At 65.6% G+C, this 46,263-nt stretch carries 41 protein-coding genes, 1 tRNA gene and 1 other RNA gene; 14 read left to right on the top strand and 29 right to left on the bottom strand.

Translation table 11 applies throughout. The annotated features are described in order from the left end of the window. Positions 1-140: 140 nt before the first annotated feature. The gene (locus IP86_RS12525) at positions 141-875 is read left to right on the top strand and encodes an SDR family oxidoreductase (RefSeq protein ID WP_054162865.1); all 735 of its coding nucleotides are present in this window, start codon (positions 141-143) and stop codon (positions 873-875) included. Between the two features lie 133 nt (positions 876-1,008). Continuing rightward, a complete protein-coding gene (locus tag IP86_RS12530) occupies positions 1,009-1,755 on the top strand; it encodes an SDR family NAD(P)-dependent oxidoreductase (RefSeq protein ID WP_054162866.1) in 747 nt (248 codons plus the stop codon). Positions 1,756-1,765: 10 nt separating this feature from the next. On the opposite strand, the gene IP86_RS12535 is transcribed toward IP86_RS12530, so the two are convergent. The 6 genes from IP86_RS12535 to IP86_RS12560 form a co-directional block, all read right to left on the bottom strand. Further along, positions 1,766-2,509, bottom strand: coding sequence for a class I SAM-dependent methyltransferase (locus tag IP86_RS12535; RefSeq protein ID WP_349509529.1), 744 nt, complete (start codon positions 2,507-2,509; stop codon positions 1,766-1,768). A 42-nt stretch (positions 2,510-2,551) separates the two neighbouring features. Beyond that, the gene (locus tag IP86_RS12540; protein WP_054162868.1) at positions 2,552-3,346 is read right to left on the bottom strand and encodes a TonB family protein; all 795 of its coding nucleotides are present in this window, start codon (positions 3,344-3,346) and stop codon (positions 2,552-2,554) included. A 116-nt stretch (positions 3,347-3,462) separates the two neighbouring features. Further along, positions 3,463-3,915 (bottom strand): TonB system transport protein ExbD, encoded by a 453-nt coding sequence (gene exbD, locus IP86_RS12545; RefSeq protein WP_054162869.1) that lies wholly within the window; start codon positions 3,913-3,915, stop codon positions 3,463-3,465. A 3-nt stretch (positions 3,916-3,918) separates the two neighbouring features. Beyond that, positions 3,919-4,824, bottom strand: a complete 906-nt coding sequence (gene exbB / locus IP86_RS12550; RefSeq protein ID WP_054162870.1) for a tonB-system energizer ExbB — start codon at positions 4,822-4,824, stop codon at positions 3,919-3,921. Beyond that, positions 4,821-5,510 (bottom strand): Fe2+-dependent dioxygenase, encoded by a 690-nt coding sequence (locus tag IP86_RS12555; RefSeq protein WP_054162871.1) that lies wholly within the window; start codon positions 5,508-5,510, stop codon positions 4,821-4,823. Before IP86_RS12555 ends, exbB begins: the two co-directional genes overlap by 4 nt. Positions 5,511-5,534: 24 nt before the next feature. Continuing rightward, positions 5,535-7,916, bottom strand: coding sequence for a TonB-dependent receptor domain-containing protein (locus tag IP86_RS12560; protein WP_054162872.1), 2,382 nt, complete (start codon positions 7,914-7,916; stop codon positions 5,535-5,537). A 482-nt stretch (positions 7,917-8,398) separates the two neighbouring features. Here IP86_RS12560 and IP86_RS12565 point away from each other — a divergent pair, with 482 nt between their 5' ends. Further along, a complete protein-coding gene (locus IP86_RS12565) occupies positions 8,399-9,724 on the top strand; it encodes an acyl-CoA dehydrogenase family protein (RefSeq protein ID WP_054162873.1) in 1,326 nt (441 codons plus the stop codon). Here IP86_RS12565 and IP86_RS12570 read toward each other — a convergent pair. After that, entirely contained in the window at positions 9,702-10,331 is a 630-nt protein-coding gene (locus IP86_RS12570) for a helix-turn-helix transcriptional regulator (RefSeq protein WP_054162874.1), read from the bottom strand. The two genes, IP86_RS12565 and IP86_RS12570, sit on opposite strands and share 23 nt — an antisense overlap. A gap of 315 nt (positions 10,332-10,646) precedes the next feature. On the opposite strand from IP86_RS12570, the gene IP86_RS12575 reads away from it, so the two are divergent. Beyond that, the gene (locus tag IP86_RS12575; protein WP_054162875.1) at positions 10,647-11,993 is read left to right on the top strand and encodes an acyl-CoA dehydrogenase family protein; all 1,347 of its coding nucleotides are present in this window, start codon (positions 10,647-10,649) and stop codon (positions 11,991-11,993) included. 68 nt (positions 11,994-12,061) lie between these two features. On the opposite strand, the gene IP86_RS12580 is transcribed toward IP86_RS12575, so the two are convergent. After that, complete coding sequence (locus tag IP86_RS12580; RefSeq protein WP_054162876.1) at positions 12,062-12,307, bottom strand: hypothetical protein; 246 nt, start codon at positions 12,305-12,307, stop codon at positions 12,062-12,064. A 393-nt stretch (positions 12,308-12,700) separates the two neighbouring features. Between IP86_RS12580 and IP86_RS12585 the strand changes: the two genes are divergently transcribed. The 3 genes from IP86_RS12585 (at position 12,701) to IP86_RS12595 (ending at position 17,287) form a co-directional block, all read left to right on the top strand. After that, positions 12,701-13,909 (top strand): efflux RND transporter periplasmic adaptor subunit, encoded by a 1,209-nt coding sequence (locus tag IP86_RS12585; RefSeq protein WP_054162877.1) that lies wholly within the window; start codon positions 12,701-12,703, stop codon positions 13,907-13,909. A 1-nt stretch (position 13,910) separates the two neighbouring features. Then, positions 13,911-17,051: a multidrug efflux RND transporter permease subunit gene (locus IP86_RS12590; RefSeq protein ID WP_054162878.1), complete on the top strand. Its 3,141-nt coding sequence runs from the start codon at positions 13,911-13,913 to the stop codon at positions 17,049-17,051. Between the two features lie 162 nt (positions 17,052-17,213). Next, positions 17,214-17,287: transfer RNA gene (locus IP86_RS12595), tRNA-Gln, on the top strand. Positions 17,288-17,460: 173 nt separating this feature from the next. Here IP86_RS12595 and IP86_RS12600 read toward each other — a convergent pair. From IP86_RS12600 to IP86_RS12685, 18 genes are all read right to left on the bottom strand, one after another. Continuing rightward, a complete protein-coding gene (locus IP86_RS12600) occupies positions 17,461-18,213 on the bottom strand; it encodes an alpha/beta hydrolase (protein WP_054162879.1) in 753 nt (250 codons plus the stop codon). Positions 18,214-18,243: 30 nt separating this feature from the next. Beyond that, the gene (locus IP86_RS12605; RefSeq protein ID WP_082363976.1) at positions 18,244-19,209 is read right to left on the bottom strand and encodes an ABC transporter permease; all 966 of its coding nucleotides are present in this window, start codon (positions 19,207-19,209) and stop codon (positions 18,244-18,246) included. Beyond that, a complete protein-coding gene (locus IP86_RS12610) occupies positions 19,206-20,132 on the bottom strand; it encodes an ABC transporter permease (RefSeq protein ID WP_156332483.1) in 927 nt (308 codons plus the stop codon). The genes IP86_RS12605 and IP86_RS12610 overlap by 4 nt, the downstream gene beginning before the upstream one ends. An 8-nt stretch (positions 20,133-20,140) precedes the next feature. Then, positions 20,141-21,673, bottom strand: a complete 1,533-nt coding sequence (locus tag IP86_RS12615) for a sugar ABC transporter ATP-binding protein (RefSeq protein WP_054162901.1) — start codon at positions 21,671-21,673, stop codon at positions 20,141-20,143. 35 nt (positions 21,674-21,708) lie between these two features. Then, positions 21,709-22,950: an ABC transporter substrate-binding protein gene (locus tag IP86_RS12620; protein ID WP_156332484.1), complete on the bottom strand. Its 1,242-nt coding sequence runs from the start codon at positions 22,948-22,950 to the stop codon at positions 21,709-21,711. Positions 22,951-23,182: 232 nt separating this feature from the next. Then, positions 23,183-23,836, bottom strand: a complete 654-nt coding sequence (locus tag IP86_RS12625; protein WP_054162882.1) for a class I SAM-dependent methyltransferase — start codon at positions 23,834-23,836, stop codon at positions 23,183-23,185. A 4-nt stretch (positions 23,837-23,840) separates the two neighbouring features. Further along, positions 23,841-25,334, bottom strand: a complete 1,494-nt coding sequence (locus IP86_RS12630; RefSeq protein WP_054162883.1) for a Do family serine endopeptidase — start codon at positions 25,332-25,334, stop codon at positions 23,841-23,843. Positions 25,335-25,620: 286 nt separating this feature from the next. After that, positions 25,621-25,821, bottom strand: a complete 201-nt coding sequence (locus IP86_RS12635; RefSeq protein ID WP_054162884.1) for a DUF2065 domain-containing protein — start codon at positions 25,819-25,821, stop codon at positions 25,621-25,623. A gap of 154 nt (positions 25,822-25,975) precedes the next feature. After that, the gene (gene hflC, locus IP86_RS12640) at positions 25,976-26,920 is read right to left on the bottom strand and encodes a protease modulator HflC (protein WP_054162885.1); all 945 of its coding nucleotides are present in this window, start codon (positions 26,918-26,920) and stop codon (positions 25,976-25,978) included. After that, the gene (hflK, locus tag IP86_RS12645; protein WP_054162886.1) at positions 26,917-28,083 is read right to left on the bottom strand and encodes an FtsH protease activity modulator HflK; all 1,167 of its coding nucleotides are present in this window, start codon (positions 28,081-28,083) and stop codon (positions 26,917-26,919) included. Before hflK ends, hflC begins: the two co-directional genes overlap by 4 nt. 153 nt (positions 28,084-28,236) lie before the next feature. Next, entirely contained in the window at positions 28,237-28,749 is a 513-nt protein-coding gene (locus IP86_RS12650; protein ID WP_054162902.1) for a dihydrofolate reductase, read from the bottom strand. A 17-nt stretch (positions 28,750-28,766) separates the two neighbouring features. Then, the gene (locus IP86_RS12655; RefSeq protein WP_054162887.1) at positions 28,767-29,561 is read right to left on the bottom strand and encodes a thymidylate synthase; all 795 of its coding nucleotides are present in this window, start codon (positions 29,559-29,561) and stop codon (positions 28,767-28,769) included. 146 nt (positions 29,562-29,707) lie between these two features. Next, positions 29,708-30,715 carry a tripartite tricarboxylate transporter substrate-binding protein gene (locus IP86_RS12660; protein WP_082363979.1) on the bottom strand — a complete coding sequence of 336 codons (1,008 nt, stop codon included), beginning with the start codon at positions 30,713-30,715 and terminating at the stop codon, positions 29,708-29,710. Between the two features lie 207 nt (positions 30,716-30,922). After that, a complete protein-coding gene (locus IP86_RS12665) occupies positions 30,923-31,909 on the bottom strand; it encodes a tripartite tricarboxylate transporter substrate-binding protein (protein WP_054162888.1) in 987 nt (328 codons plus the stop codon). A 97-nt stretch (positions 31,910-32,006) separates the two neighbouring features. Continuing rightward, on the bottom strand, positions 32,007-33,524 hold the full coding sequence (locus IP86_RS12670) for a tripartite tricarboxylate transporter permease (protein WP_054162889.1): 1,518 nt from the start codon (positions 33,522-33,524) through the stop codon (positions 32,007-32,009). 7 nt (positions 33,525-33,531) lie between these two features. Beyond that, positions 33,532-34,032 (bottom strand): tripartite tricarboxylate transporter TctB family protein, encoded by a 501-nt coding sequence (locus IP86_RS12675; RefSeq protein ID WP_054162890.1) that lies wholly within the window; start codon positions 34,030-34,032, stop codon positions 33,532-33,534. A 73-nt stretch (positions 34,033-34,105) separates the two neighbouring features. Beyond that, positions 34,106-34,639 (bottom strand): chromate transporter, encoded by a 534-nt coding sequence (locus IP86_RS12680; protein WP_054162891.1) that lies wholly within the window; start codon positions 34,637-34,639, stop codon positions 34,106-34,108. Beyond that, complete coding sequence (locus IP86_RS12685) at positions 34,636-35,238, bottom strand: chromate transporter (RefSeq protein WP_054162904.1); 603 nt, start codon at positions 35,236-35,238, stop codon at positions 34,636-34,638. The genes IP86_RS12680 and IP86_RS12685 overlap by 4 nt, the downstream gene beginning before the upstream one ends. 91 nt (positions 35,239-35,329) lie before the next feature. Between IP86_RS12685 and ssrA the strand changes: the two genes are divergently transcribed. The 5 genes from ssrA to IP86_RS12705 all read left to right on the top strand — a co-directional run bounded on the left by ssrA (position 35,330) and on the right by IP86_RS12705 (position 38,719). Continuing rightward, positions 35,330-35,696: a transfer-messenger RNA gene (gene ssrA, locus IP86_RS28055) on the top strand. A gap of 237 nt (positions 35,697-35,933) precedes the next feature. Continuing rightward, positions 35,934-36,458, top strand: a complete 525-nt coding sequence (locus tag IP86_RS12690) for an SspB family protein (RefSeq protein WP_054162892.1) — start codon at positions 35,934-35,936, stop codon at positions 36,456-36,458. Between the two features lie 90 nt (positions 36,459-36,548). Further along, positions 36,549-37,994, top strand: a complete 1,446-nt coding sequence (gene fumC / locus IP86_RS12695; protein WP_054162893.1) for a class II fumarate hydratase — start codon at positions 36,549-36,551, stop codon at positions 37,992-37,994. 264 nt (positions 37,995-38,258) lie between these two features. After that, the gene (locus tag IP86_RS12700; RefSeq protein ID WP_054162894.1) at positions 38,259-38,447 is read left to right on the top strand and encodes a DUF4169 family protein; all 189 of its coding nucleotides are present in this window, start codon (positions 38,259-38,261) and stop codon (positions 38,445-38,447) included. After that, on the top strand, positions 38,444-38,719 hold the full coding sequence (locus IP86_RS12705) for a ribbon-helix-helix domain-containing protein (RefSeq protein ID WP_054162895.1): 276 nt from the start codon (positions 38,444-38,446) through the stop codon (positions 38,717-38,719). The genes IP86_RS12700 and IP86_RS12705 overlap by 4 nt, the downstream gene beginning before the upstream one ends. Before the next feature lie 43 nt (positions 38,720-38,762). Here the strand turns inward: IP86_RS12705 and IP86_RS12710 are convergent, their stop codons facing one another. Both IP86_RS12710 and IP86_RS12715 read right to left on the bottom strand, forming a co-directional pair. Then, positions 38,763-42,743, bottom strand: coding sequence for an AsmA family protein (locus tag IP86_RS12710; RefSeq protein ID WP_054162896.1), 3,981 nt, complete (start codon positions 42,741-42,743; stop codon positions 38,763-38,765). 157 nt (positions 42,744-42,900) lie between these two features. Further along, positions 42,901-44,328: an FAD-binding oxidoreductase gene (locus IP86_RS12715; protein WP_054162897.1), complete on the bottom strand. Its 1,428-nt coding sequence runs from the start codon at positions 44,326-44,328 to the stop codon at positions 42,901-42,903. Positions 44,329-44,394: 66 nt separating this feature from the next. Here IP86_RS12715 and IP86_RS12720 point away from each other — a divergent pair, with 66 nt between their 5' ends. Continuing rightward, entirely contained in the window at positions 44,395-44,916 is a 522-nt protein-coding gene (locus IP86_RS12720) for a thioesterase family protein (RefSeq protein ID WP_054162898.1), read from the top strand. 8 nt (positions 44,917-44,924) lie between these two features. Here the strand turns inward: IP86_RS12720 and IP86_RS12725 are convergent, their stop codons facing one another. Continuing rightward, a complete protein-coding gene (locus tag IP86_RS12725) occupies positions 44,925-45,098 on the bottom strand; it encodes a DUF1328 domain-containing protein (RefSeq protein ID WP_082363981.1) in 174 nt (57 codons plus the stop codon). Positions 45,099-45,400: 302 nt separating this feature from the next. Here IP86_RS12725 and IP86_RS12730 point away from each other — a divergent pair. After that, a partial coding sequence (locus IP86_RS12730; RefSeq protein WP_156332485.1) for an ATP-dependent helicase occupies positions 45,401-46,263 on the top strand: 863 nt, incomplete at its 3' end.

Below are 46,263 nucleotides of genomic sequence, written 5' to 3' on the forward strand. Positions count from 1 at the left end.
GCCTCCACGCCGCCGAGCGGCTCGGCCCGTTGATGCGCCCCCTCACCCCACCCCTCTCCCCGCAAGCGGGAAGAGGGAGCAGTCTTCAGGCGCTGCGAGCGCTGGCAACCGAACAAATAACACTCTGCAGAGGAAACCACATGTCCGACCGGCTTACAGGCAAGCGCGCATTCGTCACCGCGGCGGCGGCCGGCATTGGCCGCGCCAGTGCGATCGCGTTCGCCCGCGAGGGCGCCGAGGTGTTCGCCACCGATATTGACGAGGCCGGCCTCGCCTCGCTGGCCGATCACGGCATCGCCCGCACCGCAAGGCTCGACGTCCGCGATACCGAGGCCGTCGAGGCGATCGGCCGTGAGGTCGGCACTGTCGACATTCTGCTGAACGCCGCCGGCTTCGTCCATCACGGCACCGTGCTGGAATGCTCCGACACGGACTGGGACTTTTCGTTCGACCTCAACGTCAAGTCGATGCACCGCACGATCCGAACCTTCTTGCCCGGCATGCTCGAGGCGGGGCGCGGCTCGATCGTCAACATCTCCTCGGCCGCCGGCGTCTACAAGGCGGCGCCGAACCGCTACGTCTACGGTGCCACCAAGGCCGCGGTCGCTGCGCTGACCCGTGCGGTCGCGGCGGATTTCATCACCCGCGGCATTCGTTGCAACGCGATCTGTCCCGGCACGATCGAGACGCCGTCGATGCTCGGCCGCGCCGCCGCCGCCGGCCCGCAAGGCCGCGAGATGTTCGTGTCCCGCCAGCCGATGGGCCGGCTCGGCACCGCGGAGGAAATCGCCGCGCTCGCGGTGTATCTTGCGAGCGATGAGAGCGCCTTCACCACCGGCGTGGCGCATATCATCGACGGCGGGTGGACGCTGTGAGTCACAGACCGAATCTCCGTCATTGCGAGCGAAGCGAAGCAATCCAGAGCGCCGTGCACTGACCTGGATTGCTTCGTCGCTTCGCTCCTCGCAATGACGGGGTTGCTGGTTCGCGCATAGGGAACAAACGACAATGAACACCATCGACCTCAAGCATCGCTGCGCTGTCGTCACCGGCGGGGCGCAGGGATTTGGGCGGGCGATTGCCGAGCGGTTCATCGCGTCCGGCGCGCGGGTCGCGATCTGGGATCATGATATCCCGTTGGCCGAGAAGACCGCGAAAGAGATCGGCGACTCGATCCTGGCGTTCCAGGTCGACGTCACCGATTCGGTGGCGGTCGATCGCGCCCGCGATGCCACGCTGCAGGCATTCGGCAAGATCGACATCCTGGTCAACAATGCCGGCATCGCCGGCGTCAACAAGACCGTCTGGGACACCGACTACGAGGAATGGCGCAAGGTGCTGCGCATCAACCTCGACGGCCCGTTCATCTGTTGCAAGTCGATCGTGCCGGCGATGATCGCCCACAAATACGGCCGCATCGTCAACATCGCCTCGATCGCCGGCAAGGAAGGCAACCCTAACGCCGCACACTACTCGGCGTCGAAGGCCGGCCTGATCGCGCTGACCAAATCGCTCGGCAAGGAGCTGGCGTCCTACGACATCACCGTCAACGCGGTGACGCCGGCCGCGGCCAAGACCGCGATCTTCGATCAGATGACGCAGCAGCACATCGACTTCATGCTGTCGAAGATCCCGAAGGGACGCTTCGTGCTGGTCGAAGAACTCGCCGCGATGGTCGCGTGGCTGGCCTCGGAAGATTGCTCGTTCTCGACCGGCGCCGTGTTCGATATCTCCGGCGGCCGGGCGACGTATTAAGCCGCTGATATCAGCACGACCTGCGGTCGCACGGCTTGCGCCACTCCATGATCAAGAACCATGGCGCACGGCGATAGCGGCTTACGGTGTTCGGATCGCCGCCATTGGGGAGCGGCTCGGAGAAGTGCTCGAGCTGCAGGCCGTTCGCCAACAGCAGAGACATGTAGGTGCTGAGCGGCCGATGCCAGTTGAGAATGCGGATGCCGCGCCATGACACCCAGTCGGCGCGCTCCTCCATATAGTTGTCGATACGAAGCTGAAGTTTGCCGTCGGCCCCGCGGGTCCATCCGTCCGGCTGCGCGGCGGTGGTGAAACTGTTGAGGTTGGCGATCAGCAGCGCTCCACCGGGCTTCAGAACCCGGGTCATTTCCGCGATCGCAGCCGTGACGTCCGCAATATCGATCAGCGTCAGATAGCTGACCACCAGATCGAACGAGCTATCCGGAAAAGCCAGCGCCTCCGCCTGGCCGATCCTATAGTCTCCACCCGGGTTAAGCTGTCGCGCCCGCTCAATCAAAGCCGCGGTGGGATCGATCCCGACGGTGGCGATCTCCAAGCCGCGCAGCTTGCGGCAAAACCGGCCCTCCCCGCAGCCGACGTCGAGGGCCTGTTTGAAACCGCCCGCACTCACCCGCGCCAGCATCGGGGTATCGAGAACGAACCGCCGTCCGAAATCACCTTCATCGGCCATATCGGCGATCCAGGCGGCCGCCGATTCATTCCATCCTTCAGTCATAGCGAAGCGGCCCGTCACGAAGTCCCGGATAACCCGTCCGATCGGTCAGGCGCGCGGCGCTCAACCTCTGCCCTTGGTCCGGAAAATCACCGGCAGGCTGAAGGTCAGGCCTTCGTCGGCGATCAGCGGCGGCGGTGCAGGAACCGGATCGGCGCGCTTGACCATGTCGAGCGCGGCCTGATCGAAGGCGGCGTCGCCGGAGCCTTCGACGATCCGCGTCGACAATACGTGGCCGAGACGGTCGAGTTCGAAGCTGACGACGATCTTGACGTTCTTCTGGGCGGAGTCCTTCGGATAGCGCTTGTGCTTGTCGAGATAGGCGACAAGCTCCTTCTGCCAGGTGGCGCGGATACGCTGCGCGGCCTGGCCGACGCCCTGCGCCGGAGCCACCGAACGCGGCCCCTCCTTAGCGGTTTCGTTGCTCGGCATCGCGGTGGCTTCGGCGGCAACCGACTCGGTCGAGGCCTGCTGCTGCACCACCGCCTTTTCCTTCTGCTCCTCGTCGGGCTTCTTGGCGTCCTGCTCGGTGACGACGCGGTCGGCCTCTTCGGTCTGCTGCGGCGTGTCCTTCGGCAGATCGCTTTCCTTGACTTCGGCCTTCTGCTCGTTGAGCGCGGGCGAGGCGGCCGATGCGTCGGTGTCCGGGCCCGGCGGCAGGTCGCTCGCCTCGTGCTTTGGCGACATCATCTCGACGCCGACCTCGATTGCCGGCGCACCGAGCGCATCGTCATCGAGATCGTCGGCCCGGCTGGCGAGCGCCAGCGCCACGCCGCCGGCGTGCAGCCCGACGGCGACAACGCCGGCAATCAGCCACACCGTCCGCGACGGCTTGCGTGAGAAATCGAAGTCGGTCATTCGCTCAACAATCGTTTGGCGCCCGTCACTACAGAGCCGCCGTACCATGGCAGGCCGCCGGAACGGCCTCCCGCCGCGCGCCTGCGGCGCCAAGCCGCAAACACGTCGATCCGTCGTTACTGCGCGCCGCCCGGTGCCGCTCCAGGTACCGCTTCGAGCGCCACCAGCTTGATCTTGGCGTAGCCGCCGGCCCGCAGCATCTCCAGCACGTCCATCAGCTCGCCATACGGCACCGCGCGATCGGCACGCAGAAAGATGAAATTGTCCTTGCTGATGTCCGACATCGAATTCAGCGTCTGCACCAGATCGACGCGCTTGACCTGGTTCTCGCCGATCGCCACCGCGAGATCGGACTTGATACTCACATAGGTCGGCTTGTCGGGGCGCTTCTGCGGCGTCGCCGTCGAGGTCGGCAGGCTGACCGGCAGATCGACCGTCGACAGCGGTGCCGCCACCATGAAGATGATCAGCAGCACCAGGATGACGTCGATGAACGGCGTAACGTTGATCTCGTGGGTCTCGTCGAAATCGTCGTCGAGACCGTCGGAATCGTTGAGTGAGACGGCCATGCCCTACTCCGCCGCGCGGACGTGACGGCCGCCGCCATGGCTGCGATCGAGATCGCGCGACAGCAGCCGACCCGCCGCGCCCGAGGCGCGCGCCACCATTTCGAGATAGACCTTAATCTCGCGCGAGAAGTGATTGTAGATGATCACTGCCGGGATCGCCGCGACCAGACCGATCGCAGTGGCGAGCAGCGCCTCGGCGATGCCGGGCGCCACCACCGCGAGGTTGGTGGTCTGCGATTTCGAGATGCCGATGAAGCTGTTCATGATGCCCCACACCGTGCCGAACAGGCCGATGAAGGGCGCGGTCGCGCCGATCGTGGCGAGGAAGCCCATGCCGTGCCGCATGTGCCGCGACTCCGCGCGAACGATTTCGCTGAAGCTCGAAGCCGCGCGTTCCTTGATACCCTCGTCGCTGGTGAGCCCGGCAGACAGCCGCGCCTCGTGCAGCGCCGCGCTCAGCAGCATCGACAACGGGCTGGTCTTGTCACCGAGCGCGAGCTGCGCCTCGGACATCGAGCGGGCCTCGCTGATCTGCTTCAGCGCCGAGCGCAGCCGCCAGCGGGCGCGACCGAGTTCGACCTTCTTGGCGATGAAGATCGTCCAGGTGATGACCGAAGCCAGCGCGAGGCCGACCATCACGGCCTTCACCACAATGTCGGCCTGCAGGAACATCGACCACGGCGACAGCTCGGCGAGCCCTGGCGTCACGCTGCCGTTCGGCGTCGCGCCGGAGCTCGGCAGCGCCTGGGTCGAACCGGTCGTGTCCGGTGCGGCGGCGGACGGTTGCGTCGCCGGCGACGACGTCACCGCCGGAGCAGACGGCTGCTGCGCAAAGATCGGCGCGACAGGCGCCGCGAGTGCCAGCGACAGCAACGCCGCGGTGATCAATCGGATTTTCGACAGTTTCATACTTCGGCCCAGTAGCGGATGAGGTTGTGATAGATACCGGTCAATTTGACCGTTTCAGGGTCATCGCGTCCCAGCCGCTCGACCAGGGCCTGAATGGCGCCGTCGAGATCGTAAATCATGCTGCGCGCATGGGCATCACGTACCATGCTCTGCAGCCAGAAAAAAGACGCGACCCTGGCGCCGCGGGTCACCGGAGTGACCATGTGCAGGCTGGTCGATGGATAGAGCACGCAATCGCCGGCGGGAAGCTTCACTTCGTGCGAGCCGTAGGTATCCTCCACAACCAGCTCGCCGCCGTCATATTCGTCGGGTTCCGCCAGAAACAGCGTGACCGACAGGTCCGTGCGAATGCGCAGGCCGGTGAGCGGATCGCCGCGCACCGCGTTGTCGACATGGATGCCGAAATGGTGATTACCCGCCGCGGCGTAGCGATTGAACAGCGGCGGGAAGATCTGCAGCGGCACCGCTGCAGACACGAATTTCGGGTTCGCGGTCAGCGCCGAGATGACGCGGCGGCCGAGCGCACGCGCCAGCTCGCCGTCGGGCGGAAGCTGCTCGTTGCGCTTGACCATGGCCGACTGTGCGCCGGCGGTGGAGCGGCCATCTTCCCAGTCTGCCGCATCCATCAAGCGGCGGAACTCCGCCACCTCCGGCTTCGACAGGACTTCGGGAATACAAACCAGCATGACAGCTCCAGTCCCGGCGGCGCGTCAGAGCGCGCCGCGCAGGGTGAGCCAGACCGACCGGCCCGGCGCGATGAACACGAACGGCGAGTTGCTGCGATAGAACGCGTCGTAATAGGTCGTGTTGAAGATGTTGTTGACCGACAGCTTCGCGGTCATGTGCTTGTCGACCTTGAACTCGACGAAGCTGTCGAAACGCCAGTGCTCGGGCAGCACATTGCCGTTGATGGCGCCGAAGGTGCCGCCGTAAATTTTTGAGGCGTACACCGCCTGCCCGCCGACTTCCCAATGATCGTCGAACTTGTACTTGGTCAGCAGGTTGAACGATTGATGCGCAATGTTGGCGAGCTTGGCGCCTACCTGCGTCGGATCGACCGATTGCAGCACCTCGCTCTCCATCAGCACCAAACCGCCGAACACGCTCCAGCGTTCGGTGATCTTGCCGGAGGCTTCGAGGTCGATGCCGCGCACGCGATAAACACCGGTGGCCAGGATGTTGTTGCCCACCGTCTCGCGGGCGTTCGACTTCTCGGTCTGGAACAGCGATCCGGTCAGTAGCAGGTGCCGGTCGAACAGCTCCCATTTGGTTCCGACCTCGACCGCCTTGTTCTGCTCGGGCGACAGCGCCTGGAACGTCGTGTTGTTGACGACGAGACCGCCATAGGCCGTGCCCGAGGCGTCGAGTTCGGCGCCGACCGGGTTCGACGAGGTCGCGTAGGCCGCATACAGGCTGGCGTAAGGCAGCGGCTTCACCACCGCGCCGAGATTGTAGTTCCACATACCAGACTGGACGCCGGTGCTGGTCGTCGCGGTGTGGCCGTTGATATTGTAGTCGACGTAACGCACCCCGCCATTGAGGATCACGACGTCGTTCCAGTTCGCCGTCTCGATCAGATAAGCGGACTTGGTGTCGACGTTGATGAAGGTCGGATTATAGGCGCGCTGCGGCGAACTGGCGAAGGCGAACTCGTTCGGCGGCGACAGCAGCGGCACGGTGATGCGGCCGCCGGTCTGGAAGCCGGTCAACTCCGAGGTCAGGCCCGCATAGGTGTCGCGCATCACGCTCTCGCGTGAAATCTCGGCGCCGCCGATGAGCGCATGCTTCACCGGACCGGTGTCGAATTTGTAGGTCAGGTCGGTCTGGTTGGCGAGCACGTTGGTGACCTGATAGCGGCTCTGCGAGGCGAGCTGCACCGTCGTCGCGGTCGGGTTGCTCGGCAGCGTGCCGATATAGTCGAGCACGGAGCGGCCGGCGCGCGAGCGGTTGCTCAGCGTCAGGTCCGGGGTGATGGCGAATTCGCCCGTCACCGTGCCGAAATCCTGCTGCGCCTTCTGGAAGTCGCGATTGACGAAGCCGTAATAGGTCTCGCGCGGCACGTTCACGCTGGTCGATGGCAGCCGCAACGTGGTGTTGTAGGGCACGCCGAAATCCGGAAGGCCGCTGAGATCGGTGTGGACGTAGTTGGCATTGATCTTGATGGCGTCGGTCGGCGTCCACTTGATGGCGCCGAGCGTGCCCCAGCGATCGTCGTTGACGTAGTTGCGGCCCGCGACGTTGGCCTGCTGGTATAGACCGTCGACACGCACCGCGAGCGTCGGGCTCAGCACCTGGTTGACGTCGACGGTGACGCGCTTGGTCGCATCGGTGCCGAACGTGGTCTCGGCCTTGGTGAAACTGCCTGCGGTGGACGCCTGCTTGGTAACGATGTTGATGGCGCCGCCGGCGGTGCCGCGGCCCGCCATGGTCGAGGCCGGGCCGCGCAGGATCTCCACCTGCTCGGTGAAGAAATTCTCGCGGATCGACACCGCCGGATCGCGAATGCCGTCGATGAACACGTCGTTGCGCGCATCGAAGCCGCGAATGAAGAAGCGATCACCGAAGGCGTTGCCGCCCTCCCCGGTGCCGAGCGTGACGCCGGCGGTGGAGCGCGCCACATCGCGCAGCGAGGTCGCGTTCTTGTCCTCGAGCACTTCCTTGCTGAGCACCGTCACGGTGCGGGGCGTGTTGATCAGCGGCTCGGTGAACTTGGTGCCGGACAGGCGATCGACCTTGTAGGGCGCCGCCGCGTCCGCATAAGGGTTAGCATCGGCCGAAAGCGCACCGGCGTTGGGGAACGGCACCGGCGCAACCGGCGTCGGCTGCGCTCGCCGTGCCGCCCGGCGCAGCGCGTTTCGGGCGCGGACCTGATCAGGCGTCGGCGTCGCCGCGGGCCGCGGTCGCGCCACCGGCGCATCGACGGTTACGGCGGGCAGGTTCGGTTGCTGCGCCTCGGCGCCACCGATCGACGCCACCGCGATCATGCCGGCAACCGCCGAGACCTTGCGGCCGTAGTGACTGTCGAGTTCGTCATTGAAGGTTCGGATCGATGCTTCCGCGCGCAACGATCTTGGCGTCTTCGCCCCGCTCACTCCCGCCCCGTTCATCTGCCGACCCCCAAAAAATTGCAGTTGCTAATTACCTGCAGTTTTCAGTGGTATCGGCCGCAAAATTGAGGGTCAACGCGCGTGCGTCTTTGTCGCGCTGGAATCGTTCAAGATCAAAACGGTTCTAAACAATCACCTCCGGAAACATCCGGATGGAGGCGCCCTCTACGCACCCAAAGGTCGCGCAACCCTCCAGATATTACCGGCGCCGCTCGGACGCCCAAGGCTTTCCCTGCTCCACGCCCGATATACCTCTCGCGCTTTTGACACCTCTCGCACAGCCCGCAAAGGCAGGCCCGACCGCGGACGAGCGATGGACCGTTGGGGTCATTCGCCTCGGACGATGGTCTTCTCCGTCCAGCCTCCAGCCTGCCTATTGCTTGGCTGCCTGCTGCCCACATTAAGCTCTCCAAAGTTCACTTTAGATATGGAAAACTGTCTTTAGTCCGCTCTCCATGGAGCACAGAATGGCGATCGATTTTACGCTGACCGCCTACCAAAAACGGCTTCAGCGCATCGCAAGGGAGTTCGCCAACGACATCCTGCAGCCCCTGGTCCGGGCCGCCGATGAAGATCCCGACCCGCAGCACGCATTTCTGGCGACCAAGAGCGCCTATATCGAAAGCTACAAACTGGGCTTCGCGACCGGCTTTATTCCCCGGGAATATGGCGGAGGCGGCATCAGCAATGTCGACCTGCAGGTCGTCGTCGAGGAACTGACTGCGGTTGATCCGGGCTTTGCGACAATCCTCTTGGTGAACGGCCTGGCCTTGATGCCGCTCGTCTGGTTCGGATCGGAAGCGCAGAAGCAGAAATGGCTGAGACCTGCAACCAGCGACCCGCGTGGGGAGTATCTCGCCGGCTGGACTGTGAGCGAAGCGGCAGGAGCGCCGGGAGGCACAGCCAATTTCGACGGGGCCGCCGCGTTCCCTGCCGGCATTTCATTGACCGCGACGCACGACGCCAAGAACGGCGAGTATATCCTGAACGGCCGCAAATTCTGGCCCTGCAATGCAGGCGGCTGGGATCTGCGTGGAGCGGATGTCAATGTCTGTATCGTCCGCACCAGCCCGGGCGCGGAAGGATCGAAGGGGCTGAGCGCCATCATCGTTCCCCGCTCCGCCACTGGCGTACGTTACGAACAACCGATCTCCAAACTCGGACACAGGCTGAGTCAGAACAACTCTATCATTTTCGAGGACTGCCGTATCGCCGAAGAGAACGCGTTCGCGATCGGCGACGGTGACCTCGTGATCAACAAGGCGTTCACGTGGTCCGGGCCGGTGGCGGCAATCGCATCCGTCGGGGTCGCGCGCTCGGCTTACGAATACGCACTGAAATGGGCCAAGACCTATACGGGGGGCGGAGACAAGCCGATCATCCACCATCAGGCCGTCGCCTACACGCTCGCGGAAGTCGCGATGAAGGTCGAGGCCGGCCGCGCCTTTGCATGGAAGGCAGCTCACTATCACGACATGAACAATGCGGACGGACACGCGATTGGGCCGATGGCAAAGGTCTTTTGCAGTGAGCTGTTGTTCGGTGCCGTATTTCAGGCCATGAAGGCGGTCGGCGTCAACGCCCTCGACCGCGCCAATCCGCTCGAGCGCTACCTACGCGAGGCGGCTGTTTTCCCGCTCTACGATGCAGGCAATATTGGCATGCAGATGCGGAAGATCTGCGCCGTCATGGCCGATCCGGATTTCGATCCGCGTGCGATCGCCCGCTCCGCCCCGACACCCTTCGACAAGATTGCTCGACCGACGAAGGTCAAGCAGGCGGCGAAAACTTGAACCGGCACGCCTGGCCGCCGCGCTGCATGCACTCTTGATGCTCGATCGGAGCCCCCATCAGTCCCGACAGAAATCCCAGATCGAACTGACACACTTCGATGTAGTCCTTCGACAGGTCGTGGAACACGCAATTCTTGCATTCGATGCGTGGCAGCTTGTCGCCCTTCTCGGGCGCGATGGTACGCGCCGCGAAGCCGGTCTCGTTCATGATCCGGACGATTTCCACCACGCGCTCCACTCGAGTTTTGCCGACCAGCCGCGGGATCGCAGCCGCCGACATGTCGACACCGAGCTCGTACATGTAGCTTCCGAACTTGGAAGCGCCGATCTTCTTGCGAAGGTTCTCGAACATCACTCGGGAAAACCACGAGTAACGCTTGGGAAACAGGTCGATCCCGCTCTCGGTCAGCGTATAGAGGAACTTCGGGCGGCCACCGCTCCTCGACGTCGAATGCTGCACGAAGCCCGACCGCTCCAGCCCCGATAGGTGCTGCTTCACCGCGCTGCGCGTGATGTCGACCTGAGCCACCAGGTCATCAATCGTCAAGCCGGCCTTGGCTTCCAGTAACTTCGTAAGCAGCTTCTGCTGCGTGTCTCCAACGATCACCTTGCCGTCCTCGCCCGGATCCTTCGACAGCCCCGCTCCGCGCCCGAACCCGCCACCACACCGCAGATCTCGTCGCCAACACCTATCCTACGTCAGGCGTCGTTGTTGCGGCAATTTCGGTCAGCGCCTGCCCAATTCGCCCCCAGACTGCTCACGCCCTGCTCGATTACACCACTTTAAACAGTTTTAACTGCCTAATCTATCTTCTTGTCGTCTCGCCGCGACGGGCCATCATGACGGACGAGGCCCTGACGAGAGATGCCGGGACATCTCGCCATCGCGGTCTCGAACTTCATCAGTTGAGGGAGAACGAAAATGGCGATCGATTTCACGATGTCGGCGAGCCAGAAGAGCATTCAGAAGATGGCGAGAGACTTTTCGGAGGGCGTTCTCGCGCCGGTCATCCCGGCGGCCGACCGGGAGCCCGATCCGATGCTGGCCTACCAGAAGACTAAATCGGCCTATGTCGAGGCCTACAAGGCAGGCATCGCCATGGCGATGCTCCCCAAGGAATACGGCGGCGGCGGTCTGTCATGCCTCGACTTCGTTATCGCAGCCGAAGAGATCTGCGCCGTCGATCCCGGCTTCGCCTGTACCGTGCTGTGCAACGGACTCGGCCTGATGCCCGTCGCCTGGTACGGCAGCGAAGAGCAGAAGAAGCGTTTCATCGGAGCGGCGACCTCCGACCCGACCGGCACGTATCTGAGTGCTTGGACCGCCGGCGAACCTCCGGGCGGCACCGGCGGCACCGCCAACTTCGACAGCCCGGTTCCGAAGGCCGGCATCGGCATGACCGCCGTGCGCGAAGGCGATTACTTCATCATCAACGGCAAGAAGAAATGGTCGTCGTCGGCCGGCTGGGACGGCCTCGGCTCGAACACGCAAACCGCGATCATCCGGACCGACACGACGGTCGGCGGCACCAAAGGTCTGTCCGCCATCGTGATCGAACGCGGCACGCCGGGCGTCACCTGGACTTTTCTCGACAAAGAGGGCCATCGCACCACCTCGAACGCGCTCGTGGTGTTCAAGGACGCCAAGGTGCCGGTCGACAATCTGCTTCCCGGAGCGGAAGGCAACGGCGACTTCGTGATCAATCGTAACTTCGCGTGGTCAGGTCCCGTGGCAGCCATCGCGGCGGTCGGCGTGGCCCGCGCGGCCTACGAAGACGCGCTGAAGTTCCTCAAGAGTCACACCGCCGGGTCGCTGACGCCGATCATCCGCTTCCAGAATGCGGGCTACATCATGGGCGATGTTGCGGCCAAGATCGAATCGGCGCGCTACTTCTCGTGGCGAGCCGCGGACTATCTCGACAAGCACGGACAGCACGCCGAACTGATCGGCGCGATGTGCAAGATCAACGTCACCGAAACGATGTTCGATTGCGTTTACAAGTGCATGCAGGTCGTCGGCGTCAACAGCCTCAGCACCGAGCACAAGTTCGGAAAGTATCTGCGTGAGGCCTCGGTGCTGCCGATCTACGATGGCGGCAACATGGGCATGCAGCGCCGCCGGGTCCACGGCGTGATCGCGGAGGAGAGCTTCGATCCTCGCGCGCTGATGGACGACGACTTCGTCCGTTTCGACAAGTCGATGGAGGAAATCGGCACGGTCGCCGATCCGCTGCCGACATCCCGCGGCATCATGCAGGCGGCCGAATAGGATCGCAGGCAACCAAGGCGGGCCGGTCACGGCCGTCCCGCCTCCGACCTGACGCTGCAGGTCGATTGCTAGTCCGCCGACGTGCTCGGCGGTTTCATCAGTGAAAACAGTTCGTCCACCGTCTGCTGCGCCGTCAGACGCACGCGTTCGGTATCGAGGGCACCACCGATCCTGATGCCGCCAACCACAGCGCGGATCTCATCGCGAAACTCGCTGAGGAAACGCAGCGGGTCGGGCTGATCGTTGGCGACGCGCGCGATCAGGCCGGTGATCAGAATCTGGCAGGCGATCATCCGCCCGTTCAGCTCTTCCATGCCCCTCTCCGGACCGCCCCGGCTGACATGCCACGCGGGACGTGGCGCGGGATATGACCGAGTGGCGCTGGACTGACAATTGGAACAGTTCTCAACTGCGCGTCGCCGAGACACCGTCAGCGGCGAAACGGGTCGTGGCCCCGGCGATCCGAAAGCATCAAGGCCGCGTCGAGAGCCGGCTTCGACCCGAGCGGTTCCGATCCGGCGGAGGTCCCACCTGCCTCGCCAGCCCTCGCGGCACTTCATGAAGCTTTGGCAATGTAGCAGAAACTCAAGGGTTATTGTGTTTACACTGTTGCCGCACCTAGTTAGTTGCAGATGAACTCCTGATCGCCGCTTGGGCTGGACGGCGCGTGTCCGTGTGGGTCCCGGCGCGAAAGCATCGGATCGGCCATGAGCACTCCCCGCCCCCTCCGCCGGGTCATCACCGTTCTCATCATTCTCGGAGCGGCCGGGGCCGGCATCTGGGGCTGGCAGCATTACCGGGCCGGTTCCGGCGGCCACCAGGCTGAAGCGGCCAAGGATCCCGGCAAGGCGAGCCGCGGGCCGGCCATTCCGGTGACCATCGCCACCGTGCAGAAGGCGAGCTTCCCGCTTTATCTCAGCAGCCTCGGCACCGTGCAGGGCTTCAACACCGTCGTGGTCAGGACCCGGGTGGACGGCCAAATCGATCAGATCGCCTTCAAGGAAGGCCAGATCGTCCAGGCCGGCGACCTGATCGCCCAGATCGATCCGCGGCCGTTCCAGGCCACGCTCGACCAGGCCAAGGCCAAGAAGGCGCAGGACGAAGCCAATCTGGCCAATGCCCAGCTCGATCTCGGCCGCTCCGTCCGGCTCGGCGAATTCGCCACCAAGCAGCAGACCGACACCCAGCGCTCCACCGTCCAGCAGCTCACCGCCCAGATCGCGGCCGACGACGCAGCGATCGCCAACGCCCAGACCCAGCTCGACTACGCCAGCGTCAAGGCGCCGATCTCCGGTGTCACCGGCATCCGCCAGGTCGACAAGGGCAACATCGTCAACGCCGCGACCCAGACCGGCATCGTCACCATCGCCCAGATCGAGCCGATCGCCGTGATCTTCACGGCGCCCGAGGAACGCGTCTCCGACATCAACAAGGCGCAGGCGGCGCATCCGCTGCAGGTGATCGCGCTGTCGACCGACGGCAAGACGCGGCTGTCCGAAGGTGTGCTGTCGGTGGTCAACAACCAGGTCGATTCCAACAGCGGCACGGTCCGGCTCAAGGCGGTGTTCGACAACAAGGACCATGCGCTGTGGCCGGGCCTCGCGGTGTCGACCGAGCTGCTGATCAAGACGCTCGACGGCGTCGTGATCGCCCCCAACGAGGCGATCCAGCACGGCGCCGACGGTCTCTACGCCTATGCGGTCGACGCCGACAACAAGGCGCAGGTCCGCAAGCTGCAGGTCGGCCCGACCAACGACCGCGACACGGTGATCACCAGCGGGCTCGAACCAGGCGACCGGGTGATCGTCGGCGGCCAGTACAAGGTGAAACCCGGCGCCACAGTGGCCTTCAAGGTCGCCGACGGGCAGCCGCCGCCCGCCCTTACGACCGGATCGGCCGCCGGCGGAGCGCGCTGACATGGACGGCGGCATCTCTTCTCCGTTCATCCGCTATCCGATCGCCACCTCGCTGCTGATGGCCGGCATCCTGTTCGTCGGCCTGGTCGCCTATCCGATGCTGCCGGTGGCGCCGCTGCCGCAGGTCGACTTCCCGACCATCCAGGTCTCCGCCAGCCTGCCCGGCGCCAGCCCCGAGACGATGGCGTCCTCGGTGGCGCAGCCGCTGGAGCGGCAGTTCGCCCAGATCCCCGGCGTCGCGCAGCTGACCTCGAGCAGTTCGCTGGGCTCGACCGCGGTGACGATCCAGTTCGATCTCAGCCGCGCCATCGACGGCGCCGCCAACGACGTCCAGGCCGCCATCAACGCCGCCGGCGGCCAGTTGCCGAAGACGCTGCCGAGCCCGCCGACCTATCGCAAGGTCAACCCGGCGGATTCGCCGATCCTGCTGCTGTCGGCGACCTCCGACACGCTGCCGCTGATCGAGGTCAGCGACGCCGTCGACGCCCAGCTCGCCCAGCAGATCAGCCAGATCACCGGCGTCGCCCAGGTGCTGATTGGCGGCCAGCAGAAACCCGCGATCCGCGTTCAGGTCGATCCGGCCAAGCTGGTGGCGAAGGGGCTGTCGCTGGAAGACGTCCGCACCCGCATCGGCATCACCACCGTCGACGCCCCCAAGGGCAATATCGACGGCACCAAGCGCAGCTACACCATCTACGCCAACGACCAACTGACCCGCGCCAAGGACTGGAACGACGTCATCATCGCCTATCGCAACGGCGGCCCGCTGCGCATCCGCGACATCGGCCAGGCGGTCGCCGGGCCCGAGGACGCCAAGCAGGCGGCCTGGGCCAACGGCAAGCGCGGCGTGTTCCTGGTGATCTTCAAGCAGCCGGGCGCCAACGTCATCGACACCGTCGACAAGATCAAGGCGCAGCTGCCGCGCCTCGTCGCCGCGATCCCGCCGGCGGTGAAGATCGACGTCATCAGCGATCGCACCCAGACCATCCGGGCCGCGGTCGAGGACGTGCAGTTCACCCTGCTCTTGACCATCGCGCTGGTGGTGATGGTGATCTTCCTGTTCCTGCGCAACGTCTGGGCCACCATCATCCCGAGCGTGACGGTGCCGCTGGCGCTGCTCGGCGCCTGCGCGCTGATGTGGGCGGCCGGCTATTCGCTCGACAATCTGTCGCTGATGGCGCTGACGATCTCGGTCGGCTTCGTGGTCGACGACGCCATCGTGATGCTGGAGAACATCACCCGCTACATCGAGGAAGGCGAAACCCCGATGGCGGCGGCGCTGAAGGGCGCCGGCGAAATCGGCTTCACCATCGTGTCGATTTCGATCTCGCTGATCGCCGTGCTGATCCCGCTGCTGCTGATGGGCGGCATCATCGGCCGGCTGTTCCGCGAATTCGCCGTGACGCTGGCGATGACCATCGTGGTGTCGCTGGTGGTGTCGCTGACGCTGACGCCGATGATGGCGTCGCGCTTCCTGCGCAACGAGCATGCCGTCAAGCACGGCCGGCTGTACGACCTCAGCGAGCGCGGCTTCGAAGCGATGCTGCGCGCCTATGAGCGCGGGCTCGATCTGGTGCTGCGCTGGCGCCTGACCACGCTGATGGTGTTCTTCGCCACCGTCGGCCTGTCGGTGTACCTGTTCATGGTGATTCCGAAGGGCTTTTTCCCGCAGCAGGACACCGGGCTGATCACCGCGTCCTCGGAGGCCGCGCAGGACATCTCCTTCGCCGACATGAAGACGCGCCAGGAAGCGCTCGGCAAGATCGTGCAGGCCGATCCCGACGTCGCCAGCGTGGCGATGTCGATCGGCGGCTCCGGCAGCGCGCTCAACACCGGCCGGATGTTCATCACGCTGAAGCCGCGCGACGAGCGCGCCGCCAGCGCCCAGCAGATCATCGCCCGCCTGCGGCCGAAGCTCGAACAGGTCGAAGGCGCCCGGCTGTTCATGCAGGCCGCGCAGGACGTCCGGCTCGGCGGCCGACCGACCCGCACCCAGTTCGAGTACACCCTGCAGGACGCCAACCTCACCGAGCTCAACGACTGGGCCCCGAAGGTGCTGGCCAAGCTGCAGACGCTGCCGGAGCTGCGCGACGTCGCCAGCGATCAGCAGACCGAAGGCACCACGTTGACGCTGACGATCAACCGCGACACCGCCTCGCGCTTCGGCATCCAGGTGCAGCTGATCGACGATACGCTGTACGACGCGTTCGGCCAGCGCCAGGTCGCGCAATACTTCACCCAGACCAACTCCTACCACGTCATCCTGGAGGTGCTGCCGGAGCTGCAGGGCAAGGTCGAGTCGCTGGACAAGATCTACATCACCTCGCCGACCACCGGCGATGCGGTGCCGCTGTCGGCGTTCGCCAAATGGACCACCGTGCCGGTGCGCCCGCTGTCGATCGCGCATCAGGGCCAGTTCCCCGCTACCACGATCAGCTTCAACCTGGCGTCGGGCGCCGCGCTCGGCCAGGCCACCGAGGCGGTGCAGCGCGCGATGGCCGAGATCGGCGCGCCGCAGACGCTGAACGGCAGCTTCCAGGGCACCGCGCAGGCGTTCCAGCAATCGCTCGGCACCGTGCCGCTGCTGATCCTCGCCGCGCTGGTGGTGGTCTATCTGATCCTCGGCATTCTCTACGAGAGCTACATCCACCCGCTGACGATTCTCTCCACCCTGCCCTCGGCCGGCGTCGGCGCGCTGGCGATCCTGATGCTGTTCGGCTTCGACTTCAGCCTGATCGCGCTGATCGGCGTCATCCTGTTGATCGGCATCGTCAAGAAGAACGGCATCATGCTGGTCGACTTCGCCATCGCGGCCGAGCGCGACGAGCATCTCGATCCGGAACAGGCGATCCGCAAGGCGGCGCTGCTGCGCTTCCGCCCGATCATGATGACCACGATGGCGGCGCTGCTCGGCGGCGTGCCGCTGATGCTCGGCACCGGCACCGGCTCGGAAATCCGCCAGCCGCTCGGCTACGCCATGGTCGGCGGCCTCGCCGTCAGCCAGGCGCTGACGCTGTTCACCACCCCGGTGGTCTATCTCTATCTCGACCGCCTCTCCAACGCGCTGACGGCCTGGAGCCGCGGACGGCGGCCGGATGAGCCGGGCGTGCCCCATGGTGAGGTCAAGCAGGCGGCGGAGTAAGGGTCACGGCCGGGGCGATTTGAACTGTCATCAATGTCAGGAAGCCCCTTGCAGGACCGGCCCGACCCCGCTAGAAGTCGCGCCATCGCGAGCCGCCGGGGCCGACCGATTGAGTCCGCCCCCGGTTCGACCCTAAGTGCCTGGCTCTGCCGGCATTTTCGGTGGGGAATGGTGTAACGGTAGCACAACAGACTCTGACTCTGTTTGTCTTGGTTCGAATCCAGGTTCCCCAGCCAGCCCGAACGTCCATAAAGACTCAAACTGCAAAGCCAACTCAGGATTGATCCGATCTCGATGCTCCAGCAGAGATCGGTGACGCCGTCGACGGTCGTCTCACGCGGTTCACACGCGTGCCTGCAGACTGACGGTCGCTCAAAGGCCGCCGCCAGCCTACCTTGAGGTCTCCGTCCTACCTGGTGTGACGCTGCACGAAGGCATGCACTTCGGCGGCGATCAGGTCCTTGTCGTGATCGATGGTCGCGACGTGATAGGAGCGGTTGAGCCACAACAGCTCGACGCGGTCGGACCCGACATTGTTGGCAATCACGGTCGCATTGGTGGGCGACAGCACGTGGTCGACGCGCGAGTTGATCACGAAGGTCGGGCACTTGATGCGGGACAGCAGCGCGCGGGCAGTCGCGGCAAGGCCGATCGCATGCTTCATGCAGACCACCGGCACCTCCGGATAGGCGAGCTCCTTGGTGGCCGTATCCATCATGTCGGAGCCGATGCCCGGGATCGTGTCGGGCATATTCCGGGCGTAGGCGATCGACGCCATGTCGGGCGATTCGATCTGCGCAGCCGCGTTGATCGGGATTACCCCAGCAACCTTGTCGGGGTGCATCGCGGCGAGATACAGCGACAGCGTGCCGCCCATCGACAGTCCGGCGACGAAGACCTTGTCGCACTTCGCCGAGATTTCGATCAGCGCGTCTTCGGCGGCGCCGACCCAGTCGGCTGCGGTCGTCTTCGCCATCGCAGTGGGCGAGACGCCGTGGCCCGGTAGCCGCGGACCAAGCACCGTGTAGCCGTGCTCGCCGAGACGCTCGCCGAGATAGCGCATGCTCTGTGGGCTGCCGGTGAATCCGTGCACCACCAGAATGCCCACCTTGCCTCCGTCGAAGGAAAACGCTTCCGCTCCGGGCAGCACAGCCTCACTCATGTCAATCTCCAACTCGTGGTGTGTGTTAGTTCAGGTGTGACGCTTTGAATAGGCAACCGCCGCTACGATTACGATCAGTCCCTGCAGCATCAGCTTGCCGGGCTCGCCGAGCCCGAAGCTGGTGAGGAAGTTGAACAGAAAGGTCAGCATGAAGGCGGCTGCCGCCGGCCCCCACATGCCGCCTCTGCCGGCGCCGAAATTGATGCCACCGAGGATCGATGCCGACAGCGAGTTGAGCGCGAGATCCTGCCCGATGTTGACGGTGCCGACGCCGACAAAGCCCAGGAGGAAGAAGCAGCTCAGCACGGAGAACAGCCCGGACACCGTATGGGCGACCAGCACGATGCGGGCGTGCGGAATGCCGGACATTTCCGCCGCCAGCGGATTCGAGCCGACCGCGCGCACGTAGCGGCCAAAAACGGTGAAACGGTCGATGTAGTACAGCGGAAGCAGAGCAAGCACCCACAATATCGGAGCGACCGGGATGCCGCCGATGCGGCTGGTGACGACGTCACGCAGGATTTGTGGCACGTCGCCAGGCGCGCGGAATTGGCTGAAGGCGATGACGACGCCGGTCAAAATGATCGACATTGCCAGCGTCACAATCACGGCCGAGGCTTTGCGTACCGTGATGATGATGCCGTTGATGAAACCGATCGCGAGGCCCACCACGATGCACAGCGCGATGGCTGCGAGCGGCGGCACCGGCATCGTACCGCTGGTGAGGATATAACTCGTCACCGCCATGATGCCCGCCGAGGACAGGTCGATCGAGCGGCAGCGGATGACGAGGCTTTGTCCGATTGTTGCCAATCCGAGCGGAGCCGCCTGTCGCAACATCAGCATCAGGAACAATGGCGACAGCAGATGGGGATGCGTGAAATACGCGATGCCCAACAGCAAGGCGAGCAGCGGATAGGCTGGCGGAAGGCCGGCAATCCAGCGCAGCGACGCGACGATCGGGCTGGTCGCGCGCGGTTCAGCCAAAATCGTCACAGTCCGATCACCTTTCGTTTTTGCAGCGAGATCGCGACCAGCAGCAGCACGCCGGTGAAGGCGCTGCGGACAAAAGGCGAGATACCCATCAGGTTCATGCCGTTGGCGAGCAACCCTAAGGTGAGCGCCCCGGTGACCGCGCCGAGTACGCCGCCGATGCCGCCGCTGAGCTGGACATTGCCGAGCGCGATAGCGGTGATCGAATCCAGCGCCAAAGGACCGCCCATTGTGGGATCGGCAGAGGCGACGCGTGCCGACAGAAACAGCCCGGCGCAGACCGCCGACAGGCTGCAGAAGATGTAGGCCGCAATCGTCGATGGCACGACGCGCAGACCGTTGAGATGCGCATTGGGCGGGCTGGCGCCGATGGCGTATAAATGAAGCCCGAGTTGACTGCGCCGCAGCAGCACGTAGGTGATGCCGATCGCAGCGATACACCAGACGATCGCAATCGGCGCGCCGCCGATCCTCGACTGCGCGAGCGCCTGCAGACCGGCCGGAATCGCACTGCTCGGCGCCGGCAGAATGAAGTAAGCGACGCCTTGCAGAAACGTCGCCATGCTGAAGGTCATGATCAACGGGTGCACGCCGAACACCGCCGTGCCTACGCCGTTCGCGGCGCCGACCAGGATCGCCAATGCGATGCACAGCGGAATTGCAGTAACGAGGCTGTCCTGGGTCGACAGGACACAGCTCGTCAGACTGACCAAGCTGCCGATCGACAGATCGATGCCGCCGACCAGCGCGACCACGAGCTGACCGAGCGAGCCGATCAACAGCACGACGATCTGGTTGACGAGATTCGACAGATTTTCCCCGCCGGTGAAGTGCGGCGCCGCAAATACCAGGAAGATGAACACGATGATCGGAATGCCGAGGCTGATCGGCGACGTTCCAAAGCGCGGATTGAACACGCGGGTCATGACGCTGCTCACGCTGCGTGCGGGGCTGACGAGCCCCCGGGCAGGGCCAGATTGAGGATCGCTTCTTCGCTCGCGTGCTTGCCGTCGAGCTCGCCGACAAATGCGCCGTTGCGAATGACCAGGATGCGGTCACACAATCCGATCAGCTCCATCATCTCGCTCGACGTCAGCAGCACACCACCCCCCTTGTCCGCGAAGTCGCGGAGCAGCCGATAGATCTCGGTCTTGGCGCCGACATCGACGCCGCGCGTCGGCTCTTCGATCAGCAGCACGTTGGAGCCGGCGGTCAGCCACCGTCCGAGCAAAACCTTCTGCTGATTGCCACCGGACAGGCTGCCCACGGCTTGCGACAAGCCGGCCGCGGCGAGATGAAGCGATTTCGCCAGTGCCTTGAGAATATCTCGCTTGATCCGTACGCGGGACAGTGCGCGCTGGATCGCCAGAATGCCGAGCGACAGGTTCTCATCAATCGGCAGATCGAGAAACAGGCCCTCGGTCTTGCGGTCCTCGGGCACGAAACCGATGCCCCGGCGCACGTTCTCGGTACGGCCGAGGCTCAGATCGACAGCCTCCGTCGCGTCGCGATCGGCTGTCGCCTTGTGCACTCCGCCGGAGACCGGGGGCGTGACGCCAGCCAGGCATCGCATCACCTCGCGCTGCCCCTGCCCCTCGAGGCCGGCGATGCCGAGGATCTCACCGCGGCGGAGCGTCAGGTCGATCGCGTTTCGATCGGCGCGGACCTGCAGCCCCTGCGCTTTGATCAGCGCCGAGCCGAAGTTCGAGACACGTGGCGGGAACAGATCCTGGATTGAGCGTCCGACCATCGCGGTCACGAGCCCGTTCGGCGTCATCTCACGGGTGGGGCGCGTGAGCACGTGCTGTCCGTCCTTCAGCACCGTGACGGTGTCGCACCAGCGCGCGATCTCCTCCAGCCGATGGCTGATGTAGAAAATCGATTTGCCTTCCTTCTGCAACTGCAACATCAGTTGGCCGAGCTTGTCGACCTCGACCTTGTTGAGCGCCGCGGTCGGCTCGTCAAAGATGAACACGGAGGCGTTGGCCGACACGCCCTTGCCTATCTCGACGAGTTGTTGCTCACCGATCGACAGTTCGGAGACCGGCCGCTCTGGATCGAGATCAATCCCGATCCGCGCCAGCAGCGCCGCCGCGTCCTTCATCATTTGCCCGTAGCGCACCATCATCATCCGGCGCGGTTCGCGGCCGAGAAACAGATTCTCGGCCACGGACAGATTTGGCAGCAGCGTGAACTCCTGAAACACCGTGGAAACGCCGTGCTGCAAGGCGTCGCGCGGCCCGGACAGGCGAACGCGCCGACCGTTGATCTCGACCTCGCCTTGCTCGGGTTGATAGACGCCGGCGAGCACTTTCATCAGGGTCGATTTGCCGGCACCGTTTTCGCCGGTGACGGCATGAATCGAGCCGGCGTGACCGGTGATCGAGACATCGCGGAGGGCCTTGGTCGCGCCGAAGCTGACGGATACTCCGCGCGCGACAACAACCTCACGTGCCTGGCCGGGCATCGTCATGACAGACACTCGATCACTGGAAGTTTCGCTTACTTGCCGAACAGCTCTTTCAGCTTGGCTTCGGGCAAGGTCGACGGCACCCAGTAGGCGTCGTTCAGATCGGGCCGGTAGTACTTGTCGATATCGGCATTGGTGATCGGCGCCGGGTCAGAGAAGTAGCCCTTGTACATCTGCTTGCCTTCGAGCAGCGCGACCGACGCGCGTACCACCGCCGGGCCGAGCCCTGGCGTAAACACGGGCGCGACGCTCTTCACACCCGAGCTCTTCCAGATCTTGAAGAAGCCGTTGTTGCCTTCACCGGTCATCGGCACCAAGGGCTTGCCAGCTTCCTTGAACACTTCGATGCAGGCTCGGGTCATCTCTGCGCCGGAGAACCAGATGCCGTCGACCGGCTTCCCCGACAGCACCAGATTTTCGCAAAGCTGCTTCGACTTCGCGTAGTTCCAGTCGCCGAACACTTCCGCGACGATCTTGATGTCGGTGCCCGCAATAGCCTTCTTGAAACCCTCGTAGCGCAGCACTTCTTCGCCGACACCAGCGACGCCGCGCACGGCCCAAATCGAGCCTTTGCCTTTCAGCTCCTTGGCAAGAAACTCGCCGCCGACGCGACCGAATGCGCCGCCGCCGCCGAATACTTCCAGGGTTCCGTTGAGCTCGCCATTGCTGGCGCCAAACACCACGACCGGGATGCCTTTCGCGACGGCCTTGTCCACCTGAGCTGCCACCACTGGGAAGGCGATCGGCGCGACGATCAGCAGATCGACGTTGCGAGCCATCAGATCTTCGATATCGGCGACCTGCTTGGCGGGCTTCCAGTCCGCCTCGAGCACGGTGAACTCGCCGATGTTCTTGTTGAGCGAGGCCTCGTATTTCATCTCCTGAAGCATCTGGACGATCCAGGTGTTGCCGACGCCTGGGAAGGCAAGGCCGATCTTCCAGGGCGGCGCCTTCTTGAACTTGCCTTCCGGAATGATGTCTTTGGACGAAGGCGCGATCAGGCCTGGCGGCAACAATTGCACGTCCTCTGCCCAAGCTCCGATCGACGTCACGCTGCTGACGAGCATGGCTGCCGCCAGCGAAATCATCCCCCGTGCAAATCTCTTCATTGGTTTCCCCCTGGTTTGATTGTCGTCCAGGGTGGGCGAGCGATCACGTCGAGCGCACGGCATCGATGCCGCCTCCGCCCCATTGCTGTCGCGTCTTCGCACCGTACAGACGACGGCGCAGAACACCCGGTAGCAGAGGACATTGGCGGCGCCCGAGTGGCGCAATGGCGGGACGAACCCGCACCTCCCTGTTCGTTATTTTCGTTTTAGCTTTCGTATTGTTACTAAGCCGAAGCAAACGTCAAGAGACGTGCGCGAGTGAGTCGCACCTCTCAGTCACTCCACGGTTGCGCCAGCAACCAATATTGCAGCGCAAAATCCGGCAGTGCGTCGCGACGAGCACACGAGCGTTATACACGCGATCGCTGCGCGCAATGGCTCTGCCCTCCATAGCCAATTAGTTAGGAAGCGCGGAATCGTTTCGGGAAGAGCGGTCGACGACCGTTTGGACCTGCACGAACACGTCGTAACGCACGGTCTTCCCCGCAATCTGATAAGACGGTTTGCGAACGCCACGAAGCGGCTCCGCGCGCAGCGGCCATTTCAGCACCACGCGAGTGCAACGCGTCGCCAGCGCCGCATGCATCAGTTCGCCCACGTCAGGATCGGCCCCCACGAGGTCGCGAAGTAACCGCATTTCCTGCTTGACCAGCGCGGTCTTGCTTCGCTCCGGGTGCATCGGGTCGACGGTGACGACGTCGGCCTCGAGGGTTGGCAGCAGTTCGCGGGCGTCGCCGTGCAGCAGGGTCATGCGGGCGATGATGTCCGCGAGGTCGGGGCTTTCGGCCCGCGCGGCTTCGAGGGCTTCGGCGAGTAGGGCGTGGACCTGCGGGGAGCGCTCGATCAGCATCACGGTGGCGCCCATGGCGGCGAGCAGGAAGGCGTCGCGGCCGAGGCCGGCGGTGGCGTCGATGATGGTCAGCGCGCGGCCGGGCGCCATGCCGGTGGCCTTGAGCAGCGCGTGGCTGCGCGCCGCGCCGGTGCGCAGCTTGTATCCGGTCGCGCCGCCGACGAAATCGACGGCGAGCGCGGACCGGCCGGCCTTGGCCATCGCGCTATTGCAGGCTGAGCGCCACGAAGCGCAGCTCGCCGTCGCCGTTGGAGACCAGCAGCAGCACCGACTTCTTGCCGTCCTTCTTGAGCTGGTCGACGCGCTTCTTGATCTCGGCGGCGCTCGCCACCGATTCCTGCGCGACCTCGACGATGACGTCGCCCGCGCCGAGCCGCTTCTCGGCCGCGTCGGAGCCGTCGTCGACGCCGGTCACCAGCACGCCCTTGACGCTGTCCTTGATCTTGTAGCGGCCGCGCAGATCCTTCGACAGCACGGCGAGATCGAGGCCGAGCGCCTTCTGCGTCACCGGCTTCTCGGGCTCCGGCTGCGACTTGGCCGAGGCCGGCTGCGGCTTGGCGCCGTCGTCGAGGCGGCCGAGCGTGACCTGCTTGGTCTCTTCCTTGCCCTTGCGGATGATCACCACGTCGACGGTCTTGCCGACCGCGGTGTCGGCGACCACGCGCGACAGGTCCTTCGGCTCCTTGACGTCCTTGCCGTCGAATTTGACGACGACGTCGCCCGGCTCGATGCCGGCCGGCTTGGCTGGGCCCTTGTCGTCGATGCCGGCGACCAGCGCGCCGCGCGCCGGCTTGATGTTGAGGCTCTCGGCGATTTCGTCGGTGACCTGCTGGATGCGCACGCCGAGCCAGCCGCGGCGCAGCTCGCCGAACTGGCGCAGCTGATCGACCACGCCGACCACGGTCTTGGACGGCACCGCGAAGCCGATGCCGATCGAGCCGCCGGACGGCGAGATGATCAGCGTGTTGACGCCAATCACTTCGCCGTTGAGGTTGAACAGCGGGCCGCCGGAATTGCCGCGATTGATCGCCGCGTCGGTCTGGATGTAGCTGTCGTAGGGTCCGGAGTTGATATCGCGATTGCGCGCCGAGACGATGCCGGCGGTCACCGTGCCACCGAGCGAGAACGGGTTGCCGATCGCCACCACCCATTCGCCGAGCCGCAGCTTGTCGCTGTCGCCGAACTTCACCGAGGTCAGCGTCTTGCCGGCCGGCGGGGTGAACTTCAGCACCGCGAGGTCGGTCTTCTTGTCGACGCCCACCAGCTCCGCCTTGATCTTGGTGCCGTCGTTCAGGATCACGTTGATCTCGTCGGAGTCGGCGATCACGTGGTTGTTGGTGACCGCGACGCCGGACGGATCGATGATGAAGCCGGAGCCGAGCGAATTGGTCTTGCGCGGGCCGCCGTCCTTGCCGCCGCGGCGGTTCTTGAAGAAGTCGTCGAAGAACTCCTCGAACGGCGAGCCCGGCGGCAGGTTCGGCTTGGCGCTGTTGCCTTCGCCGGGCGAGCCCTTGGCGTCGACCGTCTGGGTGGTCGAGATGTTGACCACCGCGTCGATCACCTTCTCGGCGACATCGGCGATGCCCTCGGGGCCGCGGGCTTGCGCCGGCGCCACCGTGAGCGCGGTGGCGGCGCCGAGGCACAAGGCCGTCAGCAGGGGCCGGATGCGAAGGCCGAAGGCGTGGGTCGCAGCGGACATGATCGAGACGTCTCCTGAAGGAAGCACGGCGCCATCCGGCGCGGCCATCTGACAACTCTGCGCCCGGTGCGTGGCCCGGCGCAAGCATCGGAATCGTTTGAAACTACCCCATCCGCGGCACCGATTGCGGCGAAATGCAGACGCACCGGCTCACGATGGCGTTGAAAACCAAAGACTTGCCTCGGCTCCGGCAAATCGGCCGGCGGTGAGCCTGATCCACCCGACACCCGCAGATGAAGCGCGCGGCCGACTTGGCGGCGGTTCCGGGGAGCGTGCGAGCCGCGGCTCAGTGGCGGACCAGCCAGATCAACAGCAGGCCGAGCACGGCCGACACCAGGCCGACGGCCCGCAGCACATTGTCGGGGGTCGCCAGCGCGCTTTTCATGGCGCGCCGCATCCAGCTCGGGCTCGCGGCGAAGATCAGGCCTTCCAGCACGAACAGTACACCCACCCCGATCAGGAGGTCGGCGAATGCGAAAGACCTCATGCGACTGTATCCTCCCGGCCGGCGATGGCGCCGGCTGCAATTGTCAAAGAGCGCGGACCCTGCGGTCCGCGCCCTGATGTCGCGCCTGTTCTAATCGAGCGTATCGGGGAACGCAAAACGCATTCCCGCCCGATAGCTATTCGCAACCGTGCCGTTAGCGCGGCACAGCCGGTGCGGCGGGCGCGGCTGCGGCCGGAGTTGCTGCGGCCGGAGCCGTCGCGGCGCCGTTGCGACCACCCGGCGTCCCGAAGAACCGGAAGAAGTCGGAGTCGGGCCGCAGCAGATAGCGGGTGTCCGAACTCTTCAGCGCGTTGTCGTAGGCCGTCATCGACCGGTAGAACGCGAAGAACTCCGGATCCTTCGAGTAGGCCGAGGCGAACAGGCGGTTACGCTCGGCGTCGCCGGAACCGCGGATCTCTTCGGCCTGCGAGTTGGCTTCGGCGACGATCACGGTGGCTTCGCGGTCGGCGCGAGAGCGGATCTCCTGCGCCTTCTGGCCACCCTGGGCGCGGAACTCGGCGGCTTCGCGCTGACGCTCGGTCTGCATCCGCTGATACACCGCCTGGCTGTTCTGATCCGGCAGATCGGCGCGGCGGATGCGGACGTCGACCACCGAGATGCCGTAGTTCTCGGCTTCGCGGTCGAGCTGGGCGCGGATCCGCTGCATCAGGCCTTCACGCTCGTCGCGCACCACCTGGATGAAGGTGACCTCGCCGAGCACGCGGCGCAGAGCGGCGTTGAGTAGCGTGGTGAGCTGGATGTTGGCGGCCGGGATCGAGCCGACGCTCTGATAGAAGCGCAGCGCGTTGCGGATGCGATAGCGCGCGAACGCGTCCACCACGAGCCGCTTCTGGTCCGACGCGATCACTTCCTGCGACGGATTCTCGAGGTCGAGGATGCGCTTGTCGATGCTGATCACCGAGTCGATGAACGGCGCCTTGAAGTGCAGGCCCGGTTCGGTAACCACGCGCACCGGCTCGCCGAGGCGAACCAGCAGGACCTGCTCGGTCTGGCGCACGGTGAACAGCGACGACCAGCCGACGATGACGACGACCAGGAGAACGATCAGGCCGACAATGCCCGCGATACCCGCTCTCATCGGGTGCCTCCCTGCGTCTGCTGGTTCTGCTGCGGCTGCGCCGCCGGCGCCTGCTGCTGACGGCGCGGGCTGAGTTCGCTCAGCGGCAGATACGGCACGACACCCTGGCCCGCATTCGGACCGGAGCCGGGGTCGTAGACGAGCTTCTCGGCCGGGCCGAGCACGCGCTCCATGGTTTCGAGATAGATGCGCTCGCGCGTCACGTCGGGAGCCTTCCTGTATTCTTCATAGACGTCGAGGAAGCGCGCGCTCTGGCCCTTGGCCTCGGCGACCGCCTGCCCCTTGTAGCCTTCGGCGTTCTGGATGATCTGCGCGGCGCGGCCCTTGGCGTCGGGGATCACACGGTTGGCGTAGGTCTGCGCTTCGTTCTGCAGCCGCTCGAGGTCGGCGCGCGCGGCCTGCACGTCGCGGAACGCGTCGATGACCTGCTGCGGCGGATCGACCTTCTGCATCTGCACCTGCTGCACCAGGACGCCGGCGCCGTAGCTGTCGAGCGTCTTCTGCATCAACTCCTGCACGCCGGTCTCGATCGTGGTGCGGGCGCCGGTCAGGATCGGCTGGATGTTGGAGCGGCCGATCACTTCGCGCATCGCGCTCTCGGCCACGGCCTTCACGGTGCCTTCCGGATTCTGGATGTTGAACAGGAAGTCGCCGACGCCGTCGGGCTTGATCCGCCACAACACGGTGAAGTCGACGTCGACGATGTTCTCGTCGCCGGTCAGCATCAGGCTTTCCTCGGGCACGTCGCGCACCGTGGTGCCGCGCCGCGCCGGATCGCTGATCAGCGTCATGCCGATGCTGATCGTCGACACGCGCAGCGCCTTCGGCAGCAGCACGGTCTCGATCGGATACGGCAGGTGATAGTTCAGGCCGGGCTGCACGGTGCGCACGTGCTTGCCGAAGCGCAGCACCACGCCGAGCTCTTCGGACTGCACCCGGAAGAAGCCCGACAGGCCCCAGATGGTCAGCGCGCCGAGCACCGCGATGGCGATGCCGAGGCCGCTGAAATAGCCGCCGGGCAGCATCTGCTGCAGGCGATCCTGACCGCGGCGAAGCAGGTCTTCGAGATCAGGCGGCCGCGGACCCGATGATTGCGGCCCCGAGCCCCACGGCCCCTTCGGACCAGAACCCCATGGGCCTCCACCTTGATTCTTCCACGGCATCAACAATCTCCTCGGCGGTCCGGCGATCATGCGGACCACAATTTGTGCACGGCTTTATAGGGGACAGCCCGGGCAGGCACAACGCGCGTCGTCTCACGTCGCGAACTATGTCTTGACACAGGTTTGTCAATGCAAAGGCGGGCGCCGCCAAGGTTAACGTGCAGCGCAGCGTCGATAGGTCACATACGAGAAATCGGCAGTATCTTCGGGGCCGGCGGGCTGGCGGGTACGTGCCACCTCCTCCCACTCGGCGCGGTCGATCGCCGGGAACGTGGTGTCACCCGCGGGGCTCGCGTGTACCTCGGTCAATTCGATACGCGAGGCCGTCGGCAACCAATGGGCGTAGATCTCGGCGCCGCCCATCACCACGATTTCGGTGGCAAAACGCCGCAGCGCATCGCCCGCCGCGACCTGCTCGGCGGCCTCGAACGACGGCGTCACCACGACGCCGCGCGCCTGGAAAGCGGCATCGCGCGTCACCACGATGTTAGTACGTCCCGGCAACGGCCGGCCGATCGACTGATAGGTCTTGCGGCCCATGATGACCGGCTTGTTCAACGTGATCGCCTTGAACCGCCGCAGATCGGACTTCAGACGCCACGGGATCGCGTTGCCCTGCCCGATCACGCCGTTCTCGGCAACGGCGACGACGAGCACGATCGGCAGGCGCGGCGCCGAACTACTCACACCGCCACCTCGGCCTTGATATGCGGGTGCGGATCGTAGCCGTGCAGCGTGAAGTCTTCGTAGCGGAAGCCGAAGATGTCCTTCACGTCGGGATTGATCGACATCACCGGCAGCGGCCGCGGCGTGCGGGTGAGCTGCAGCCGCGCCTGCTCAAGATGATTGGAGTACAGATGCGCATCGCCGAGCGTATGGACGAAATCGCCCGGCTTCAGGCCGGTGACTTGCGCCATCATCATCGTCAGGAGCGCGTAGGAGGCGATGTTGAACGGCACACCGAGAAACACGTCGGCCGAGCGCTGATAGAGCTGGCACGACAGCTTGCCGTTCGCGACGTAGAACTGGAACAGGCAGTGGCACGGCGGCAGCGCCATCTTCTCGACGTCGGCCGGATTCCACGCCGTCACCATCAGCCGGCGCGAGTCCGGGCTGCGCTTGATCATCTCGACGACGTTCGCGATCTGGTCGATCGAGCCGCCGTCGGCGGTCGGCCAGGAGCGCCACTGCGCACCGTAGACCGGGCCGAGATCGCCGTTGGCGTCCGCCCATTCGTCCCAGATCGTGACGCCGTGGTCGTGCAGATATTTGATGTTGGTGTCGCCCTGCAGGAACCACAGCAGCTCGTGCACGATCGCCTTCAGCGGCAGCCGCTTGGTGGTCAGCATCGGGAAGCCGGCGGCGAGATTGAAGCGCATCTGGTGGCCGAACACCGACAGCGTCCCGGTACCGGTGCGGTCGGTTTTCTCCGCGCCGTCGGCGAGGATGCGTTCGAGCAGGTCGTGGTACTGGATCATCGGGGGCTCGCGGTATCGCTCCTCACGGCCGCCGGCGGCGATTCCGGATCGGGAAGCCGGATCGGGAGGACTCGCTGCTCAAAATACCCCCCCGGACTTAAACGACAAGCGTTCATCCGCCCGTCCGGGTCTTTGTCACGGCTTTCTCAGGGCGCCTGTCGCTTAAGCACCATCCGCCACTTCTGCACCTCCCTCCCCACCACGCCCGCCAGCGCCTCGGGCGTGCGCTGGTCGGGCGGCGGAACAACGGCGCCGAGACCGGTCATCGGTTCGCGCACCTCGGGCTGATCCAACGCCCGGACCGCCGCCGCATTGAGCGTGGCGACCACCGCGGCGGGCGTATCCTTCGGCGCGAACAGGCCGTTCCAGGCCTCCACCTGAAACTTCGGCAGCCCCGCTTCCGCGGCCGTCGGCACTGTCGGCACCGCCGGATCGCGCTCGGCGCCGGCGATTACATAGGCCTTGATCACCTCGGTGCGCAGCGGCAGCACGGCGTTGACCATCTGATCGCACATATAGTCCACCTGCCCCGCCACCAGCGCGTCCATAGCCGGCCCCGTGCCGTTGAACGGCACCCCGGTCGGATTGATCCCGAGCAGATGGTTCAGCAGCATGCAGGAGGTATAGGACACCGAGCCGACACCCGCATGGGCGAGATTGATCGTATCCTGGTGCGCGCGCACGTAGAGCACGAACTCGCGGAAGTCGGCCGCTGGAAACTCGCGGCGGGCCAGCAGCAGGATCGGCATCCGCGCCACCAGCGCCACCGGCGCGAAATCGACATCCGGCCGGTAGCCGAGTTTCGGATAGAGCGCGACTGCGGCCGCATGGGTGCCCATATGGCCGAGCACCAGGGTGTAACCGTCCGGCAGCGCCTGCGCCGCCTTGAGCGCCCCGATCGTGCCGCCGGCACCCACGATATTGTCGACCACCACCGGCTGGCCCAGCGACTTCGCCATCTCGGCGGACACGATGCGCGCGACCACGTCGGTCGGGCCACCTTTAGCGAACGGAACGATCAGCGTGATCGGATGGGACGGAAAACTGGGCGCCTGGCCGATTGCCGGACCGGACAGCGACAAAGGGAGCACCAGGAGGGCGGCGGCCACAACCGCCACGCGCCTCAACGCCGCCGCGTACGCGAACGAAAGCATATCCGGTCTCCGGCAGAATAGGCTGGTGATATCCAAACCACTGGATGGAAATCAACCGGATCGCACAAACCCGATCCGATCCGATCCGGCAGGCCGGCACGTCTGCGCCCCCCGCATGTCGACGCCCCCTCGCAAGCTCTATCCAGTCGCGATGGCTGCCGGATCGCCGAGCGGCGCCCGCTGCACGTCCTGGTGCGGGAGGCGCGCTCAGTTCGCCGCGGCCTCTTTCAGCACCGGTGTCCATTTGGCGATCTCCGACTCGACCAGCTTGCCGAGCGCCTCGGGCGTCCGCTCTGACCGCTCCGGAATGACGCTGCCGAGATCCAGCAGTCGCTTGCGAACGTTGTCGTCGTCGAGCGCCTTCACGGCCGCGGCATTGAGGGCTGCGACGATCGGTTCGGGCGTGCCCTTCGGGGCGAAGATCGCGTTCCAGGCCTGCGCCTTTAACGCCGGCAAGCCGCCCTCGGTGGTGGTCGGCACGTCCGGCAGCGACGGATTGCGCTCCGGCGTGGCGATCGCATAGGCCTTTATGGTGCCGCCCTTGATCTGCGGCACGGCGTTGACGATCTGGTCGCACATGAAATCGACCTGCTTGCCGACCAGCGCATTCATCGCCGGGCCGGTGCCGTTGAACGGCACGCCGGTCGGCTTGATGCCCAGCACCGAGTTCAGCAACTGGCAGGACACGTGTGAAACCGAGCCGACGCCGGCGTGAGCTTCGTTGAGCTTGTCGCCATTGGCTTTGGTGTAGGCGATGAACTCGGCCAGATCCTTCGGCGGGAAATCCGTCCGCGCAAGGATCAGGATCGGCGTGCCGGCCAGCAGCGACACCGGCGCGAAGTCCTTGCGCGGATCATAGGCGAGTTTCGGATACAGCGGCACCGCGGCGGCGTGGGTGCCCATGTGGCCGGTAATGATGGTGTAGCCGTCGGGATTGGCGCGAGCCGCGCGGGTCGTCGCGGTGGTACCGCCGGCGCCGACCACATTCTCGATCACGATCGCCTGGCCGAGCGTGGTCGACATATGCTGAGCGACGATCCGCGCGATCACGTCGGTCGGACCGCCGGCCGCGAACGGCACGATCATCGTGATCGTCCGGGTCGGGTAGTCCGCCGCGAGCGCGGGCGTCGCCAGAACGGCGCCGGCCGCGAGGGTAAAGCGGCCCAGCCGCAGCAATCGAGCAAGCAAATTCATGTCGTGGCGCTCCTGCCCTGTCGAATTGTTCTTGCGATCAACAACAGCTCAACAACTAACAGCCGGCCAGAGTGGCGTAACGCCGCAGGCGGCCGGCTCAACCTTCGGATTCGACGAACACCTCGTCGCGCTTGCGCCGCAGCGCGGGTAGCACCGCGAGGATCAGCAGGCCCGCCGCAATGGCGAGCAACGTCGCCGACAGCGGCCGGGTGACGAACACCGTGGCGTCGCCGCGCGAGATCAGCAGCGCGCGGCGCAGGTTCTCTTCCATCAACGGACCAAGCACCATGCCGAGCAGCAGCGGTGCAGGCTCGAAATCATGCTTGACCAGCCAGTAGCCGATCAGGCCGAAAACGCCGGCCAGCACGACGTCCATCGGCGCATTGTTCACCGAATAGATGCCGATCGAGCAGAACACCACGATCGCCGGGAACAACAGCCGATAAGGCACCCGCAGCAATCGCACCCACATCCCGACCAGCGGCAGGTTGATGATCAGCAGCATTAGATTGCCGATCCACATCGAGGCGATCATGCCCCAGACCAGGTCCGGCTGCTTCTGCATCACCTGCGGCCCCGGCACGATGCCGTGGATGGTCATCGCGCCAACCATCAGCGCCATCACGGCGTTCGGCGGAATGCCGAGCGTCAGCAGCGGGATGAACGAGGTCTGCGCCGCCGCGTTGTTGGCGCTTTCCGGTGCCGCCACGCCTTCGATCGCGCCGCGGCCGAACCGCTTCGGATCGCGCGAGATCTTCTTCTCGAGCGTGTAGGCGGCAAACGACGCGATCACCGCGCCGCCGCCGGGCAGAATGCCAAGGATCGAGCCGAGGATGGTGCCGCGCCCGATCGCCGGCGCCGAGTCCATCAGATCCTTCCTGGTCGGCATCAGGCCGGTGATCTTGTTCTGCACCAGCTGGCGGTCGGACTCCGCGCCGGTGTCGAGATTTCGGATGATCTCGGCGAAGCCGAACACGCCCATCGCCACTGTGGCAAACCCGAGGCCGTCGGCGAGCTCGGGAATCCCGAAGGTCATCCGCGACGCGCCGGTTTCGATGTCCGAACCGACCATCGACAGCAGCAGGCCGAACAGGATCATGGCGATCGCCTTCAGCACCGAACCCTTGGCCAGCACCACCGCGAAGATCAGGCCGAGCACCATCAGCGAGAAGTACTCGGCCGGACCGAACGCCAGCGCCAGCTTCGTCAGCGGCGCGCCGAGCACCGCGATCAGAACGGTGGCGGCGCAACCGGCGAAGAACGAACCAATGGCGGCGATCGCCAGCGCCGGGCCGGCTCGGCCCTGCTTCGCCATCTGGAAGCCGTCCAGCGCCGTGACCACCGACCCGGCCTCGCCCGGAATGTTGACCAGGATCGATGTGGTCGAGCCGCCATACTGGGCGCCGTAGTAGATGCCGGCGAGCATGATCAGCGCGCCGACCGGCGGCAGGCCGAAGGTGATCGGCAGCAGCATCGCCACCGTGGCGATGGTGCCGATACCCGGCAGCACGCCGACCAGCGTGCCGACCAGTGCGCCGACGAGACAGAGACCGAGATTGACCGGAGAGGCTGCGACCTGGAAGCCGAGCGCGAGGTTCGAGAACAGATCAAGCATCGCGCACTCACCGCATCAGGAAGCTGGGATACAGCGGCATCGGCAGCCCGAGCGCGTAGGGAAACAGCAAGCTGCAGCCGAGCGTCAGCGTGATGCCGACGATGATGGTTTCTTTCCAGCGTGTCTCGGGCGTGCCGAGCGCTGAGATCAGGAAGCTGGCGAAAGCGGAGATGATCAGTCCGAGCGGACGGATTGTCGCAGCGAAGGACAGGATCGCGAGCCCGACGAACAGCGGCCCGCGCCAATGGAACTTCGCCATCGGCGCGCCGTCCATCAGCACGCCCGTCGCGGCCAGAATGAATCCGAGCCCGAGCAGCAGCACCGCGAAGATCCGCGGCGCGGTTCCGGCGCCAAACGAGAAGCCCTGCATGCCTTGAAGATCGCTCGACGCCCACAACGCGAAGGCGGCCACGGCGGCCAGCGCGAGACCGCCGATGAAATCCTGCGGCCCGCGAATCCATTTGGGAGATACGGATTTATCCGAGAGCCCGCTCGGCGCTTCGCTCATCACACCCTCCCCATTGTCGTCGTCGCGCCCGGTTGTTTGTGGGCGGCATTGTTATCTTGCCTACCCATTTTCGTCAGACAACGCCAGCGAAACCCAAGACGCCACCGGCGATCAGCAGCCAGAGCGGGTTGATGCGCGTGGCTCCCGCCACCACTGCGACGATCACCGTAACCACCGCCGCACCCGCCGACCGATCGGAGGCCATGGCCAGGACGAAGCCGCTGGCGCACATCAGCCCGATCGACAACGGCACCAGCGCCGCCTGAATGATCGCCGGCCATGGCGAATGGCTGGAGCGGCCGAGCATGCGGCTGACGACATAAGCCAGCGCCGCGGTCGGGCCGCACATCGACAGCGTCGCAACCATCGCGCCGACGACGCCGGCGACCTGGTAGCCGATCAGCGTCACGATCAGCACGTTCGGCCCCGGCGACAGTTGCGCAATCGCATAGGCATCGGCGAACTGCAGGTCGGTGAGCCAATGATGGACGTCGACGACGACGCGGTGAATCTCCGGAACGGCCGCATTGGCGCCGCCAATCGCGAACAGCGACATCATGCCGAACGTCGTGGCGAGCGAGCCGAGCGATGAGTCACCGCTGCTCATTTGGCGCGCCGCCCCACCGCGTAGTGCGCAGCGTAGCTCGCGCCGATGCTGAGCGGCACCATTACTGCCAACACCGCCGGCAACGGCAACCGCAGCACTCCCACGGCGACGAACACCGCTGCCAACAGCGCCAACGCGACCGGGTTCCGCTTGCGCAGCAGCGGCAGCAGCATCTTGGACGCGACCGCGAACAACAGCCCCACCGCCACGCAGGTGACGCCCGCGAGGGTACGGCGCAGCGCCTCGATCTCGCCATAACGCGCATACAGCGCAGCGAGCGCGGTGACGATCAGCACTGGCGGAGCGAGCAGCCCGGTGAACGCCGCGATCGCACCGGGGATGCCGCGGAACCGCGCGCCGAACACCACCGACAGGTTGACGATGTTGGGTCCCGGCAGGAAGTGACAGAGCGCGAAGGTCTCGTTGAACTCGTCCGCCGTCATCCAGCGGTGCTTCTCGACGATGCCGCGCCGCGCCCAGACCAGCACGCCGCCGAACCCGGCCAGCGACATTTGCGCGAAGGCAATGAACAGCTCGCCCAGCCCCGGCCGCGGAACCGGAGCCGCACTGTCTGCAACAACCGCAGAAGGATCGGGCATGGTGAAGCTGTAGAACGGCCGCCGACGGCGAACCATCTCTTTTTCCGGAGAGCCGCCTGTTCTGCACACAGCCGAGGGATTCGCCTCGAATGCCCTTCCGCCCCAGGCCGGCGCCCCCTATATTGGGTGCGTCGGGGCAACCCGACTATGGAAATAAACGGCCGCCGTAATAAACCATTCGGACCCGGGGGCAGTACCCGGCGCCTCCACCAAAGCCCGTGACGCAGCAGATTGCGCGGGTTTCGGCGGGGGCGAAACAGGATCGACGAGGGCGTAAAGGGCTCGCTTTTTCCCGGTATTGTTCCGCCGTTATCGGGCTACTGCAATAGTTGCCAACGACAACTATGCTCCGGTTGCTCAGGCTGCGTAACGCAGTTTGAAAGACCAAGTCTAAAGTCCTAACGGGTTAAGCTCCGTTAGGCGGGGTTCGGAGGCACCTGGCAACAGAAGCCTCCACTCAATCTCCCGCCGCGCTCCTGAAGCGCTCTCGACAGCGCAAGGACGCCCAACATTCAGCCGCGGATGGCTGCTGACCCCAGACCGCTGCCGGGGTAGCATCCTCCGACATGATGCGAGTCGGGTCCGAACGAATCGGCCCGGGTCGATGGCGCCGGCGGGCACAGGGCGAGACGGGCGAATCCAGTCGAACGAGGTTCGGGCTGGGCAAGGCAGACGGACGAAGCACAGGACAAGTCATGGCCACCGATCACATCCGATACGACGTTCTCGCGCGGGAGGCATTGCGCGGCGTGCTGCGGACCGTCCTGACCGACGTCGCGCAGCACGGCCTGCCCGGCGAGCATCATTTCTTCATCACCTTCCTGTCCAAGGCCGACGGCGTGAAGCTGTCGCCGCGGTTGCTGGCGCAGTATCCCGAGGAAATGACGGTGATCCTGCAGCATCAGTTCTGGGATCTGGTGGTGACCGAGGATCGGTTCGAGGTCGGCCTGTCATTCGGCGGCATTCCCGAGCGGCTCGTGGTGCCGTTCTCCGCGATCAAGAGCTTCTTCGATCCGTCGGTGCAATTCGGGCTGCAGTTCGAGGCCGGCGACGGCGCCGCCGAGACTGCCGATGACGCAGAGCCCGAGAGCTCCGCGGCGGCACCCGTCCCTGCGCTGCCTGCAACGGCGGAGCCTGCGCCGGCCGAGACGACTGCCGAGGAGCCGGTGAAGTCCGAAGGCGCGGAAGTCGTCCGCTTGGACCGATTCCGGAAGAAATAACCCCTGCGTGAATTGCGCAATCGTGCCGCGGACGGCAACGTCCCGCGGCACTTCCGCACGACTCCAAACGTCACCGAAAGGACGATCGCCATGGCGGTTAGAACGGCGCGCAAATCGACGGCCCGCAAATCCGACACCAAGCAAGCGGCCGCGACCCGCACCGAAACCGACAGCTTCGGCCCGATCGAGGTCGCAGCCGATCGCTACTGGGGCGCGCAAACCGAACGCTCGCGGCAGAACTTCAAGATCGGCCACGACCGGATGCCGATCGGCCTCGTCCATGCGCTCGGCATCGTCAAGCTGGCGGCCGCAGAGACCAACCGCGAACTCGGCCTGCTCGATCAACGCCGCGCCGGCGCGATCGCGCGTGCCGCGCGTGAGGTGATCAGCGGCGACCTCGACGATCACTTCCCGCTGGTGGTGTGGCAGACCGGATCGGGCACCCAGACCAACATGAACCTCAACGAGGTGATCGCCAATCGCGCCAACGAACTGCTCGGCGGCGAGCGCGGCGCCAAGCAGCCGGTGCATCCCAACGACCACGTCAACATGAGCCAGTCGTCGAACGACTCGTTCCCGACCGCGATGCATATCGCGGCGGCGCGCGCGATCATGGCGGATCTGATCCCGGGGCTGACGACGCTGCACGACGCGCTGCGCAAGAAGGAGAAGGCGTTCGCCAAGATCGTCAAGATCGGCCGCACCCACACCCAGGACGCGACGCCGCTGACGCTTGGTCAGGAATTCTCCGGCTACGCGGCTCAGGTCGCGAGCAGCCTGGCGCGTCTCAAGCTGGCGGTTAAGGAGCTCTATCCGCTGGCGCAGGGCGGCACCGCCGTCGGCACTGGCCTCAACACCCATCCGAAATTCGCCAAGGCGTTTGCCCAGCGCGCGGCGGCGCTGACCAAGCTGCCCTTCGTCACCGCGCCGAACAAGTTCGAGGCGCTGGCCGGCAATGACGCCTACGTCTCGGTGCACGGCGCGATCAACGCCGCCGCGACCGCGCTGTTCAAGATCGCCAACGACATCCGCCTGCTCGGCTCCGGTCCGCGATCCGGTCTCGGCGAACTGATCCTGCCGGAAAACGAGCCGGGCTCGTCGATCATGCCCGGCAAGGTCAACCCGACACAGTGCGAAGCCATGACCATGGTGTGCTGCCAGGTGTTCGGTAATCACACCACGATCACCGTCGCGGGCAGTCAGGGCCATTTCGAGCTCAACGTCTACAAGCCGGTGATGGCGCACGTCATGCTGCAATCGATCGGACTACTCGCCGACGCCGCGCGCTCCTTCACGACGAACTGCGTCGACGGCATCCGTGCCGACGAGACGCGCATCGGCGACCTGATGCAACGCTCGCTGATGCTGGTGACCGCGCTGGCGCCGAAGATCGGTTACGACAACGCCGCCAAGATCGCCAAGGCGGCGCATCAGCGCGGGACGACGCTGAAGGAAGAAGCGCTTCGGCTCGGCTTCGTCACCGAGGCGGAGTTCGATCGCCTCGTCCGGCCGGACGATATGACGCATCCGGGCTGACCCGAACTGGCACAGCTCTCGGCTTGAAAATGCCATCTGGGAAATTGATGTAAATCATATCCCTAGCGCGCTCGGATTGATCAACTTGTTCCCGCAGTGTTGCGGTTTGGTTGTTCAATCCGTCTCGGCGGAGCAGATTTAGCAGCATCTGCAGCGGTAAGGACTTTATTCTTGATGGTGATCGAGCCGCCTATGGCTTCGTGCATTCGTGCCCGGCCCGTAAGCGACGCCCGTTGCCGATTTAGTCGATAATGGGTGCTCGTTATGGCGGATGTGGTCAATTTGAAACGTTTCAAGAAACGAGCCGAGCGGGAAGCAGCCGCTCAGCTCGCCGACGTCAACCGCGCACGATTTGGCAGAACCAAATCGCAGCGCGCTCTGGACGATCATCGGGTCAGCCGCGCCAATGAACTGCTCGATCAACACAAAATCGGTGGCGAGGACGCGTCATGAAATCGCCGGTGGTCAAACGGTCGATCGTGGTCGCGGGCCACAAGACCAGTGTCAGCCTCGAAGAGGCGTTTTGGAACGGCATGAAGGAAATCTCCAGCGTGCGGGACATGACCTTGTCCGAGCTCGTTGGCGAGATCGACGGCAACCGTCAGCAGGGCAACCTGTCCTCGGCGATTCGCCTGTTCGTGCTGGACTACTTCCGCAGTCGCGCTCTGCAGCAGACGCAGCCGGCGGTCGAAGCGAAGGCGGATAGCAGCATCGTGGCGCACTGATCGCTTCAGCGATCGGTGCGCTGATCGAAAGGCGCCCGACGAGTCACCTCGGGGGCGTCAGGTCGAGCGGTGGACGCGGCCGAGCCGGCCGCGCATCTCCGGGTGCGGGCCTGATTTCCAAAGGCGGCGGCAAGGGCGCGACTTTGTCGCGCGCGCCGATCAAGCCGTCGATGGACGAAGCGTTGTTCGACGTTGCGGCGTTGGTTGCTGCCGTGTTCGGCACTGCTCCCTTGGGCACCGCATTGTTCGGCGCCTGAGACGATGGCGTGGGCCTGGGCGGCGCGGCACGCGGCTTCGGCAAAGGCGGCGTATGGCGCGGATCGGCGTCCGGTAGCGGCACCGGAGCAGGAACGGTCGCGCGTTGCGGGCCGCCATCCTGATTGCCGCTCTGTGGTGCGCCATTGTCTGGCCCGCCATTATCTGGCGAACCGTTGTCTGGCGAGCCGTTGCTTCGCGGTGCGCTGCCTTTTGCGGTGTTGCCCGGTCCGGGATTGCCCGAGGCTGTGCCACCTCGGGCGCCGGCGCCTTCCGTTTCCTTCGCCTGCTGGCCTCCGGCTGCCTGCCCCGGTTGTTGCGCCGGGGTCGCCGAAGCGGGCTCCCCCTGATTGGACTTCGTGGCTGGGGCGGCACCACTGGCCGACGGCTCAGGGGACGACGACGGCGCGCCCTGCTCGCCGGACCGGCCGGCCGGCAGAACCGGCGGTCTCGCCTCCTGTTCGAGGCTCTGCAGCTTCCTGGTTTCGCGCTCGATTCGTCTCACGGTCAGCCACGACGACAGCGCCGAGAGGTCGACATTGCGCGTCAGCCGTTCGGGGGGCCCGGCCGCAAAGATCCGGATTTCGGGTGGCAGTCCGGGACCGGGACCAGCCACCGCCAGCGTGGCGCGAATGTCGGCCTGGCCGGCCGGAATGTCGTAGCCGCCCGAGATCACCGCACGGGCGCCCTTCGCCTGCAGGGTGGTCGGCGCGACCCGCAGCCGGCCGTCGGCCAGGCTGATCGGCATCTGCACGCTGTCGACCGCGAACGGACCGCCCGCCAGCACGGGCTCGACCAGCCTGGCGAGGCTGACGTCGTCGATCGGCTTGACCGACTCGCCGGCCCGCAGCGCAACCTCGAACGCCTTGGGATCGAGCCCCGGGATCTGCGCACGCTCCAGCGTCAGCGTCCCGCCACCGGCCAGCGCACCACTGAGTGCCGAAGCGCTGCGACCGACGCTGTCGAGCGTCATCTGCAGCGATGCCTTCGCGGCCGGGATCACCTGATCGTCGTAGCGCAGCGCCGCCGCATTTGCGCCGGTGATACTGAGATTGGCGTCGAGCACGACGCCTGAATCGCTCGGCCGGGCGTGAACCAGCACCTTGGCATCGCCGCCTCCGAGCTTGCCCTTGGCGTCGAGGGTCAGCGTGCGTCCGTCATGGCGCAGCACGCCGCCCAGCGGCTGCAGTTCGGTGCCGCCCGGCAGGCTCGCCCGCAGCGTCTGGAACGTCAGCTTGCCGCGCCAGCCGCGCAGCAGCCCGGGACCGAGCGGCTCCGCGGGATCATGACCGGTGACGCCGAGCGCCAGCTGCACCGCCGGCGCGACCGCCATCGTGTCGAGCCCCGCCTCGCCCTCGACGCCGACTTCGTCGCCGAGCGTCAGCGCCAGCCGCCCGCGCAGCCGCGAGCCGCCGACGCCGGCATCGATCTCGCTGAAGCTCCATTGCCGGCCGGCGACGGTGAGCCGCGACGTGGCATTGATCCGAGCCGCACCGGCCTCCGGACCGCTCAGTTCGAGCAGCGGCGCCAGATCCAGACGCCGGGCGTTCAGCGACAGCGTCGCTTTCGGCTCGTCGGCCCAGGGTTCGGCGCGGCCGTCGGCTTCCACATCGAAAGCGCCCCCGGTGAGGCGCGCCTTCAGGTTCAGCGCCCCCTGCCAGGTGCCGCTTGCCGTCGCCTCCAGCGTTCCGCCGCCCTCGCCCGCCGCCAAGGTGTGCCCGAGGCCGAACAGGCCGAGAAGCTCTCCACCGCGCGCGGCGGTGAGCTTGCCATCGAGGCCGACATCGATCCTGCCGAGCGCAGCCGCGTCGAGTTCGCCGACATCGGCTGCCTTGGGCGACGCCTTGAGCGTCACGCGGCCGCTGAGCTGCGGCGACTCGATCTGGATCACCCCACCGGCATTCACCTGCCCGGCCTTCGCCTTGTCGGCATCGAGGGTGAGCGCCAACGACGCCTGCGCGGCGCCTGGCGCATCTCCGATCGTCTTCAGGCGCGCCGACACCGCCGGCGCAAGCGGCTCGATCGCCTCCGCAATCGGCAGGAGCGAGGGCGCGCTGGCCTTCAGATTGAGCCGGCCCGTCGCGGTGTTGCGATCGAGCGTGCCATCGCCCTCCAGGCTGACGCCGGTCGCGCTGCCCGCGCGGAGTTGCTCCAGGGTCAGCGTGCCCGGTCGATAGCCGAACTTCGCCATCAGCGACCGCCAGGTCTGGCCGCTCGATCGCGATCGCGCCTCACGGACGTCGAGCGCGACATCGGCCTGTGCCGGCCAGCCTTCGCGCGGACCGGCAAGCGAACTCACCAGCCCGGACGCGGCGTCGAGATCGATCCGGTCACCAGTCAGTGCGGCCTCGATCCGTCCACCCTGGTCGGCGGTCGCGGCGCGATAGCTGATGCGGCCTTGCAGTGTTCCGCCGTCCGCCTCGATGCTCAGCGGATCAATCGCCACCCCGGCGGCGGACGCGGCGACGCTGCCCTGCACGCGCAGCGGCCTCGGCGTGCTGCCGGCAGCCGGCGCGCGGCCCTGCAGCCAGGCGCTGAGCAGATCCGGATCGGCCGAGTCGAGGGTCAGCGTTCCCTTGAATTGATCGGCCGAACCCGCCGTGCCGGCGCCGCCGCTCAACGCCAGCCGGGAACCGCCCGGCGCGCGCAGGTCCAGACGCTCGACCCGCCACGCCTCGCCGTCGCTGCGCAGCTCTGCCCCAACATCGGTCACCGGTCGGCCGCCGAGCATGATCTGCTCGGCATCCAGCGCAAGCCGCACCGACACCGGCGGCCGCGGCAGATCGCCGACGAGCGCACGCAGCCGCGGCAGCCATGCCGCGTCACCGTCAGCTGCCGCCAACACGCGATCACCATCGACCTGGCGAGCCGACAGCTTCGCGGTGAGCAGCTGTGACGATCCGAGCCGGAGATCGCCCGCGCCGGTGAGCTTCACGGCGCGCTCCTCCGCTCCCCACGACGCCTCGAGCTGATCGAGCACGACCAACGCGGGCACCGCCTTGACCTTGGCCGAGATTCGCCACGGCGTCCGCGGCGGATCGGCGGCGGCGGTCGCGACGAGCGCGGCCGTGCCCTCAAAGCGCGGCGAGCGGCCCTCGAAGGCCAGAAGCCCCTCGAGATCGGTCGACAGACCCGTTCCGGCCTGTTCGACGCCCAGCCGCAGGCGCGTGCCGGTCCCATCCGTGGCCCGTCCGGCAGAGATACGGAACGGATAGCGGCTGCCCTTGAAGCTGAAATTGCCGTCCCCGCGCAGCGCGCTGGCCTGCGCGCGCAGGTCGCCGGCGAAGGCAATATCGCCGAGTTCGATGGTGGAGCGGCTGGCAGCGTCGTGCAACGCAATCCGGCCGGTGACATTGAGCCGGTCGATCGTCAGTGCCGCGAGATTGGACAGGCCAGTGGCCGGCCAGTCGATCCGGCCGTTGGCGTCGAGGCCGAGATCGACCGAGAGGACATTGACCGACAATTCGTCGGCCCGCCACTCGCCGCGCATCAGCGAGCCGAGGCTGAATTCGACGTCGAGCTTGGCGGCGCGGATGCGGCCGGGATCGTTGGCGCCGCCGACCGTAACCTCGCGCAGCCGCAGCGTCGGCGTCGGCAGCAGCCGGGCATCAAGCGGACCGGCCACCCTGACGGGCGCTCCGACAAGACGCGTCGCCTCGGCTTCGAACTGGTCGCGGAACTGATTCCAGTCGACCACGAACGGGCCCACCAGGGCGGCAAGCAGCGCCAGGATCAGCGCAAGGGCCAGGCCGAGCAAGGTGGTCTGCAACGCGGTGTCCCCTCGGGCGATCAGCCGCCCAGGCCAACGATGAACGCAATGATCACGCCAGCGATCAATACCCCCGTGTTTTCAACGCGTAACAACCAACTGTGGCGAACTCACAGCATTTTCGCCGCAGTTCGCCGATCAAGAAAAAGCCAACGCTTCAAATCCCTTGCGGCAGGATCTTGCCGGGATTGAAGATGTTCTGCGGATCAAGCGCCTGTTTGATTGCCCGCATCGCCTGCAGCGCTTCGAGACCGAGTTCGCCCTTCAGATACTTCTGCTTGCCCTGACCGACGCCGTGCTCACCGGTGCAGGTGCCGTCCATCGCCTGCGCGCGCTCGACCAGCCGGTGCATGAACTCGTCGGCCCGCGCCATCTCGCCCGCGTCGTTGACGTCGCACAGCAGCGAGCAATGGAAGTTGCCGTCGCCGACATGGCCGACGATCGGCGCCATCAGGCCGAGCCGCAGCATGTCCTGCTCTGTTTCGGCGACGCAGTCCGCCAGCCGCGAGATCGGCACGCAGACATCGGTGGCGACGACGCCGACGCCGTCGCCGGGTCGCAGCGCCCGCACCGACCAATAGGCGTCGTGCCGAGCCTGCCACAGTCTGTTGCGATCCTCCGGCCGTGTCGTCCAGGTGAAATCGCCGCCGCCGCAATCCTTGGCGATCGCGCCAAAATTCTTCGACTGCTCGCCGACCTCGAACTCGCTGCCGTGGAATTCGAGCAGCAGCAGCGGCGTCTCCGGGAGCGTCAGCTTGGAATAGGCATTGACCGCCTCGACCTGGGCTTCGCTGAGCAGCTCGATCCGCGCCAGCGGAATACCGGTCTGGATTGCCAGGATCACGGCCTGGCAGGCGTCGGTCACGGTCGGGAACGAGCACGACGCCGCCGCGATCACCTCGGGGATGCCGCGCAGCTTGATGGTCAATTCCGAAATGATGCCCAGCGTGCCTTCCGAGCCGACGAACAGATGCGTCAGGTCGTATCCGGCGGACGACTTCTTGGCGCGGGTACCGGTGGTGATGATCTCGCCGTCGCCGCGCACCACCTTCAGAGCCAGCACGTTATCGCGCATGGTCCCGTAGCGCACCGCGTTGGTGCCGGAGGCGCGGGTCGCCGCCATGCCGCCGAGCGAGGCGTCAGCGCCCGGGTCGATCGGGAAGAACAGGCCCTGGTCGCGCAGGTGCTCGTTGAGCGCCTTGCGGGTGACGCCAGGCTGGATCACGCAGTCGAGGTCCTCGGCGTGGACGCTGAGGATCTTGTTCATGTCGCGCAGGTCGATGCAGATGCCGCCGGCCGGGGCGTTGACGTGACCTTCCAACGAGGTGCCGGTGCCAAACGCGATCACCGGCACTTTGTGTTGCGCACAAATCCGCACCACGTCCTGAATGTCCGCCGTCTCCTGCGCCATCACCACCGCGTCCGGCGGCTGGTTCGGCAGCCAAGTCGTGGTGTGGCCATGCTGTTCGCGCACGGCCAGCGAGGTGACGAGGCGGTTGCCGAACCGCGCCGCGAGCGCTTCAATGGCGCTGGCGACCGCCTGCGGTTCTGCATGCTGCGGAATGTTGGTGATGGTCAGGCCCACGATAAAAATCCTCCGGCTCGCGGGCGACCGTGGCAAAGGTTACCGGAGGGGTCAAGGGAGGCAGGATTGACTTTGGAAGTAGATCGCAGCGTCGAGAGCGGCACGATCGCGGCTCCGTTCGTCACCACGGTGATGCAGATCGAGCCCGCCTGGATCGACTACAACGGCCATCTCAACATGGCCTACTACAACGTGCTGTTCGACCGTGCGATCGACCAGATGTGGCTCGAATTAGGGATCGGCCCGGACTATCTGAAGACCCGCGGTGGCTCGACCTTCACGGCCGAATGCCACGTGCGCTATTTGCGGGAAGTGCATCTCGGCGACCCGGTGCGGGTGCACGTGTACTTGATCGCCGCGGACGAAAAACGCATCCATACGTTCGAGGAACTGCGCCACGCCGAGGAAGGCTGGCTGTCGGCCACTTCGGAAAACATGGGGATGCATGTCGACATGAGCGTCCGCAAGGTGGCGCCGTTTCCGCCGGACATTCAGGCGCGGGTCGACCGGGTAGCAGCCGCGCATCGCGCGCTGCAAAAGCCCGAGGGCATCGGACGCAGCGTCGCGATGCCCTCGAAGCGGAGTTAGCTGAGCGGTCAGACTCGGGTTCGGCCGCGCACCAGGCCGACCACGGCCGAGATCAGGAACAGCACGATCGCGATGAAGAAGATGATCTTGGCGATTTCGATCGAGGCACCGGCGATGCCGCCGAACCCGAGCAGACCAGCGACCAGCGCGACGATGAGGAAAGTGACGACCCAACCCAGCATGACATGCTCTCCGTTCGCTTCGGGACGGCCCAAACGGGATATCCCTTGACATTTGATCCGGCTGCGTGCAGCCGCACCGACTGCACCAACAATCCTGGCCGGGAACGAAAGTTCCGGCGCGTTGCGCCTTCGAGACAGGCTTCATTTTTCGGGCTCGCAGGAACGAAATCGACGCCGCGGCGCGGGCATGCAGGCGCAAACCTGTCGCCGAACGCCGCCAGCGCCTATATGCCCGGATAATCCTGCTAAGAAGGCTCCCCTTCCCCCACCCGCGGTGCCATCGTGGGGCAAAGACGATTCGCATGACTGAACCGAACAAGCGCGCCAACCTCGACCTCTCCGGCTATCAGCCCGCCGCCGGCGGCATTGCCGCGCGCGCTCGGGCCGCGGCGGCCCCAGCCTACCTGTCGGGACTCAATCCGGAGCAGCGCGACGCTGTCGAGACGCTCGATGGTCCGGTGCTGGTGCTGGCCGGCGCTGGCACCGGCAAGACGCGGGTGCTGACGACGCGGATCGCCCACATCCTTTCCACCGGCCGCGCCCGCCCCGCCGAAATTCTGTCGGTGACCTTCACCAACAAGGCCGCGCGCGAGATGAAGCTGCGGCTCGGCCAGATGCTCGGCCAGGCGGTCGAGGGCATGCCGTGGCTCGGCACCTTTCACTCGATCGGCGGCCGCATCCTGCGCTATCACGCCGAGCTGGTGCAGCTCACCTCGAACTTCACGGTGCTCGACACCGACGACCAGATCCGGCTGCTGAAACAGCTGCTGGCCGCCGACAATATCGACGACAAGCGCTGGCCGGCGCGGATGCTGGCCGGGCTGATCGACGGCTGGAAGAACCGCGGACTGACGCCGTCGCAGGTGCCGGCCGGCGAAGCCGCCAGCTTCGGTAACGGCCGCGGCGGCAAGCTCTATGCGCAATATCAGGAGCGGCTGAAGACTCTCAATGCCGCCGACTTCGGCGATCTGCTACTGGAAGGCATCCGGTTGTTCCGCGAGCACCCGGACGTGCTCCGGCAGTATCAGAACCGCTTCAAGTTCATCCTTGTCGACGAGTATCAGGACACGAACGTCGCGCAGTATCTTTGGCTGCGGCTGCTGTCGCAGGCGCCCGGCCAAACCTCTCCCCGCGCGCGGGGAGAGGTCGGATCGCGTAGCGATCC

This window comes from Rhodopseudomonas sp. AAP120, assembly GCF_001295845.1.
GTDB lineage: Bacteria > Pseudomonadota > Alphaproteobacteria > Rhizobiales > Xanthobacteraceae > Rhodopseudomonas.

Bases quoted from the DNA above. Each gene is read 5' to 3' on its own strand.
- IP86_RS12525 (WP_054162865.1), top strand. From the start codon at position 141: ATGTCCGACCGGCTTACAGGCAAGCGCGCATTCGTCACCGCGGCGGCG.
- IP86_RS12530 (WP_054162866.1), top strand. From the start codon at position 1,009: ATGAACACCATCGACCTCAAGCATCGCTGCGCTGTCGTCACCGGCGGG.
- IP86_RS12540 (WP_054162868.1), bottom strand. From the start codon at position 3,346: ATGACCGACTTCGATTTCTCACGCAAGCCGTCGCGGACGGTGTGGCTG.
- exbD (WP_054162869.1), bottom strand. From the start codon at position 3,915: ATGGCCGTCTCACTCAACGATTCCGACGGTCTCGACGACGATTTCGAC.
- exbB (WP_054162870.1), bottom strand. From the start codon at position 4,824: ATGAAACTGTCGAAAATCCGATTGATCACCGCGGCGTTGCTGTCGCTG.
- IP86_RS12555 (WP_054162871.1), bottom strand. From the start codon at position 5,510: ATGCTGGTTTGTATTCCCGAAGTCCTGTCGAAGCCGGAGGTGGCGGAG.
- IP86_RS12565 (WP_054162873.1), top strand. From the start codon at position 8,399: ATGGCGATCGATTTTACGCTGACCGCCTACCAAAAACGGCTTCAGCGC.
- IP86_RS12575 (WP_054162875.1), top strand. From the start codon at position 10,647: ATGGCGATCGATTTCACGATGTCGGCGAGCCAGAAGAGCATTCAGAAG.
- IP86_RS12580 (WP_054162876.1), bottom strand. From the start codon at position 12,307: ATGGAAGAGCTGAACGGGCGGATGATCGCCTGCCAGATTCTGATCACC.
- IP86_RS12585 (WP_054162877.1), top strand. From the start codon at position 12,701: ATGAGCACTCCCCGCCCCCTCCGCCGGGTCATCACCGTTCTCATCATT.
- IP86_RS12590 (WP_054162878.1), top strand. From the start codon at position 13,911: ATGGACGGCGGCATCTCTTCTCCGTTCATCCGCTATCCGATCGCCACC.
- IP86_RS12600 (WP_054162879.1), bottom strand. From the start codon at position 18,213: ATGAGTGAGGCTGTGCTGCCCGGAGCGGAAGCGTTTTCCTTCGACGGA.
- IP86_RS12610 (WP_156332483.1), bottom strand. From the start codon at position 20,132: ATGACCCGCGTGTTCAATCCGCGCTTTGGAACGTCGCCGATCAGCCTC.
- IP86_RS12615 (WP_054162901.1), bottom strand. From the start codon at position 21,673: ATGCCCGGCCAGGCACGTGAGGTTGTTGTCGCGCGCGGAGTATCCGTC.
- IP86_RS12625 (WP_054162882.1), bottom strand. From the start codon at position 23,836: ATGGCCAAGGCCGGCCGGTCCGCGCTCGCCGTCGATTTCGTCGGCGGC.
- IP86_RS12630 (WP_054162883.1), bottom strand. From the start codon at position 25,334: ATGTCCGCTGCGACCCACGCCTTCGGCCTTCGCATCCGGCCCCTGCTG.
- IP86_RS12635 (WP_054162884.1), bottom strand. From the start codon at position 25,821: ATGAGGTCTTTCGCATTCGCCGACCTCCTGATCGGGGTGGGTGTACTG.
- hflC (WP_054162885.1), bottom strand. From the start codon at position 26,920: ATGAGAGCGGGTATCGCGGGCATTGTCGGCCTGATCGTTCTCCTGGTC.
- hflK (WP_054162886.1), bottom strand. From the start codon at position 28,083: ATGCCGTGGAAGAATCAAGGTGGAGGCCCATGGGGTTCTGGTCCGAAG.
- IP86_RS12655 (WP_054162887.1), bottom strand. From the start codon at position 29,561: ATGATCCAGTACCACGACCTGCTCGAACGCATCCTCGCCGACGGCGCG.
- IP86_RS12660 (WP_082363979.1), bottom strand. From the start codon at position 30,715: ATGCTTTCGTTCGCGTACGCGGCGGCGTTGAGGCGCGTGGCGGTTGTG.
- IP86_RS12665 (WP_054162888.1), bottom strand. From the start codon at position 31,909: ATGAATTTGCTTGCTCGATTGCTGCGGCTGGGCCGCTTTACCCTCGCG.
- IP86_RS12670 (WP_054162889.1), bottom strand. From the start codon at position 33,524: ATGCTTGATCTGTTCTCGAACCTCGCGCTCGGCTTCCAGGTCGCAGCC.
- IP86_RS12675 (WP_054162890.1), bottom strand. From the start codon at position 34,032: ATGAGCGAAGCGCCGAGCGGGCTCTCGGATAAATCCGTATCTCCCAAA.
- IP86_RS12680 (WP_054162891.1), bottom strand. From the start codon at position 34,639: ATGAGCAGCGGTGACTCATCGCTCGGCTCGCTCGCCACGACGTTCGGC.
- IP86_RS12685 (WP_054162904.1), bottom strand. From the start codon at position 35,238: ATGCCCGATCCTTCTGCGGTTGTTGCAGACAGTGCGGCTCCGGTTCCG.
- IP86_RS12690 (WP_054162892.1), top strand. From the start codon at position 35,934: ATGGCCACCGATCACATCCGATACGACGTTCTCGCGCGGGAGGCATTG.
- fumC (WP_054162893.1), top strand. From the start codon at position 36,549: ATGGCGGTTAGAACGGCGCGCAAATCGACGGCCCGCAAATCCGACACC.
- IP86_RS12700 (WP_054162894.1), top strand. From the start codon at position 38,259: ATGGCGGATGTGGTCAATTTGAAACGTTTCAAGAAACGAGCCGAGCGG.
- IP86_RS12705 (WP_054162895.1), top strand. From the start codon at position 38,444: ATGAAATCGCCGGTGGTCAAACGGTCGATCGTGGTCGCGGGCCACAAG.
- IP86_RS12725 (WP_082363981.1), bottom strand. From the start codon at position 45,098: ATGCTGGGTTGGGTCGTCACTTTCCTCATCGTCGCGCTGGTCGCTGGT.